The following is a 55,890-nucleotide window of genomic DNA, read 5'->3' on the forward strand; positions in this document are numbered from 1 at the left end:
GTCGTGGCCGATCAGCACGTTGCGGGCTTCGGGCCGCAGGCGCGAGCCGGCGCAGTCCGGGCAGGTCTTGATGTTGCGGTACTTGCCCAGTTCTTCGCGCACGGTTGCCGAATCCGTCTCGCGCCAGCGGCGCTCCAGGTTCGGGATGACGCCTTCAAAGGTGTGGCGCTTGACCGTACTGCGGCCCTTTTCGTTCAGGTAGAGGAACGAGATCTCTTCTTCGCCGGATCCGTACAGCACCTTGTCGCGCAGCGCTTCCGGCAGGTCTTCGAACGGCGCCTCGATGTCGAATTCATAGTGGGCGGCCAGGCTCGTCAGCAGCGAGTGCGTGAAGGCGTTGCGGCGGTCCCATCCGCGGATGGCGCCTGCCGCCAGGCTGAGTTCCGGAAAGGCGACGACCCGCTTGGGATCGAAGAAACCGACCTGGCCGATGCCGTCGCAACTGGGGCATGCGCCCATCGGGTTGTTGAAACTGAAGAGGCGCGGTTCCAGTTCGGGCAGGCTGTGGCTGCACACCGGGCAGGCATAGCGGCTGGAGAAGACCTGCTCGCGCTCGCTGTCCATGTCCAGCGCCAGCGCGCGGCCTTCGGCCAGCTGCAGCGCGGTCTCGAAGCTCTCGGCCAGACGCTGCTTGCTTTCGGGCTTGATGCGCAGCCGGTCGATGACGACATCGATGTCGTGCTTCTCGGTTTTCTTGAGCGGCGCCATGCCGTCGATTTCCACCAACTGGCCATCGACGCGCAGGCGCACATAGCCCTGCGCCTGCAGGCTGGCGCATTCGTCCTCGAAGCTGCCTTTCTTGCCGCGCGCGATGGGGGCCAGCACCGCCAGCCGGGTTTCCGGGGTCCAGCCGAGCACGGCGTCCACCATCTGGCTGACGCTCTGGGCCTGCAGCGGCAGGCCGTGGTCGGGGCAATAGGGTGTGCCCACCCGCGCGTAGAGCAGGCGCAGGTAATCGTGGATTTCGGTGATGGTGCCGACGGTGGAGCGCGGATTGTGCCCCGCGGCCTTCTGCTCGATCGAGATGGCCGGAGACAGGCCCTCGATGAGGTCCACGTCCGGCTTGTCCATCAGTTGCAGGAACTGGCGGGCATACGCGGAAAGGCTTTCCACATAGCGCCGTTGGCCTTCCGCGTATAGCGTGTCGAACGCCAGCGAGGACTTGCCCGACCCGGACAAGCCCGTGACGACCACCAGCTTGTGGCGCGGCAGGTCCAGCGAGACGTTCTTGAGATTGTGGGTGCGTGCACCCCGGATGCGTATGGTCACGTCTGTAGTCACAGTTCCTGTAGTCACGTCCCGTCGTCACGTCCGGCCCTTGCGCCCGGTGGTCGCTTCCCGCAGCAGCAGCTCGCGGTAGTTCCCGGCAGCTACTCCCGGCAGCTACCCCCGGCAGTTGCGTCCAGCCGTCGGGATGAACTCGCGCCGATGGCGCCTTTAAGCGGGTTCAAAGGCCAACTTGGTACTATAGCGCGCCGAATCCTCTCGCGTTCAGGGTCCTCCATCTGGTTGGACAGGCCGGGTGCCGGCGCCGCACCGCAAGAATCAGACCGTGAGCGTATGACATGCAAGCATGCGCGCCGCCCTTGTCATTGTTGAAATTTCCGCATGCCGGCAGATAAAAAACTGAAATTGACCCCTTCCGAGCGCCGCGCCAGCGTGGCCCTGGCCGGCCTGTTCGCCGCGCGGATGCTGGGGCTGTTCCTGTTGCTGCCGGTGTTCGCCGTTGCCGCAAGCGGCATGCCGGGCGGGGACGACCCGGCGCGCGTGGGGCTGGCGCTGGGCATGTACGGGCTGACCCAGGCCTTCATGCAGATTCCCTTCGGCCTGGCCTCCGACCGCTGGGGCCGCCGTCCGGTCGTGCTTTTTGGGCTGTTGCTGTTCGTGGCGGGCAGCGTCGTCTGTGCGCAGGCCACGGATGTCTACTGGATCACGATAGGCCGCGCCATCCAGGGCGCCGGCGCCATTTCTGCCGCCGTCACCGCCTGGCTGGCCGATGCCACCCGCGACGAGGTGCGCACGCGCGCCATGGCCATGGTGGGCGGGTCGATCGGCCTGTCGTTTGCCGTGTCCCTGGTGCTGTCGCCCGTGCTGGTGGGCTGGTGGGGGCTGTCCGGCCTGTTCTGGACCATTGCCTGCCTGGGCGTCGTCTGTCTGGCCGTCGCGCGCTGGGTGGTGCCCGTGGTGCCGCGCACCCAGGCCCGCACGATGCAGGCCGCCAGGCCCCGCGAGGTCCTGACCCACCGCGACCTGCTGCGCCTGAACTTCGGCGTTTTCGTGCTGCATCTGATCCAGGTGTCGCTGTTTGTGGTGGTGCCGGCGCTGCTGGCGAAGGTGGGCGGCCTGGATGCGCGCGACCTCTGGAAGGTCTATCTGCCGGTCATCCTGGTTTCGTTCGTGCTGATGGTGCCCGTGGTGTTCGTGGCGGAAAAGCGCCGGGCGCATCGCGGCGCCCTGCGCGCCAGTGTCGCGGGCCTGGTGCTGGTCTGTGCGCTGCTGCCGGCGGCCAGCCATGGCTTCTACACGCTGGCCGCCGCGCTGACCGGATTTTTCATCGCCTTCAATGTGCTGGAGGCCCTGCAGCCCTCGCTGGTGTCCCGCGTGGCGCCGCAGGCCTACAAGGGGCTGGCGCTGGGCTTCTACAACACGGCGCAGGCCGCGGGCCTGTTCGCGGGCGGCGCCTTGGGGGGCTGGCTGGCGTCGCACTCGGGTTCCAGCGCGGTGTTTATCGCCGCGGCCATCCTGTCGGCGATCTGGCTGGCGGTCACCTGGGCGCTGCGGCCGCTGGTCTGACCCTGCGGGCTTTCCCGGGGCTCTGGAAAGTCGCCGATCAAGGCGCCAACAGCGTTCAACAGCGGTGAATTCGTTTCCGGGGCGGGATCGATTTGTCACTTTTCCCGTTTGGCGCGGCGCGCGCTTTCGTCGATAATACGCATCAACACGCGCTTCACCCAGCATCGCCGGTCCTCGCTTTGATGACCGGCGTGTTTCATGAAGCCGGTCTTCAACATCGCTTTTTTTATGTTGTTGCCGGCGCGCTCGCGGCAACGCAAAGGCGCAGACTGTCAACAACAGAGGGACATCGGCATGGCATCGGTTAACAAAGTCATACTCGTGGGCAATCTGGGTCGCGACCCGGAAGTCCGCTACAGCCCCGAAGGGGCGGCAATCTGCAATATGTCCATTGCCACCACCTCGACCTGGAAGGACAAGGCCAGCGGCGAGAAGCGCGAAGAAACGGAATGGCATCGCGTCGTCATGTACAACCGCTTGGCTGAAATCGCCGGCGAGTACCTGAAGAAGGGCCGTTCGGTCTACATCGAAGGCCGCCTGAAGACGCGCAAGTGGCAAGACAAGGACACCGGCGCCGACCGCTACAGCACCGAAGTCGTCGCTGACCAGATGCAGATGCTGGGCGGCCGCGACGACACCGGCGGAGGCGCCAGCTACGGTGGCGGCGGCTACGAGGACGCGCCTTCGCGTCCGCAGCAACAGCAGCGCGCGCCGGCGCAACGCCCGGCGCCCCAACAGCGTCCGGCTCCCGCCGCGGCTCCGGCCAGCAGCGGCGCCAACCTGGCTGACATGGACGACGACATTCCGTTCTGAGCCTCGCGCCAGCGGCGTTTTGCCCGTCAAACCCCGGCTTTCCTCAGGAACGCCGGGGTTTTGTTTTGTGGCCCTGAGCTGTCAGGACCGGGCTGCCGATCAGCCCGGCCGGCCCGGCGCCCCAGCGGGGGCGGTCGGGCGGAAAGCCTCGACCAGGAAATCGATGAATGCGCGCGTCCTGGCCGTCTGGTTGCGGCGCTGCGGGTAGTAGACGAACAGGTCGGCCGACGGCAGCGTGAAGTCAGGCAGCACCACCCGCAGCCTTCCGCTTTCGAGATACTTGGCCAGGTCCCATTCGGATCGGACCAGGATTCCGTGGCCGTCCAGCGCCCATCCCAGCACGATGTCGCCGTCGTTGCTGGACAGGCCGCCTTGCACCTTCACGACCTCGGCGCGGCCGGCGCGCGTGAATCGCCAGACGCCGTGCGCCTCGTCGTTCTGCCGGTGCAGGATGCAGCGGTGGTGCGCCAGGTCGGCCAGCGTGGACGGTGTGCCGAAGGCCTTCAGGTACAGGGGGGAGGCGCACAGGAAGCGACGGTTGGTCATGACGCGCCGGGCTGCCAGGCGCTTGTCCGGGAGCTCCCCGAAACGGATGGCCAGGTCGAATCCGGCGTCCACCAGGTCCACCGGCCGGTCCGTGACCTCTAGTTCGATTTCGACCTGGGGGTAGCGCTTCGAGAATTCCGAGACCAGTGGCGCGATGGTGGTGCGGCCGAATCCCAGCGTGGCATTGACCCGGATGAGGCCGCGCGGCTCGGCGCTGCTGCTCGACACGACGTCTTCCATTTCGCGCAGGTCGGCGAGGATGCGTGTTGCATAGGCCAGGTAGGTTTCGCCTTCGTTGGTGAGGCTGATGCTGCGGGTGCTGCGGTTGACCAGCCGCACGCCCAGGCGGCTCTCCATGAGCGCCAGGCGCTTGGTGGCGGCGGGGGGCGTCAGGTCGAGCTGCCGGGCGGCGGCCGAGAGGCTGCCCAGCCGGGCGACCAGCACGAAGAAATGCAGCTCAGAGGCCAGGTCGGCTTTCACTGAAAGTAAATAATCAAATGAACATGAGTGAATTCTAGGCCAGCTTTACGCCACTAACCTACCGGTTCCCATCGCCGCTTGACCGGAGACAAGCCATGAGAATCGTCGACATCCGCGAACAGACGCTGCCTATCAGTTCGCCCATCCGCAACGCCTATATCGACTTCAGCAAAATGACGCTGAGCCTGGTCGCCGTGATCACGGACGTGATCCGGGACGGCAAGCCCGTGGTCGGCTATGGCTTCAATTCCAATGGCCGCTATGGTCAAGGCAAGCTCATGCGCGAGCGGTTCATTCCGCGGATCCTGGAAGCCGAGCCTGATTCGCTGGTCGACGCAGCAGGGCGCAACCTGGACCCCCACAAGGTCTGGGACGCCATGTTCAAGAACGAAAAGCCGGGCGGCCATGGAGAGCGCTCGGTGGCGATCGGCACGATCGACATGGCCGTGTGGGATGCCGTGGCCAAGATCGAGGGCAAGCCGCTGTTCCAGCTGCTGGCCGATCGCTACGGCAATGGCCAGGCGGATCGCCGAGTATTCGTCTACGCAGCCGGCGGCTACTACTACCCCGGCCAGGACCACGACAAGCTCAAGGACGAAATGCGCAGCTATATCGACCGAGGGTATACGGTCGTGAAGAAGAAGATCGGCGGCGGGTCGCTGGACGAAGACCTGCGGCGCATCGATTCGATCCTGAGCGTGCTGCAGGACGGCCAGAAGCTCGCCGTCGATGCGAATGGCCGTTTCGATCTGGACACGGCCATCGCTTATGCCAAGGCGCTCTCCCAGTACGACCTGTTCTGGTATGAGGAACCCGGCGATCCGCTGGACTTCGAGCTGCAGGCGACGCTGCGCAACTACTACGACAAACCCATGGCCACCGGCGAGAACCTGTTTTCGATGCAGGACGCGCGCAATCTGATCCGGTACGGGGGCATGCGTCCGGACCGGGACTATCTGCAGTTCGATTGCGCGCTCAGCTATGGCCTGGTGGAGTACCTGCGCACCCTGGCCATGCTCAGGCAGCACGGCTGGTCCGCCAGCCGGTGCATTCCCCACGGTGGGCACCAAATGTCCCTGAACATCGCGGCGGGCCTGGGCCTCGGGGGCAACGAGAGCTATCCGGACCTGTTCCAGCCGTTCGGCGGGTTTCCGGACGGGGTAAAGGTAGAGGCGGGGTATCTCACGATGCCGGATTTGCCGGGCATCGGCTTCGAGGGGAAGGCGGATCTCTACGCCGTCATGCGGGCGCTGTCTGCCTGATACGACCCGTGAGCGATGGGCCTGCTGCCGAATGGGGCAGGTCCATGGCAGATGCCGGGCCCGTTGTCGCCACGCGTCATGAAATATATTGTTTCACATTACCTGCTTGCGCTGTCTATCTAGTAGTAGGTAAGATTCATCCATCGACGCAGCGCACCCAACCAAACCGCCGGCGCCGAAACCAGAAATACAGTAGGTCCGCTTTTTATTTCCCTAGTTATCTACCTATAAGTAGATAGTTTAACTGAACTGCAAACGCAACTTCCCTCTGGAGATCAACCATGAAGACCCTCGTATCCGCCCTGATCCTGTCCGCCTCCTTCATCGGCGCCGCCCAAGCCGGCGAACTGGACTATCCGCCCGCCCTGAACACGCAAAGCACGGTGACCCGCGCCCAAGTGCAGCAAGAATTGGCCGCTGCCCGCGCCAACGGTGAACTGGTGTCTGGCGAAGAAGGCTACGCCGCTGCCCCGCTTGCCCACGCCGGCGACAAGACCCGCGCCCAGGTCCAGAAAGAGCTGGCCGCCGCGCGCACCCAAGGCCTGACCGACAGCGGCGAACTGGACTACCCGCCCGTTCAAGGCTGAGTTTTTTTGACCTCTTATCTATCTATATATAGATAGCTTTGTGACCCAAACCTGACGCAGTACCCGATCCTTATTGGAGATCAACCATGAAGACCCTCGTATCCGCCCTGATCCTGTCCGCTTCCTTCATTGGCGCCGCCCAAGCCGGTGAGCTGGACTATCCGCCTCCCCTGAACACGCAAAGCACCGTGACCCGCGCCCAAGTGCAGCAAGAATTGGCCGCCGCCCGCGCCAACGGTGAACTGGAGTACGGCGAAGAAGGCTATGCCGCCACCGCGTTTGCCCATGCCGGCGACAAGACCCGCGCGCAAGTGCAGCAAGAACTGGCCGCGGCCCGCACGCAAGGCCTGACCGACAGCGGCGAGCTGGACTACCCGCCTGTGCAAGGCTAAGCAGATGGCAGTCGATGCGGACTCCGGGGGGCGGGATCTTTCCCGGCCGGGGTTCGCAGACGGTCCGGGCAGCGCCGGAGGGATATCCTTCTAAGGGCAGCTCCCGATGACTAACCGACCTATTAGTAGGTAATATTCAGCCATGGACACCCCGACTTCCAACACCACTCGCGAACTGCTTCTGGCCCACGCCGAGAAGCTGATCCGCACGCGCGGATGCAATGGCTTCAGCTATCGCGACCTGGCTGAACACGTGGGCGTCAAAACGTCCAGCATCCACTATTACTTTCCCGGCAAGGACGACCTGCTGTATGAAGCGGTCGAAGCCTACAGCACGCGCGCGCTGGGCGCGGTGCGCGCCATCGATACCGCGCAGCCCGCTCAGGCGCAGCTCGAGCAATATCTGTCGATGATGGAATCGCGCGCCTGCGGCGCCGGCGAGCTCTGTCTGGGCGGCATGCTGGCTGCCGACATCATGAGCCTGTCCGACCGCGTGCGCGGCGCATTGCAGGGATTCTTTCGCGCCCACGAAGCCTGGCTGGCGCGCGTTCTGGCCGAAGGCGCCGAACAAGGCACGCTGAAGTTCTCCGGCACTCCCGAGGCCGCGGGTCGGGCGGTGTTCGCCACCGTGCAGGGCTGTTTACTGGTGTCGCGGCTTTTCCAGCAGCCCCCCGCGCTTTGCGAGGCGATCAGCACGCTCTACGTCGCGTGCGAAGGCAAGGCCGGAACACCCGCCTGACGAATCCAGCCGCCGACATCGCCCATCACAACACGGCCGCCTTGCCCACGCAGGCGGCCGTTGTCATTGGAAGCGACGAATGCGAGAGGGCGCTCAGGACAGCGCGCGCGCCATGTCCGTGCTGGTGCGTTCCTGCACGCCCAGGTCACGCATCCGCTGCAGGAAGGCGGCCTGCGCGGCGGCAAAGCCGGCGACCGGGCTCATGCAGTCGGTCAGCAGCACGATGCGCGACAGATTGCCGCCCGGCAGATGCTCGGCCAGGTGCTCGACGGTGGCCTTGACGCAGTGGCTGCCGGCTTCGCCCGCGATCAGGATGAGCTCGGCGCGGTCCAGCGAATCCAGCAGCCCGCGGTTGAGCTGGCTGCGCGGGTCGTCGGCGTCGGGCACTTCGGCCATCAGCGCGCTGTAGTGCTCGGTCCAGGGATTGGCGCCCTTTGGCACTTTGCGGACGATGAACTGGCGGTCTTCTTCCCAGCGCCCATACGCGGCCCGCACATCCGGATGCACGTTGTGGCCCCAGGTGCCGATTTCGCAATGCACGGGCCACGCCATCAAGGTGTAGCGGCCGCGGGCCTCGAGTTCGTCCAGGTAGGTCAGCGTGCGCGGCACGTCGTCGTCGTGGCGCGGGACGAATTCACCCGCGCGCAACTGCGCCGCCGTGATGGGCGTGAACGGCGCCACGGGTTCGCCGTTGCCCGCGCGCCAGAACGTGGGGTGTGCAATGTCCAGCCGATGGTGCGAATCCAGCGTCACCGTGATGGAGGTGAGGGCGTGGGCGGTCGTGTCGATGAAGCGCGCCAGCCGCAGCATGTCGGCATGCGCCCCGGCGACGGGAAGCGCCGGCTGGACGGCGAGCCCGGTCAGCGGATCCTTGGGCAGGTAGGACTCGGGCAGATCGCAGAAGTCGTTCTGCGGGTCGACGATCAGCAGATGAATGGAACGCGGCATGGGGCGACGGGGAGGGTGGAACTCGGAATATAGATCGGGATACGGCCGTTCACCAGATCAGGTGGCGCGTTGATTAACGGTGATCTGGTCCTAAAACAACACGAGATGTTCCGCGCGGTCGGGCAGTTGGCGCAGCAGCGCCCGCCAGTGGCGCCAGACGATGGCCGATGCGCCGATGGCGCCTACGGGAATAAGAATCCACATGGCATGCTCCTGTCAATATTCGCACGACCGTGCGAAATTAGAAGAAAGAAAAGCCGGCTCTGCCGGCGAAGGTTGGGCTACTCGATGTACTTGAAACTGCGGTACGTGGAAATCAGGCGTTCATAAGCTGCCTTGACCCGCTCGTGCGCCTTGGGATCGCGCAGGAAGCGGGCGTCATGCATCAGGCCGACCATCAGGCTGTAGACCTCGAACACCAATTGCTCGGGGTCCGTGTCCGGGCGCAGGTGGCCGGCTTCCAGGGCCTGGACCACCGTACGGACCATGGAGGCTCGCCAGCGTCTCAGGTTGTGTTCCAGCACGGCGCGCAACGGGGATTCGACATCGTCATACTCGAACGCGCCGGCCACGTAGATGCAGCCGGTCAACGTCTCGACGTTGCTGGCGCGTTCGATCCACAGCGACACCAGGGCGTTCAGGCGCGGCAGGCCGCGCGGATACGCCATGGCGGGCGTGAACACAGCGTCGATGAAGCGCCGATCGTATTCGTCCAGCACGGCCTGCTGCAGGGCTTCCAGCGAGCCCACGCGCGAGAAAACGCCGCTCTTGCTGATGCCCAGCCGCTTGGCGACCTGACCCAGCGAGAGGCTTTCCATGCCTTGCGCCGCGGCCATGTCCAGGGCCGTGTCCACGATGGCGGCGAAGGTCAGTTCGCTCTTCTCGGTTTTCGCTGTCATGTCGGCAATTTAGCACGGTCGTGCGAAATAAGGGCAATTTTCTTGCGATCGGGCCAAGGCATGGCTTTCATGTGCCGGCGACGCAATGCGCGGGCAAGAAAAAACCGGACGGCGAAACCGTCCGGTTTTGGGGGCGCGAGCAGGCGTGCTCAGGCCTGGGCGGCCTTGAATTCCAACCGGTACTTGTGCAGCAGAGGCTCGGTGTAGCCGTTGGGCTGGGTCAGTCCCTCGAACACCAGCGCGCACGCCGCCTTGAACGCCAGCGACGTGTCGAAGTTGCCCGCCATCGGACGGTAGAGCGAATCGCCTGCGTTCTGTCCGTCGACGACCTTGGCCATGCGCTTGAAGGTTTCGGTGACCTGGTCGCGGTTGGTGATGCCGTGGCGCAGCCAGTTGGCGATGTGCTGGCTGGAGATGCGCAGCGTGGCGCGGTCTTCCATCAGGCCCACATTGTGGATGTCGGGCACCTTGGAGCAGCCCACGCCCTGGTCGATCCAGCGCACCACATAGCCCAGGATGCCCTGCACGTTGTTGTCGAGTTCCTGCTGGATGTCGGCGGCGGACCACTTGGACGGATCGCCGACCGGGACGGTCAAGAGGCCGTTGAGCAGGTCGTCGCGCACGGTGTCCAGTTGGGTGCGCTCGAGTTCCTGCTGGACGGCTTGCACGTCGACCTGATGGTAGTGCAGCGCATGCAGCGTCGCGGCGGTGGGAGAGGGCACCCAGGCGGTATTGGCGCCAGCCTTGGGATGCGCGATCTTCTGTTCCAGCATGGCGGCCATCAGGTCGGGCATGGCCCACATGCCCTTGCCGATCTGGGCGCGGCCGCGCAAGCCCGTGTCCAGCCCGACGAGGACGTTGTTGCGTTCGTACGCCGTGATCCAGGCGGTGGACTTCATGTCGCCCTTGCGCAGCATGGGGCCTGCTTCCATGCCGGAGTGCATTTCGTCGCCGGTGCGGTCCAGGAAACCCGTGTTGATGAAGGCGACGCGCGAGGCGGCCGCTTCAATGCACGCCTTCAGGTTGATGCTGGTGCGGCGCTCCTCGTCCATGATGCCCATTTTCAGGGTGTTGCGCGGCACCTTGATCAGGTCTTCGACGCGGTCGAAGAGTTCGCTGGCGAACGCGGCTTCCGCCGGGCCGTGCATCTTGGGCTTCACGATGTAGACGGAGCCCGTGCGCGAATTCAGCCGGGCGCTGCGGTCCTGCAGCGCGGCCAGGCTGGTGACGACGGCGTCCAGGATGCCTTCGGGGATTTCACGGCCGTCGCGGTCGAGCACGGCGGGGTTGGTCATCAGGTGGCCCACGTTGCGCACGAACATGAGCGAGCGGCCGTGCAGGGTCAGCTGCGAGCCGTCGGGGCGGGTGTAATTGCGGTCGGCGTTGAGCTTGCGCGTGAAGGTCTTGCCGCCTTTGGTGACCTGTTCGGTCAGGTCGCCCTTCATCAGGCCGAGCCAGTTGCGGTAGATGTGGACCTTGTCCTCGGCGTCGACCGCGGCCACAGAGTCTTCGCAGTCCATGATGGTGGTCAGCGCGGCCTCGACCACGACGTCCTTCACGCCCGCGGCGTCGGTGCCGCCGATGGCGCTGGCACGGTCGACCTGGATTTCGAAGTGCAGGCCGTTGTTCTTGAGCAGGATGGCGGTGGGGGCGGAAGCGTCGCCCTGGTAGCCGGCGAACTGCGCAGCCGACTTGAGGCCGGTTGCCCCATTGGCCAGCGCCACGCGCAGCTGGCCGTTTTCGACGCTATAGCCGCGCGCGTCGGCGTGCGAGCCCTGGGCAAGCGGGGCGGCGGTGTCGAGGAAGCTGCGCGCGCGTGCAATGACGGCGGCGCCGCGTTCCGGGTTGTAGCCCTTGCCGGTGTCGCCCGGCGTGGCAGGGATGGCGTCGGTGCCATAGAGGGCGTCGTACAGGCTGCCCCAGCGCGCGTTCGCGGCGTTCAAGGCGTAGCGGGGATTGGACATCGGCACGACCAGCTGCGGGCCGGCCTGCTGCGAGATTTCGGTGTCGACGTTGTCGGTGGTGGCGCGCACGGCGGCGGGCTGCGGCAACAGGTAGCCGATGCCTTCCAGGAATTTGCGGTACGCGGCCGGATCGGCGATGGGGCCGGGATTGGCGCGGTGCCAGGCGTCGAGTTCCGCCTGCAGGCGGTCGCGTTCGGCCAGCAATGCGCGGTTCTTGGGGGCCAGATCATGCACCAGGGCAGCGAAGCCCTGCCAGAAGGCGTCGCCATCCAGCCCGGTGCCGGGCAGCGCTTCCTGTTCGATGAATTGATTGAGATTGGCCGCCACTTGCAGGCCGTGGTGCTGGATGCGTTGAGTCATGCGGGTCTCTGGATGAGTAAGGCTGGCCGGCGCGGCGCCGGGCGAATCTATCCTGACATCATCCTTCGCGCCTGTCCCGATGTCCATATCAAAACCTGCTGGTCATACCAGTTTATTTCCAGGGCCTTGGGCGCCCTTGAAGTTTTTATGTTGTCATATCAGCTACTTACAGAGGCATGGTCGTTTGGTCGGATTCGGTTCCGCACATGGTCATACCACTGGAACGGAGATCGCATGTACGCGGAAACAGAAGAAAAACCACGCCAGGTGGCCGATGAAGTGGCCGAGCGGATCGAGCGCCTGATCCTGGACGGCGTGCTCAAGGCCGGCCAGGCCCTGCCGTCCGAGCGGCGCCTGACCGAGAAGCTGGGCGTGTCGCGCACGGCGCTGCGTGAGGGCCTCAAGCTGCTGCGGGCGCGAGAGATCATTCACACAGCCCAGGGCAAGGGCTCGTTCGTGGCGCATATCTCGAAAGTGGATGCCGGTCCGCTGATGCATCTGTTCAATTCGCAGCCGCGAACGCTGTACGACCTGCTCGAGGTGCGTTCACTGCTGGAGGCCGAGTCGGCCCGGCTGGCGGCCATCCGCGGCACGGAGGCGGACTTCATCATGATCCGGCGCCGCTACGACGAGATGGTGGCAGCTCAGGGCGCCGCCACCGACACCGCGACGCATGCGCATCTGGATCATGCCTTCCATCTGGCCATCTGCGAGGCCTCGCACAATCCCGTGCTGGTGCATACGCTGCAATCGCTGACGGACCTGCTGCTGGGGTCGGTCTTTGCGTGCGTAAACAACCTGTACCACCGCGAACCCGAAAAGCGGCAGATCGACCGGCAGCACACGCGCTTGTTCAACGCGGTCATCGCACGCCAGCCCGAGCAGGCGCGCAAGGCCGCGGCCGATCACGTGGACAGCGTGCGCCAGAGTCTGTCGGACATCGAACAGGAAGAGCAGCGCCTGGTGCGCGCAACGCTGCGCCTGGAAGGCTGGACGTAGCGTTGCGCGGCGGGCCGCCCGCTCAGCGGTCGGCCATCGCGTTGCAGGCCAGCGCCAGCGGCTTGCCCGCGTAGATCCTGCCGAAGCGGTTGCTGAGCAGGGCTTCCAGCCCAATCGCTTCCTGGCCCACAAAGCCCTGCTGCGGCAACATGCCCTGCGCCACCAGATCCAGCGCGGCGCAGATGCCCGCGGCGGTGGACAACTGGATGGCGCTCAGGCGGTGGCCATCGACGTCCGCGCCGAACACCCGGATCGGATAGGACTCTTCTTCCAGGCGTCCGTGCCGGTAACCGGATGCCGAGGCCTGGATCACGATCACGTCCTGCTCGGTGGTGGGAATGGCGGATTCGAAGATGTCCTTGAGCAGGTCGCGGCGGTCGCGCAGGCGCAGGTCATTGAGGAGCAGCTTCATGATGCTGCAATGGCCCGGGTAGCGCACCGACTTGTAGTCCACGTTGCGCGCGCGGCCGAGCAGCGTGGCCGGCAGCGTGCCCAGGCCGCCCGAGGTGTTGAAGGCTTCGTACTCCACGCCGTCGAGGGCAAAGGTTTCGTAGCCTTCCAGCGCGGGCACGTTGGTGAGTTGGCCGTCGACGATCGCCTCGCACGGGTTGCAGTATTCGTTGATCAGTCCTTCTGTGCTCCAGGTCAGGTTGTAGCGCAGGCTGTTGGACGGATAGCGCGGCAGGGCGCCGACGCGCATGCGCAGGTCCAGCAAGGTATCGAAGCGGCGCGCCAGGGCGTTGCCGACGATGCCGATGAATCCGGGCGCCAGCCCGCATTGCGGCATGAGCACGCCGCGGGCGTCCTGCGCCAGCGCCTGGATGGCGTGGGTGCTGGCGACGTCTTCGGTCAGGTCGAAATAGTGGACCCCCGCCTTGGCGCACAGACCGGCCACCGCGATGGCGCGATGGAACGGCAAGGCGTTGACGACCGCATAGGCGCCCTCGATGCAGCGCGCCACGCTGGCGTCGTCGCCGATCTGGCGCGTGTCGCAGCCCAGTCCGGCCAGCACGTCCAGGCGGCCCGCATCCTGATCGGCGACCAGCACGGAATAGTCGCCGCTGCGCTCAAGCATCAGCGCGATGGCGAACCCGATTTTTCCTGCGCCCAGCAGAACGATGGGCTTGGTGGTGGTGGACATGATGCGGCTCCTGCATGGGTGAGAGGGGGAAGTGGCCTCATCCTATGCGGGAGTGCTGTCGATTTGTAGAGATTAAATCGTCGTAACGGCCGTACTTAACGTCGATTCGACATAATTGAAGGTCGAATCGTCAAATAAAAGCCCCCCGGCTTGTGGCCGGAGGGCTGTGCCAGGGCGATCGGGGCCGGTGCGGCCCGCGGATCAGCTGCCCAGGTGGGGGGGGTAGTCCATGTTGCCGAAGGTCACCAGGCCTTCTGCCTTGGCTTGCGCCAGTTGCGACTGGACTTGAGCGCGGGTCAGCGACGTGGCGGTTTCCGAGGCGGCGACGGGCGGGTAGTCCAGATTGCCGAAGGTGACTTCACCGGCGTTCTTGGCCTGGGCCAGTTCGGCTTGCACTTGTTGCGAAGTCAGGCTGGACTTCTGCGCGATGGCGGCGGGGTAGCCTTCTTCGCCGAAGGTGTATTGGCCCGAGGCCTTGGCTTGTTGCAGTTCGGCTTGGACCTGGGCGCGGGTGGGGCCTTGGTCGGCTTCAGCGGCTTGGGCGCCGGCAGCCAGAACGGACATGGACAACATCAATGCGGTAGCAAGGGTTTTCATGGCAGACCTCCGATGTCTTGTGAGCTTGGGATCCGAACCTCTGGCGTGATTGCCGGGTGTTCGCTTGCTGTGTCCCGATGAGATGCATTCTGTGCTCAAACACCCCTGGGATAAACCCTTATTACCTGAAAACATCTTTCCAAAATCAAGGCTAATCCAATGTCATTTCCCACAATGGCATCATGGGTGGTGATATTTCCATTTGATGACGCAATGGCTGACGGCCCGGCGCAGGACGGGTGCGGCGTTGGGGAGTAGAGGGGAGATTGCGAAGCGCGGTCCCGCACGGGGCCGGCGATAGAGGCGGAAATATTGGCCGCGCGGCCCGAGGCAGGCTACCCGGGCTGGCGGCGATGCTCAGCGATTCAGATCGGCGAGCGCGGCGTCGTATTCGGCCTGGGCTTCCTGCAGTTTGCGCTGGGCCTTGTCGATCTTGTCCTGCTTGCCCTTGGCGCGTGCCTCTTTCAGTTCCTGCTGGCGTTCGGCCACTTTGGACTGCTTTTCGCGGACGTCGGCTTCACGCTGCGACTGCAGGCGGCTGTCGGTGCAATTCGCCTTGGCCTCGGCCAGGGCCTTGCGCAGACCGGCCTCGCGGCGGCTGTTGTTCTGCGCCTGGGCGGCGGCGATGTCGTTTTCGATCTGGCAGAACTTGGCGGCGCAGCCGCGCTGCGCGGAGCAGTCGGCAGCGGCCTGCGCCGGCAGCGCGCCCAGCAGGGCGAACGCGGCGGCGGCAACAGTCAGGGATTTGATCAAAGCGGGCATGCGGTGTCTCCGTGGCGTATTGCGGAAACACCATCATCACCTGATCGGGGATAACCCGCAATGCGCGAATTCAATCGTGAAGGCGTCGCGCGGCCGCGCGGCGCGGCGCGGATCACGGGCGACGCGTCAACGGATCAGCGCGCCGGCCAGCGCGGCGGCGACCAGCAGTGCGCCCAACCACAGGTTGGCGCGGAACAGCATGAAATTCCGGTCGGGACGCTGGATGTCGAACACCTTCAATTGCCACGCCAGATGTGCCGCAACGGCCACCATGCCAACCTGGTAAGCCCACGAAAGGCCCATCGCATGGCCGCCCCATGCCCACAGCACGACGGTGCCCAGGTAGAAGCCGCCGATCCAGAGCTTGCCCTGGTCGCCAAACCGCATGGCCGTGGAATGCAGCCCCAGGCTGCGGTCGTCGCGCACATCCACGTACGCATAGATGCTGTCGTAGCCCACCTGCCACAGCACGGCGCCCAGCCACATGGCGACGGCGGCGAGCGGCACGTGGTTCTGCGTATCGGACCAGGCCATGAGCATGCCCCAGTTGAAGCAGATGCCCAGCACGACCTGCGGCCAGTACGTGACGCGCTTGCACAGCGGATAGATGAAGACGAAGGGCAGCACGGCCACCGCCAGCCAGCGGCTCATTTCGTTCAGGAAAAACAGCAGCGATCCGCAGACCAGCAACTGGCCGAGCAGGAACCACACGGCGTTTTTCATTGAAAGCTGGCCGCTGGTCAGGGGGCGGAAGCGGGTGCGCTCGACGTGCTTGTCGAAGTCGCGGTCGCACATGTCGTTGACCGTGCAGCCGATGCCGCGCATCAGCAGGGCGCCCAGCGAGAACACGATCAGGCGTTGCAGGTCGGGCAGGCCTCCCGCGGCCTGGACCAGGGCGGCGATTGCCGGCAGCAGGGTCAGCCAGGTGCCGATGGGGCGGTCCAGGCGGCACAGGCGGGCATAGGGCCGCCACGACTTGGGGAGCCAGCGTTCGACCCAGTCGGTGAAGACGATGTCGCTGAGATCGGCGGGGTGTTGTTGCGAAGCGCTCACTGTCACGGTCAAAAGTGGTCGGGAAAGCCGACAGCATAAAACAACGGCCGGGCATCGCGCCCGGCCGTTGCCTCAAGATGCCGTTGCGGATTCGAGGCACCCGCCCCATATGCCCGCGGTGCAACGCAGGCGAGGCCGCCGCGGAGCCGGCTCCGCCGGTCCGCGTGCGGCGCCCCTTGAGGGGGAAGCGCCGCAGGCGCCGCGGGGGTGGACCCTTACTCGGCCTTCAGCAGCTTGCCGAGGATGGCGATGCCGGTGCGGATCTTGTCTTCAGGCACCGTGGCGAAGCTCAGGCGCAGCGTGTTGCGCTTGCCTTCGCCGCTGTAGAACGGCGCGCCGGGCACGAACGCCACATTCTGCGCGATGGCCTTTTCCAGCAGCTTGGTGCTGTCGATGTGGTCGGGCAGGGTCAGCCAGATGAACATGCCGCCTTCCGGCTTCGTCCAGGTGACGGTGGCCGGGAATTCCTTCTGGATGGCGTCCAGCATGCACTTGCCCTGGGCGCGGTAGATCTCGCGCACGTTCGGCAGATGCTCGGACAGGAAGCCGTCCTTGACGATCTCGTACACGGCCATCTGGGTCAGCGTGGGCGTGTGCAGGTCGGTGGCCTGCTTGGCTTGCACCAGTTTGTTGATGAGCGCGCGTCCGCCGGCGATATAGCCCAGGCGCAGGCCGGGAGCCAGCACCTTGGAGAACGTGCCCAGGCGCACGACGTTCGCGCCGTATTCCTTGGCCAGCGCGATCAGGCCCGGCTGCGGTTCGCCTGCGTAGCGCAGTTCGCCGTAGGGATCGTCTTCGATGATGGTCAGGTTCAGTTCCGCGGCGCGCTTGACCAGCGCGATGCGGCGTTCCAGGTTGAGCGTGCGGCCCGTGGGGTTCTGGAAGTTGGGCAGGGCATACAGGAAGCGCGCGCCGTCGGCCAGTTCAGGGGTGATGGCTTCGGGGATCAGGCCGCCCTCATCGGTGGGCACCGGCACGAACTTGGGCTGGTACAGGCTGAACGATTGCAGCGCGCCCAGGTAGCTCGGGTCTTCGACGAGCACCTTGCTGTCCTTGTCGATCAGCACCTTGCCCAGCAGGTCCAGCGCCTGCTGCGAACCCGACACGATCAGGACCTGGTCGGGGGCGATGTCGGCGCCGGCCGCGTTCAGGTCGTCGGCAACCCATTGGCGCAGCGGGGCGTAGCCTTCGGTGGGACCGTACTGCAGGGCCGCGCGGCCGTTGGTGGCCAATACCTTATCGAATGCCGCACGCACCACTTCTACCGGGAAGCCGCCGGGCGCAGGCAGGCCGCCCGCGAACGAAATGACTTCGGGGCGCTCGGTGACCTTGAGGATCTCGCGGATGGCGGAGCTGGTGAGTTGCTGGGCGCGTTCCGAGAAGGAAAACGCAGGTTCGAAAGGCTTGTCCATGGAGTGCTTCTTGATCAAGAAGGGTGGGAGGGGTGAGGCGTTTGTCAACAAAGTATTGTCCCACACGGTAACAGCCCGGCCCCTTTAACGGCCGGAACCCCTAAAATCACCTGCATCGATAACCGCCTGTACAGTTACATTTCCCATGTTCGAAGCCGCTCCCATCGTCGCCGATTCCAAGGCCGCCCTCTATGCAGAACTGGCCGTCCAGGCGCGTGCGCTGCTGCAAGGCGAGCCCGACCGCATCGCCAATGCCGCCAACCTGAGCGCGCTGGCCTACCAGGCGCTGCCCGACCTGAACTGGGCGGGGTTCTACTTCTTCGACGGCACTGAGCTCGTGCTGGGCCCGTTCCAGGGCAAGCCGGCGTGCGTGCGCATCCCGCTGAACCGCGGCGTGTGCGGCGCGGCCGCCAGCCAGCGCCAGACGCAGCTGGTTCCGGACGTGCACGCGTTTCCGGGCCATATCGCCTGCGATGCCGCCTCGCGTTCCGAAATCGTCGTGCCGCTGGTGCATCAAGGCGCACTGATCGGCGTATGGGATGTCGACAGCCCCGTGCCCGACCGCTTCGACGAAGACGACCGCAAGGGCATGGAAGCCCTGTGCGCCGTGTTCCTGGGCACGTTGGGCTGATAGCCGGCCCGCCGTTGACACTGACGCGCCCGCCCGGTAGATTGCTGCATCCGCCGCTCATCGCGTCCAACTCATTCATGATTCATCAGGCCCACCAGACTGCTTCCCGCATCCGCGCCCTTGGCGTGGTGCTGGCTGCCGCCGGCCTGAAATCCAAAAAACAGCCGCTCATCTGACCGGAGCATGCTGTTCCGTCAGATGGGCGACGGAACAGCGGCCTCCTGGCGGCGCTTTGGCGCCCCTGCGCGCACCCTCTGATATCCCGAGCACTTCTGTACGGTCCCACCACGGTCCATACCGAAGGAGTGTTCACATGCAATCACATCAATCTCTGTTCCAGGGCGTCTGGATACCGCTGGTCACGCCGTTTTCCGGCGGCGCCGTGGATGGCGGGGCCCTGCGGCGCCTCGTGCGCCACTACGTCGCGGCGGGCGTGGACGGCCTGGTCGTCTGCGGCAGCACCGGCGAGGCGGCCGCGCTGGACGATGCGGAGCAGCTTGCCGTGCTGGATGCCGTGCTGGCCGAGGCGGGCGGGCTGCCCGTCGTCATGGGCCTGGCGGGCAATCATCAGGGGCATGTGATGCAGCGTCTGTCGGCGTTCGGCACCCGGCCGCTGGCGGGCATCCTGGCGCCCGCGCCGTACTACGTGCGCGCCGGACAGGAGGGCGCGTCCGCCTGGTTCCGCTGCCTGGCCGATGCCTCGCGCTTTCCCCTGGTGCTGTACGACATTCCCTACCGGACAGGCGCCACCCTCGATACGTCGACCCTGCTGGCGCTGTCGGCGCATCCGAACATCGCCGCCATCAAGGACTGCGGCGGGTCCCTGGAAAAGACGGTGGCGCTGATCGCCGATGGGCGGCTGAACGTGCTGGCAGGCGAGGATCTGCAATCGCTGTCGGTGCTGTGCCTGGGCGGTACCGGCATGATCGCCGCCGCCGCGCACCTGCGTCCGGATCTCTTCGTGGCGATGCACCGCGCGGTGCGGGAGCAGCGGCTGGACGAGGCAAGAATGCTGTTCCATGCGCTGGCGCCCATGATCCAGCTGGTCTTCGGGGAGCCCAATCCGGGGCCGCTGAAGGCGCAGCTTGCGCGCCAGGGCCTGCTGTCGGACGAGCTGCGGCTGCCCATGCTGTCCGCCGGCGCGACGCTCGCGGCGCGCCTGGCCGCAGCCGTGGCGGATCTCGATCGCCGGTTTCCCGCATCGCAGGCAACCCTGCGCGCAGCTTGAGGGCTTTGTGGCTTCCGGATTCAATTGGTAATAATTGACCTACCGGGAAGCTGACGGATTGCTTATCATGCCGCCATTCTTCGGGTGAAACAAAACCTTCATGGGCCAAGCTTTCGAAGCCTTGTCCGCCTGGCAGGTCATGTTGGCGGGGCTGCTGTTCTTCGGCGGCATCTACCTGATCTTTGGCGCGGCAACGTGGCTGCTGACCCGGCACGTCCTGCCGGCCCTGGGCATGGGCCGGCCCCTGGATCCACGGCCGTTGGCGCCGGGCCAGCTGCGGCGCGAGTTCGCGCAGTCGGGCCTGTCGATCCTGCTGTTCGGCACCGGCATGATTTTTCCGTGGGGCCTGCTGCAGCTGGGATGGGCGCGCCTCGCTCCGGATGCGGGCTGGCAGCAGATCACCCTCGAAATCCTGGCGCTGGTGGCCTGGAACGACGTGCATTTCTGGATCAACCACCGCCTGCTGCACACCCGGCTGCTGCGCCGTTTCCACTTGCCGCATCACCGCTCGGTCGTCACGACGCCGTTCTCCACGTACAGCTTCCATCCCATCGAAGCGTTGATGCTGGGCAATGTGATCCTGCTGCCGATGGTGCTGCATGACTTCAGCTTCTGGTCGCTGGCGTCGGTGCCGATATTCAGCCTGTTCTTCAACTGCATCGGACACGCCAACTACGACTTCTTTCCCAAGGTGTCGTATGCGCATTGGTTTGCCGCCAGCCGGCGGCATCATCTGCACCATGCCTGCTACAACGGCAACTACGGTTTCCAGTTCACCTTCATGGACCGGCTGTTCCGCACCCGGCTGGGCGCGGAAGCCGCCGAGCGCCAGCTGGATGCGTTCCGGCAGCGCGAGGCCGGCGCCGGCATGCGGGGCTCTGCCTAGTGTCGACGGGTTCCGGCCTTGGGCGCGCATGGCCCGCGCTGCGCAACCGGCGCGACTGGCAGAGCCTTGCCTATCTTGCCGCGCTGCCCGCGCTGGCCGCCTGGCAATGGTTCAACGGCTTCTGGTGGCCGCTCTATGCGCTGATGCTGTTCCTCACGCTGGGCATCGGCGTCATCCACCATAACCACACGCACATCCGGATGTGGCGGGGGCGCCGGGCCAACCGCATCACCGATTTCTGGATCACGCTGCTGCAGGGCCATCCGACCTTCGTGTTCTACCCGGCGCACGTGGCCAATCACCACCGCTACAAGCACGGGGCGCGCGACGTCGCGCGCACCTACCGCTTCGGCGGCGATACGAATCATCTGTGGGGCTACGTCATTCATCCGGTCCAGGCCGCCTGGGTGCTGTATCCGCTGTTCTTCGCATGGCTGGGCCGGCTGCGTCGGCACTGGCCGGGCGCGTGGCGCTACTGCCTGGCGCAGTACGGCGCGTGGCTGGGCCTGTGGGCCGGGCTGCTTGCGGTGAACCCGGCCAAGGCGCTGGTGTTCGTCATCGTGCCGCAGCTGCACGGCCTGCATTGGCTGCTGGCCACGAACTATCTGCAGCACGCGCATGCGGACGGCGGCCCGCGGCACCTGGCGGGCTTGAACTACGCGCGCAATTTCGAGGGTCTGGTCAATCCCCTGCTGTTCAACATCGGCCTGCACACCGCGCATCACGAGCATCCGCGCGCGCACTGGTCCGAGCTGGCCCGGCTGCATCGTGGCCAATACCGCGGCCGCGTGCGCCCCGAACTGAATGAACGCGGCCTGACGCCCTACATGTTCCGCGTCTTCGTCCTGGGCGCTTTCGTCCCGCGATTCCGCAGCCGTCCCTGCATGGCGCCCGAGCACGTACGTTAGCGCCGCATTTCCACCCAATCACCCAGAGATCCGCCATGCCTATCGCGTTTCATCGTGTCTACCTGGAGAGCGCCGGCTATTTCATGCCGGGCGAGCCCGTGTCCAACGAAGCCATGGACAGCTACATCGCGCCGCTGAACCGCATGTCCAGCCGGATCAAAAGCCGCATCCTGGCCGAGAACGGCATCAAGCAGCGCTACTACGCGATCGATTCCGAAGGCGGCACCGTATTTTCGAACGCGCAACTGGCGGCCAACGCCATCCGCGACTGCCTGCGGCGCCATGACAGCGATCTGTCCGGTGTTTCGCTGCTGGCCAGCGGATCGTCCGGCGGCGATGCGCTGATGCCGGGGTTCTCGAACATGATCCAGGGCGAGCTGGCCGGCCAGCCCATGGAGACCCTGTCGGTGCACGGCATCTGCGCAGCCGGCGTATCGGCCATCCAGGCGGCCGCGCAAGGCGTGGAACTGGGCGGACACGCCAGCGCGCTCGCGGTGGCCAGCGAACTGCCGTCGCGCCTGTTCAAGCGGTCGCGCTTCGCGGCGCGCGGCTATGACGCCGATTTCGATGCGCACTTCCTGCGCTGGATGCTGTCGGACGGCGCTGGCGCGGTGCTGCTGGGCAATAGCGGCCGGCCGTTGCCCGGCGCCTCGCAAGGTGTGCGGCTGCGGCTGAAGTGGGTGCATCAGCGTTCGTTCTCGGGCGATTACCCCGTGTGCATGCAGCTGGGACTGTCGGCCGACCGCGGCAAGGGGCACCTGGACTATCCGTCATGGACGGAGGCAGAGGCCGACGGCGCGCTGTCGCTGCGGCAGGACATCCGCCTGCTTCCGCACCTGTTCGACATCGGCATCCACGAATACGCCAAGCTGGTGCGCGATGGCTGGGTGGATCCGGACCAGGTCGACCACTTCCTGTGCCACTACTCGTCCGAGAAGTTCATCCCGGTGGTGGAAGACCTGATGGAAAAAGCCGGACTGGTGATCCCGCGCGAACGCTGGTTCAGCAACCTGGCATGGCGCGGCAATACCGGCGCGGCATCCATCCTGATCATGCTGGCGGAGTTCCTGGAAACGCGCGAGGTCAAGCCCGGCGAGCAGATCTTCTGCTACATCCCCGAATCGGGACGCTTCATGGCGGCCTACATGCTGCTGGAGGCCGAGGCGGTCCACGCCGGCCCGGTGGCGGCCGGCGCACCCGCCGTGCCGGCCGCGGCTGCGCGCGAAGACGCCTTGAGCGGCGACGCCGAGGCGATCGCGCCGCCGCACGACCCCGACATGGCCCCGCAGGGCCTGGGGCAACTGCTGACCGAGCTGGCGGCGATCTGGCACGACTACCGCTCGCGCGTGTGGCGCACCCCCGTGGTGAAGCGCCTGCGCAACCGCCAGTTCCAGACCGCCGACTACCTGAACTGGATGGAGAACTGGATTCCGCAGGTGCGCGAGGGCAGCAAATGGATGCGTGAGGGCGCGGCATCGCTGTCGGAGCAGTATGCGCCGCTGGCGGCCCTGATCGACATGCATGCGGGCGAGGAACAGAACGACTTCCAGATCCTCTTCCAGGATTACCGCAGCGCGGGCGGCACGGTGGGCGATATCGACGCCCTGCGCCGCAATCCCGGCGGCGAGGCGTTGAATGCCTACCTGCACGGCCTGGCCGCGACGCGCGATCCGATCGGGCTCCTGGGTGCGATCTACATCATCGAGGGCACCGGGCAGCGCATCGTCCCTGCGCTGCTGCCCTTGCTCAAGGCCAGCCTGAAGCTGCCGCCCGACGCCTTCCGCTTCCTGGAATATCACGGCCACAACGACGAGCACCACCTGGCGCGGTGGCTGTCCGCGGTGGAGCTGGCGCTGGATTGCGATGAAGACGGTCGCGCCGAGCAGCGCATCGTGGACACGGCGCGCCGCACGGCCGCGCTGTACCTGATGCAGTTCCATCACGTGATGGAGGCGGACGCGGCATGAACCCGGAACCCGACTTCCTCGCCAAGGGCCACGATCCCGCCGATCCCAGCCCCTGGCTGGCCCTTTACCTGGACCGCAGCACCCCTTTGCCGGACAAGGTGAAGAAGGCCTGGCTGACGGATTCCAGCTGCGCATCGCGGCAGTATCTGCTGCCGTTCCTGCGCCCGCTGGCGCGCGCCTTCATCATCCTGATCCAGGTCGTGAAGACCTTCCTGCCGCGCCGCTGGTCGCATTCCCGGCTGCTGCACCGCATCCTGGCCTGGGGCTTGAAGCGGTTCGTGTCGCCCGAGGCCAACTGGCTCATCCTGCGCCATTTCCATTTGGGGGCGCAGGCGCTGGCCTTCATCGCGGCCAACTCGCCGGTAAGCATCACCACAACGCCGCTCGAGCCGATGGAGATCGATGACCTGAAGGACGAACTCTTCGTCAAGCACGACCTGAACCTGTTCAACTTCGTCATCCGCCTGAACCAGGCGCTGCGCGAGGCGGGCGTGGAAATGCATGCGCCGCAGACGGTGGATTTCTCCATGCTGCGGGACCCGCCGATCAATCTGGAAGACATGCCGCACGGCAAGCTGAACTTCCTGGACCTGCAAAGCGCCATCGAACTCTTCACGCCGTTGTACCAGCTGATGCTGACCGACAACGACTTCTGGCGCGCGGCCAATTCGCTGCAGCTGGACGAGACCATCGGCATCTACGCGGCCAAGCTGCTGGGCGCGCCGCAACACCTGATCCTGGTCAACAACAACCATCCGCTGGTGCCGATGTCCACCTTGCGCGCCGGCTACCGGCTGGTGCTGCACGGGCTTTCCACGGAGATGCTGCACAGCCTGTTGATGGAGATGAAGGCGGCCCAGCAGGGCGCGGAGCCGCCGGCGCCGATCGCATAGAAAGGGCGGGAGGATCAGTGTTGACCCGGCGTTACAGGGCCAGCCCGCTGGGCTATATTGCGACGCTTGCCCGGCTTACGCTGGCCGGGCGCCGTCTGAACCCTGCTTCCGGAAGTCTCTCTCATGCCTCAGACCATTGAAGTCATTGCCACTCTGCTGTTCGGCGTGGCGGTCCTTCATACCTTCTCGGTTCCCTTTTTTGCGCGACTTGCGCATCGGGGCGGGCCGCACGCGGGCATCTGGCATCTGTTCGCGGAGGTCGAGGCCGTCTTCGGCGTCTGGGCCTTCGCGCTGATCGTGGCGATGGCGGCGCTGTCCGGGCCGTCCACCGCCATCGAATACATGGATACGCGCAATTTCACGGAGCCGCTGTTTGTCTTCGTGATCATGGTGGTGGCGGCGAGCCGGCCGATCCTTGAACTGGTGGGCCTGCTGGTGCGCGTCGTGGCGCGGGTGCTGCCCTTGCCGCGCGAACTGTCCACCTTTTTCGTGGTGATGGCGTTGGTGCCGCTGGGCGGCTCGTTCATCACGGAGCCGGCCGCCATGACGCTGGCCGCCATCCTGCTGCGAGACGCCTATTTCCGTACCAGCGGCCGGGCGGGATTCAAGTACCTGACCCTGGGCGTGCTGTTCGTGAACGTATCGATCGGCGGGGTGCTGACGTCCTACGCCGCGCCGCCCGTGCTGATGGTGGCGACCACATTCGGCTGGGATTCCACTTTCATGGTGCAGCATTTTGGCTGGCGAGCCGCGGTGGCCGTCTGCCTGAACGCGGGCCTGTTGACCTTCATCTGCCGTAAGGCGCTGCTGGAGCGTTCCGTGGGGACCGGGGGCGGCGTGGACGCGCCGGACGGAACGGGCAAGCGTCCTCCTGTGCCGGCGGTCGTGATCGCGGTGCATCTGGTTTTCCTGATCGCCGTCGTGCTCACCGCGCATCACCCCGCCATTTTCCTGGGCCTTCTGATGATGTTCATCGGGTTTTCCGAGGCCTACAAGCGTCACCAGGACCGCCTGATGATCAAGGAGGGCCTGATGGTGGGCTTCTTCCTGGCCGGCCTGGTGGTGCTGGGTGGATTGCAGAAATGGTGGTTGCAGGACCTGCTGGGCGGACTGGAGCCGTTCGTCCTGTTCTGGGGCGCCACCGCGCTCACGGCCATCACCGACAATGCCGCGCTCACCTATCTGGGCTCCCTGGTGGAAGGCACCAGCGAGGCCTGGCGCTACATGCTGGTGGCCGGCGCGGTCACGGGGGGCGGCTTGACGGTGATCGCCAACGCGCCGAACCCGGCCGGTTTCGCCATCCTGAAGAATCACTTTCCCGACGGCAGCATTTCGTCCGGACGCCTGTTCCTGTCAGCCCTGGCGCCGACGCTGGTGGCGGCCGTGATGTTCCTGCTTCCCGTCTAGGGGAGCGGCCCGCCGGCCCGAGTGCATCGTCCCTCGGGCGGCGCTTCGGGCCCGCCGGCGGGGCCGGACACCGACGCTTCATGAAAAACCGCTAAAATTCAAGACTTTCCCGTATTTTTCCGGCCTTGCCCCGCCGCCCAGCCTTCCGCTCTTGTGCGGCGACAGGCGGATTTTGATATGCCGGGCTTGCGCCTGGGAGCCCTCGATGCCCATCTACGCTTATAAGTGCAGCGCCTGCGGCCATGCCAAAGACGTCTTGCAGAAGATCTCCGACGCGCCGCTTTCGGATTGCCCCGAATGTGGCCAGAGCACGTTTTCCAAGCAGGTGACCGCGGCTGGATTCCAGCTCAAGGGTTCCGGCTGGTATGTCACCGATTTCCGTGGCAATGGGAACGGCAACACTGGCGGAAACGGCGGCCAGCCCGCCGCACCGGCCAGCACACCGACGCCGGCCGAGCCAGCTGCCGCGGCGCCTGCCCCGTCCGCCCCGGCGGCGCCCGCGGCGAGCAGTTCCGCTTCGTAGAGCGCACGCGATGCGGATGCGCGTCATCAAGAAGTACTTCATCACCGGCCTGCTGATCTGGGTTCCCCTGGTCATCACGGTGTGGGTGCTGGGTTTGCTGGTCGCCACCCTCGAAGGGTTCGTGCCCGGCTTCCTGTCGTCCGAATCGCTGTTCGGCATCGACATTCCCGGCTTCCGCTTCGTCCTGGTCATCGTGGTGGTGCTGTTGACGGGCGTGTTCGCGGCCAACCTGATCGGCCGCACCATGGTGGACCAGTGGGAAAACCTGCTGGGCCGCATTCCGCTGGTGCGATCCATCTACAACTCGGTCAAGCAGGTCAGCGATACCGTGCTTGCCCCCAACGGACAGGCGTTTCGCCGCGCGGTGCTGGTGCAGTATCCGCGAGCGGGTTCCTGGACCATTGCTTTTGTCACCGGCACGCCCAGCGGTGAAGTGGCCGACCGCCTGCCGGGCGACCACATCAGCGTGTACGTGCCGACCACGCCGAACCCCACGTCCGGCTTTTTTCTGATGGTGCCTCGCGCCGACGCGATCGACCTGCAGATGAGTGTGGACGCGGCATTGAAGTACATCGTTTCCATGGGCGTTGTCGCCCCGGCGCAGGCGGCGACGCCCGTGGTCCGGCCGGCTGCGCTCTCTCCGGCGCCGGGCGTGCAAGACGCGCCTCGCGCCGATTCGTAACCCTTACGCTCAAACTAAGCACACAACGGAGTCATCCCGCATGCGTACCTGCTACACCGGCCAGGTTTGCCGTGACCATCTCGGCCAGACCGTCACCCTGTACGGCTGGGTGAACCGCCGCCGCGACCACGGCGGGGTCATCTTCATCGATCTGCGTGATCGCGCGGGCCTGGCCCAGATCGTGTTCGATCCGGACAATGCCGCCTTCGCCACCGCCGAGCGCCTGCGCAACGAATTCTGCGTCCGCGTCACCGGCCTGGTGCGCGAGCGTCCCGCGGGCACGGCCAATGCCGAACTGGCCTCGGGCGAGATCGAAGTGCTGTGCAAGGAAGTCGAGATCCTGAACGCGTCGGTCACCCCGCCGTTCCAGCTGGACGACGACAACCTGTCGGAAACCACCCGCCTGACGCACCGCGTGCTGGACCTGCGCCGCCCGCAGATGCAGCGCAACCTGATGCTGCGCTACCGCGTGTCCATCGAAACGCGCAAGTTCCTGGACGGGCTCGGCTTCATCGACATCGAAACGCCCATGCTGGCCAAGAGCACGCCGGAAGGCGCGCGCGACTACCTGGTGCCCTCGCGTGTGAACGCCGGCCACTTCTTCGCGCTGCCGCAGTCGCCGCAGCTGTTCAAGCAGATGCTGATGGTCTCGGGCTTTGACCGCTACTACCAGATCACCAAGTGCTTCCGCGACGAAGACCTGCGCGCCGACCGCCAACCGGAATTCACCCAGATCGATTGCGAAACCTCGTTCCTGAACGAATTCGAAATCCGTGAAATCTTCGAGAACCTGATCCGTCACGTGTTCAACGTGGTGCAGGGCGTCGACCTGCCGTCGCCGTTCCCCATCATGCCCTGGACGGAAGCGATGCGCCGCTATGGTTCGGACAAGCCGGACCTGCGCGTGCAGCTGGAATTCACCGACATGACCGACGTCATGCGCGACGTGGACTTCAAGGTGTTCGCCGCCGCCGCCACCGCTCCTGGCAGCCGCGTGGTTGCCCTGCGCGTGCCGGGCGGCGCCGAGATGTCGCGCAGCGAGATCGACGCCTACACCCAGTTCGTTGGCATCTACGGCGCCAAGGGCCTGGCCTACATCAAGGTCAACGAAGTGGCCAAGGGCCGCGACGGCCTGCAATCGCCGATCGTCAAGAACCTGCATGACGCAGCCCTGGCCGAACTGGTCAAGCGCACGGGCGCCCAGGACGGCGACATCATCTTCTTTGGCGCCGACCGCGAGAAGGTCGTCAACGACGCCATCGGCGCGCTGCGCGTGAAGATCGGCCACAGCGAATTCGGCAAGAAGACCGGCCTGTTCACGGCCGGCTGGAAGCCGCTGTGGGTGGTCGACTTCCCGATGTTCGAGTACGACGAGGAAGACGGCCGCTACACCGCGGCGCACCACCCGTTCACCAGCCCGAAGGACGGCCACGAAGACTTCCTGGAGACCGATCCCAGCAAGGCGTTCGCCAAGGCCTACGACATGGTGCTGAACGGTTGGGAAATCGGCGGCGGCTCGGTCCGTATCCATCGCGAGGAAGTGCAGAGCAAGGTGTTCCGCGCGCTGAAGATCGGCGCCGAGGAAGCCCGCGAGAAGTTCGGCTACCTGCTGGATGCGCTGCAGTACGGCGCGCCTCCGCATGGCGGCATCGCCTTCGGCCTGGACCGCATCGTGACGATGATGACCGGCGCCGAATCGATCCGCGACGTGATCGCCTTCCCGAAGACGCAGCGCGCCCAGGATCTGCTGACGCAAGCGCCGTCGGAAGTCGACGAGAAGCAATTGCGCGAACTGCACATCCGCCTGCGCAACGTAGAGAAGGGTTAAGTCCCCCCCCCCCGTAAGCGCCTTCGGCGCTTTCCCCCCAGGGGGCCCGCTGGCGGACCGGCAGAGCCGGATCCGCGGCGGTGCGCTTCGGGCATCGGCGGCTTGCGCCGCGGGGGGCTCGATTCGAGGGCGCGGCAAATGTGGGAACGGCCGGCTGAAATGGAGTAATCTGGCTAACGCCGCCGAAGACGGCGGCGCCTGGCCGGGGCACCTTCAGGAACCCGGCCGGCGGTTCTCAAGATTTGAAAGGCGCCATTGCTTCCATGTCGCTCATCCGAGTCGTCAGCTACAACATCCACAAGGGCCGTTCGGCATTGGGCCGGCGCGACTCCCTGAATGAACTTCGCCTGGGCCTGTATGGCCTGCGCCCCGACCTGGTCTTCCTCCAGGAGGTCCAGGGTCGCAACGAGCAGAAGTCGCTGCTCGACGCCCAGCACGAATCCCTGGCCGCCGCGTTGCGGCTGGATGTGGCCTATGGCCGCAACGCGATCCGCCATGCGACGGACCACGGCAATGCGCTGCTGTCGCGATACCCCATTCTTGACCACGAAAACCTCGACATCTCCGACCATCGGCTGGAGCAGCGTGGGCTGCTGCACGCGCGCATCGAGCTCGGCGATCGGGCGGTGCATTGCTTCGTGGTGCACCTGGGCCTGTTCGCCGGCAGCAGAAGCCGCCAGATCCTGGCGCTGACCGAACGCATCAAGCGCATGGTGCCGGACGGCGAACCTATTCTCATCGCGGGCGATTTCAACGACTGGAACGACCGCCTGGCCCCCATGTTCGTGCAGCAGCTTGGCCTGTACGAGGTGTTCTCGCACGCGCCGCGCAGCCATGGCGGCGACCTGCCGCGCCTGCGCGATTCGGTCAAGCGCCTGAGCAACGCCTTGCGCGGCCTGCCCAACAGCGGCGTGTCCATCATGGAGCGCACCAATCAGCTGGGCATGGGCAGCAGTTCGAGCCTCCTGCTGCCGCCGCCGCGCACGTTCCCCGCCGTTTTTCCCTGGTTCCGCCTTGATCGCATCTACCAGCGCGGCTTTGCCGTGCGCAGCGCACGCGTGCTGCGCGGCCGCGAGTGGGCCAAGCTGTCCGATCACTCTCCCTTGCTGGCGGAGCTCGAACTTCCGTGAAGGCCGAGCAGGACAGGCTGGAATGGGCGCTGGGCAACGACATCCGCTTGCTTCAGAACGGCGCCGACTTCTTCCCCGCGCTGTGCGCGGCCATCGATGCCGCGACGGTCAGCGTGCATCTGGAGACCTACATCTTCATGGTGGACCGCACCGGTTCGCGGGTGCTGGACTGCCTGGCGTCCGCCGCGCGGCGTGGCGTGAAGGTGCGCGTCGTCCTGGATGGTTTCGGCAGCGCCATGCAGGCCGAGCACGTGCGCACGGCGCTGACCAACGCCGGCGCGCAGTGCCGCATCTTCCGGCCCGAGCCGCGCTGGTTCGCGCGCTTCGTGCCGTCGCGCAGCCGCCTGAGGCGCCTGCACCGCAAGGTCACCATCGTCGACGGCCGCGTCGCCTTCATCGGCGGCATCAACATCCTTGACGATTACGACGACCTGGATCCCACCGACGGCATCTCCGCGCCGCGGTTCGATTTCGCCGTGCAGGTCGAGGGGCCGCTCGTGGCCCAGGCGGCCTATGCGCAGGAACTGCTGTGGGTGCGCCTGAACTGGGCGCGCCTGCGACGGCATCCGCGCGACTGGAACCGCATGCGCCTGCTCAAGCCGCGCCATGCGCGGGTGGCGCCTTGCGGGGATCTGCGGGCCGCCCTGGTGCTGCGCGACAATCTGCGCTTTCGCCAGACGTTCGAGCGCGCCTATCTGTTCGGCATTTCGCAGGCGCGCCGCGACATCCTGATTGCCAACGCCTATTTCTTTCCCGGCGTGAAGTTCCGTCGCGCGCTGGCAAAGGCCGCGGCCCGCGGCGTGCGCGTGCGCCTGCTGCTGCAGGGCAAGGTCGAATACCGGATGCAGTACCACGCCACGCGTTCGCTCTATGACCAGCTGCTGCGCGACGGCATCGAGATCTACGAATACATGCCGGGCTACCTGCACGCGAAGGTGGCGGTGATCGACAACGTGGCCACCGTGGGATCGTCCAATCTCGATCCCTTCAGCCTGCTGCTGGCGCGCGAGGCCAATGTGGTGATCGACAACCAGCCTTTCGCGTGGGACCTGCAGGAGCGCCTGGAAGCGGCCATCCGCGAGGGCGGACGGTTCATCCGGCCGCTGGAGTACCAGCGCCGCGGGTGGCTGCGCAGATGGGTCGACGCGGCGTCCTATACCTTGCTGCGCATCGGCGTGGCGCTCACCGGCACGTCCGACAAGTACTGATCCGGCGGGGCTTCAGGCGCGCGGCTTGAGCAAACCCAGCGCCAGGGCAGTTCCGACCAGGATGATCGCGGCGCCGATCACGATGGACGGCGTGAGCGCTTCATCGAGCAGCCATGCGCCCCACACCACCCCGAAGATCGGCACCAGGAAGGTGACGCTGACGGCTGCAGTCGGCCCGACATTGGCGATCAGGCGAAAGAAGATGATGTAGGCGGCGCCGGTGCAGACCACCGCCAGCAGGATCGTCGAGATCCAGGCCGAGGCCGAGGCGGGCGTGTCGGGCCAGGCGGGAATGGCCAGGGGCAGCAGCACGAGCGAGGCCGCGATCATGCTGCCCGTGGCGCTGGCCAGCGCATCCACGCCGGTCAGGAAGCGCTTGGTCCAGTTGGCCGCGATGCCGTAGAAGATGGGCGCCGAAATGGCGGCCAGCACGGCCGGCCCGGTGCCGCCGGCCTGGAAGTCCAGCTTGTCCCACACCAGTACGATGATCCCCACCAGCCCGATCAGCAGGCCCAGCGACCGCATCCAGGGCAGCTTGTCCTTGAGCCACAGCCAGCCCACCACCGCGCCCCACACGGGCGTTACCGCGTTGGCCACCGACAGGAAGCCGGCGCCCAGCGACTGGGCGGCATACGCGTACAGCAGGAACGGCACGGCGGCATTCAGCGTGCCGACGACCAGCAGCGCCTTCCAATGGCGGCCGATGAGGGGCAGCTTGCCCCGCCATATCGCGGCGGGCAGCAGGAACAGGGCGGCCAGCCCTACCCGCAGCTCGATCAGCGCGATCGGGCCGAATTCCTTGACCGCCACCCGCATGAACAGGAAGGAGCCGCCCCAGACGGCGGCCAGGAGCAGCAGGTCCATCAGATTGCGTTGACGCATGATTTGTCTCGGGTGTACTGCCCTATTTCCGGCTCGTGGCCAGATTCTTCATCTTGACCCGATGCGCGAGCGCCGCGCAGGTCAGGGACAGGACGATACACAGGACCAGGCCCGTGCGCACGCCGTTCAGCACCGTGCTGTGGGAAATCATGATCCCGACCAGCGCGGTGCCCAGCGCGCTGCCAATGGCGCGCGTGGTCTGCACCAGCGCCGACGCGACGCCCACGTCGCGGCGTTCGCTCAGCATTTGCATGAACAGCGTCAGGTTGGGCAGCAGGAAGCCCAGTGCGCAGCCGTTGACGAAAAAGGCGCCGAGTATCCACCAGGCGGAGGTGCCCGGCGAAATGAGCAGCACCATCAGCGAGCCGGCGGCAAGCAGCGCGCCGCCGAACACCATCAGCCGTTGCGGCTCGGTCTGCTTGGGAAACAGCCGGCCGTTGATGATGCTGCCCACCGAGATCGCGGCGACCAGCGGCGTGAGCAGCAGGCCGGCCTCGCTGGGCGTGTAGCCCAGCACCTGCTGCAGCAGCAGGGGGCTGTAGAAGATCAGGATGAACATCACCGCGCCCACCATCATCGCGGCCAGGTTCAGCAGGCGCGGTTCGCGTCCGGACAGGACGCGCAGCGGGAAGATCGGCGACGTAACGCGGCGTTCGGTGGGGATCAGGATGGCGATCGCCGCCACGCCCACCAGCGCCAGCGTCAGGCCCAGCATGGGGTGCGCATGGTCGCCGCGGGCAAAGGCCAGTTCCAGGGCGGCCAGCGGAGCCCCCACCGAGAGCACCAGCAGGATGGCGCCCACCCAGTCGATCTTGCGGCTGCCGTCGTGGATGGGGCGGATGCGGGGGAAATAGCGCGCCAGCAGGAAGAAGGCGCCTGCCGCCGCGATGGGCGAAATGAAGAACGCCGCGCGCCAGCCCAAGGCCTGCGTGGCGGCGCCGCCCAGGACCGGGCCGATGCCGCTGGCCATGGCGAAGGCCGCCGACACCAGAGCCATCCATCTCACCCGCTGCTTGGCGTCCGGGAACAGGTCGGCAGGCGCGGCGAACGCGGTGGCGATCATCATGCCGCCGCCCACCCCCTGCAGGGTGCGGAAGACGATCAGCTGCGTCATCGACTGCGCCAGTCCACAGGCGATGGACCCGAGCGCGATGATCAGGACGGACACCAGCATCAGCGGCTTGCGACCGAACATGTCGCCCAGCCGGCCAAAGATCAGGATGGAGGCCGCGGTGGCCAGCAGATAGCCCGTTCCGACCCAGGCATACAGCGCCATGCCGTCGAGCGCCTCGGCCACCCGGGGCAGCGTGGTGCTGATGATGGTGGAATCCAGCGCGGCAAGCACGACGGTCGCCGAGACGCCGGCCATCGCCATCAGAAGATCCCTGCGAGAGCGGGCGGGATCGGCGGATGGCTGGGTCGGTGGCGGCGGCGGAGTCATGCCGCCAAGGATATCACCGGCACCCTAGGGTTATCACTTGTAGAACGTGTGGTATCCCCAGAAAACAGCGATCACCAGCACCACCAGCATCCACGACCAGCGCGAATTCGCCAGGCCGCGGAGCTCGGGTTCGGGAGGCGGGGGAGGGGGCGCGAGCCGCGGCTGCGCCGCCATGTGATCGATGAAGCCGGCGAAGAACTTCTCGATGATCTTTTCGCCGGCCTTCAGGAGCACGCCTTCCCCGCACTCGGCCAGCTTCCCGCCCGCCATGCCGGCCACGGTGTAGGCCACGCGCGTGCCTTGATCCTTGGTGGTCAGGTTGATCTGGGCGGTGCCGATGGCCAGGCAGGCGGCGCGTCCCTTGCCTTCGAACACCAGCGTGCAGCTGTCGGGGGCGTTGACGTCGGAAAGCAGGATCTCGCCTTCGTAGTCGGTGTCTATTCCGGCGATCTTGGCGCGCAGCGTGACCGCGTATTCGGTCGGGCTGCGCATAGCCACTTCCACGCAGCCCGGAATGCATTTCTGCAGCACTCTCGGGTCGGTCAACGCATCCCATGTCTGGTGCTGCGTCGAAGGAATCCATTGGGCATCGGCAATGCGCATGGCTGTCTCCTTATAGAAACGCTATAGAAGCATTCTGTGCCCAAATGCCGGGTTTGGCTATCTCCGCGCGGAAACGGAGGGAGCCGGCCGCCCGCGGCGGCCGGATGGGCGGACGCCTCAGCGGCCCTGCCGGTCACCCGCCAGAAGCGCAATCCAGTGCTGCGTGGACTGGTCGTGCGAGGCCGACTGCGTTTCGCCGTGCAGTTCCCGCAGGATGCCGCTGGCCATCTTCTTGCCGGCCTCGACGCCCCACTGGTCGAAGGGATTGATGCCCCAGATCAGCGCCTGGACGAATATCTTGTGCTCATACAGCGCCAGCAAGGCGCCCATGGCGTAGGGCGTGAGGCGCGGCAGCACGATCAGCGTCGAGGGCCGGCCACCCCGGTGGTGGCGATGGCGGGCCAGCCATTGCGCGTCATCTTCGGGCATGCCTTGGGCCAGCAGGGCGGCCTGGTCTGCATCGAGAGAGGTGCCGCGCAGCAGCGTCTGGCGTTGCGCAAGGCAATTGGCCAGCAACATGGCGTGTTCCTCAACCCACTGGTGGTCGGCCTCGCGGCACATGATGAAGTCCACCGCGGCGCCGTCGGTGCCCTGGTGCAGCCATTGGAAGAACGTATGCTGCCCGTCGGTGCCGGGCATGCCCCAGACGGAGGGGCCGGTCGGCACGCCTACAGGCTGCCCGGCGAGGTCGACGGATTTGCCCAGCGACTCCATGTCGAGCTGCTGCAGGTACGGCGCCAGGTATTGCAGGCGGGCGTCGTAGGCGGCAATGCTGAGCGACCCATAGCCCAACACGCTGCGATTCGCCACGCCGGCCAGGGCCAGCTGCACGGGGGCGTTGTCGGCGATGTCCGCCTGGGCGAAGTGGGCGTCCATGGCGGCGGCGCCGGCGCGGATTCCCTCGATCACGTCCAGTCCCACCGCCAGGGCCACGGGCAGGCCGACGGCCGACCACAACGAATAGCGGCCGCCAACCCAGTCCCAGAACTGGAAGATCTGGCTGTCGGGAATGCCGAGCTGGGCGGCGGCCGCCGGTTTGGCGGTAATGGCGACCACCCGCTCGTACGGATTGTCTATGCCGGCATCGGCCAGCCATTGCACAGCGCGCCGGAGGTTGGCCAGGGTTTCGGTCGTCGTGAAGGATTTGGAGGTTGCCACCACCAGCGTTTCCCGGGGATCCATGCCCAGGATCGCGTCCTCGATGGCGTGCCCGTCAATGTTGGCGACGAACTTGAGGGCGCGGCGCGAACCATAGCCGCCGCAGGCGTCGGTGGCCAGCCGCACGCCCCAATCGCTGCCGCCGATCCCGATGTGGATGATGGACTTCCATTTGCCTTGCGCGTCGGCGTCCAGGACGAAGTCGCGCACGCGCCGATGTTCTTGCGCGACGGCTTCGATCGGCTCGGGCGCGCGCAGCATGGTGTGCCAGGCGGCGCGGTCTTCGGTCACGTTGACGTGCTCGCCCGCCAGCAGCGACTTGCGGGCTGAGTCGAAGCCGCGGGCATTCAACAGGTTCTCGGCCGCCTGCCGCGCCGCGGGCGAGTCCACTTGCGCGCTGAGGTCGATGGTGAGGCCGGCGGCGTGCACGAGGCGAAGCGCATCGGTGCAGAACGAGGCTTCCAGGACAGCTTCGGAATATGCCTTCCATTCGGGCAGGCGCGGCAGGCTCGCGTGGCTGGCGGGTTGAAAAGAATGCATATTTTCGAGAATACGTCTTAATACTGGAAAAGGGATCTACCGGCAGGCCGGATCTTCGGCCGACGGCTTTTCCGCCATCGCGCAGACCGGGAGTTTAGCTGTTCGCCTCGCGTTGATGCAGGCCCTATTTATTTTGCAAGTCTCGTTTCTCTTCTTTTGCAAACCTGTCGATATTGCTATCAGGGCTTGTCCACGTCTGACGCTACAATCGCGCCTATCCCAACAGGCGCGCCCTTCCATGCTGTACGTCCTTGTAGCGTTTCTGGTTTCGCTCATTTCAACCTTGCTGATCGTGCGCTATCGCTCCTGGCATGATGGCCTGACGGCCGATCATGATTTGGAAGGTGTGCAAAAGTATCATTCGAAGCCGGTGCCCCGCATCGGCGGCCTGTCGCTGCTGGTGGCCAGCGGCGTCACCTGCGCCTTGGTCGCCATGCGCGAGCCCGATGTCCTGCCGGATATGGTGCTGCTGTTGGCCGCGGGCATGCCGGCCTTTCTGGGGGGATTCGCCGAGGACCTCACCAAACAGGTTCGCGTATTGGTCCGGCTGGGCCTGGCGATCCTGTCCGGCGCCGCCGCCTATTATCTGCTGGGCGCCGCCGTGACGCGTGTCGACATTATCGGAGTGGATTGGCTGCTGCAGTTCGGGGTGGTATCGCTGGTATTCACGTCGGTCGCGATCGGCGGCGCCGCCAACGCCATAAATATTATCGACGGATATAACGGCCTGGCTGCTGTCGTCTCGGCCATGATATTGGCCGGGTTTGCCTACGTTTCGTTTTATCTCGGCGACCGTTTTCTTTTGATCGTGGCATTAAGCACGCTTGGCGCGGTTATCGGATTCCTGGTGTGGAATTATCCGCATGGGCATATTTTCCTTGGGGACGGCGGCGCCTATTTCCTGGGCTTCATTATTGGAGAGCTCTCGGTCCTGATGCTCGCCAGGCACCCCGAGGTCTCGGCCTGGTTTCCCCTGCTTCTGTGCATCTACCCGGTTTTCGAGACCCTTTTTTCCATTTACCGGAAGAAGTGGCTGCGCGGCCGTTCGCCCGGCGCCCCGGACGGCGTGCACCTGCATATGCTGATCTACAAGCGGCTGGTCCGGTGGGCCATCGGTTCGCGCGAATCACGGCACCAGACGCAGCGCAATTCGATGACGTCGCCGTATCTGTGGCTGCTGTCGTCGCTGGCGGTGATACCGGCAGTGCTGTTCTGGCAGCAGCCGTGGCTCCTGATGCTGTTCACGGCGGTTTTCTCCACCACCTATATCGTGCTGTACCGGCGTTTGGTGTTGTTCCGCATGCCCAAATGGATGATCGTCAAGAAAAAGAAGCAGCGGCAATAACCGTGGCGTAGCCGCGCCCTGCGGTTCGGCCACGGCGGGCTCCATCGGAGCCGGCCGGGTTGCGCAACAATAGCCATTGTTGATGTACAGTTCGGGCTGCGTTGAACGGTGCCCGCCATCATCGGCCAGAGGGCGGCTCCAAGCACGAATCCTTGCTCATGCCCACACGAATTCTCATTGTCCGCACGTCCTCCCTGGGCGACCTCGTCCACATGCTGCCGGCGATCACGGATATCGCCCGGCATGTTCCCGACGCGCAGATAGACTGGGTCGTCGAGGAGGCGTTTGCCGAGATCCCTTCGTGGCATCCCGCCGTCAACGAAATCATCAAAGTCGCACATCGCCGCTGGCGCAAGTCCTGGTGGTCGGCGCAAGTGCGGGCGGAACGGCGCGCGCTGCGCGAACGCCTGCGTTCGGTGCGCTACGACGTGGTTCTGGATATGCAGGCGCTGTTGAAATCGGCGTGGCTGGTGCGCCAGACCCACGGCGTCAAGCATGGCCTGGACTGGCGTTCGGCGCGCGAACCCCTCGCTTCCCTGTTCTACAACGTGCGCCATCGGGTGGAGTTCTGGCAGCCCGCGGTGATCCGCCAGCGCAAGCTGGCCGGGCTGACGTTCGGCTACCAGCATGCCGGGCTGCCGGATTTCGGCCTGCAGGCTTTCGCCCGCCAGGCGACGCAGGCGCCCGAGCCTGTCCTGGAAGTGGGCAGCGCCGGCTTGAACGCCACCGAACTTCCACGGCTGCATCACCTGGATACCGACCGCGGCTATGCGGTGATCATGCCGTCGGCCAGCCGCGACGACAAGCTCTGGCCCGAGGACGACTGGCGCGTGGTCTTTCGCCGCCTGCGTGAGGCGGGCTGCACGCTCAAATTGCTGGCCGGCAACGATCAGGAGGCCGAGCGGGCAGGCCTGCTGGTCGCGGGCATGGACGGCGCCGAGGTCATGCCCCGCATGGACCTGAGTGCGGTGGCGCGCCTGCTGGCCGGCGCCCGCCTGATGGTGGGCCTGGACAGCGGCCTGACGCACCTGTCCGCGGCCCTGGGCCGCCCCACCATCGGCATCTACCGCGCGTCCACGCCGGTGAGAACGCCCCTGGTCGGTTCGAACTACACCGCCAGCCTGGGCGACCGCGGCGCCTCGCCGTCGCGCGAGGCCGTCATGGCCGCAGTCGAGCAGGCGCTCGCCGCCCAGTGACATGAACCGCGGCGTCTACACCCTGGCGCTCAGGGCCCTGGCGCCGCTGGTGTGGCTATGGATGGCCCGGCGCGCCAAGCGGGCCGGAGGCCAATGGGACATTTTCTCCCCCGAACGTTTCGGACGCGCCGAGGCGCCCGCGTCGGCACTGCCGCATCCCGTCTGGGTGCACGCCGTCAGCCTCGGAGAGACCCGTGCCGCGCTTCCGCTGCTGCAGGCGCTGCTGGACCGCGGCCTGCCGGTGCTGCTGACCCACATGACGGCGACCGGCCGGGCCGAGGGCGAGCGCCTGTTCAAGGACGCCATCGGCCGGGGCCAGTTGCGCCAGGTTTGGCAGCCCTACGATTTCCCCGGCGCGACGCGCCGCTTCATTGCCCATTGGCGGCCGCGCTGCGGCCTGCTGATAGAGCGGGAGATCTGGCCCAATCTGCTGGCCGCCGCCCGTCAGGCCGGGGTGCCCATGGCCTTGGTCAGCGCCCGGTTTTCGGCTTCGTCGCTGCGCCAGGCGGGTCGGATGGGCGGGGTGATGCGCGAGGCCCTGGCGGGCCTGGATACCGTGCTGGCGCAGACGGCCGAGGACGCCGAGCGGCTGGCGCGGGCGGGGAGCCGCGCGGCGCTCGTGACGGGGAGCCTGAAATTCGACCTGGTTCTACCCGCGGCGCAGGTGCAGGCGGGGCAGGCCTGGCGCGAGAAGCTGGGAAGGCCGGTCGTCGCGGTCGCCAGCACGCGGGAGGGCGAGGACGGTCCCTTCATTGATGCGATCAAGCGGCATGCCGGCACGCCCGGCGCGCCCCTGTTCGTGCTCATTCCCCGCCATCCCCAACGTTTCGAGGAGGCCGCCCGCCTGCTGCGGGAGGCGGGCCTGTCGTTCACCAGACGGTCCGAAGGCGGCGAGCCGGCGCCGGAAGACGCCGTGATGCTGGGCGACACGCTGGGCGAGATGGCGTTCTATTACGCCGCATCAGAGGTGGCGATCGTGGCGGGCAGTTTTGCGCCCCTGGGCGGGCAGAACCTGATCGAAGCCTGCGCGGCAGGCGTGCCCGTCATCGTGGGGCCGCATACGTTCAATTTCAAGCAGGCGGCGGAAGACGCGATCGAGGCGGGCGCCGTGTTGCGGACTCCGGACGCGGCGCAGGCGGTGGATAGCGCGATGGCCTTGGTGGCCGACCACGAACGACGCCAGCTAGCCAGCCGGGCAGCCCGGGCCTGGTTCGCCATGCATGCCGGCGCGACGCGACGGACGCTGGACGCGCTGGATCCGTGGCTGGACCGGCCAGGCAAGCGCGGCGACTAAAGGGCCTTGCGGGGAACCAGCGTGACGGCGCCAGGATTGAGTTCCTGGCTGAAGCGCCGCGCGTCGCGCCCTTCATCCTCGGGGCGAGCGCCCAGCCACCCCTGTCCCAACGCGTAGACGCCCAGGTTCGCCAGCAGGATCAGGATGAAGAGCACTCGCATGCGCGGTTCTCAGGAAGTGGTGTCCAGCGTGGCGCGCGCCACCGCCGCCAGTCCGTCCAGGACGGGATGATCCAGGTAGACCGGCACCGGCGCCGCGCCGAAGGCGCCGCCTGCGTCGGCCAGCAGCCTTTCGATTTCCTGGTGCACCTCGGGCCAGCCGCCGCCCGCCGCGTAGATCTGCGGCGTCTGGCCATAGCGCTGGCGGCCCGCCAGCCACTGGCGCACGACGGCGCCGGCCTGGGCTGCGGCGATGCCAGACGCGATGGCTTCGTGCGTGTCCGTGGGGTAGGGCACGACCTGGCCGTTGGCGATCGGCAGATTGGCGGTGCCGTGGGCCAGGGCGTGCCGCATCATGGCCGGCCCGGGCAGGATCAGGCCGCCGGCGAAGACGTTGTCCGGACCCACGGTGTCGATGGTGGTGGCGGTGCCGAAGCTGGCGAGCACGAAGGGCGGATGGGTGCCCGGCAGGCGCGACAGCACGCCCAGCAGCGAAGCCCAGCGGTCCGCGCCCAGTTGGGTGGGCGTGCGGTAGCTGTTGACCAGGCCCAGCGTCGTGGCCTGCGACAGCGACCAGGTCACGGCGCAGCCGTGCTTTTGCAGCATGGCCGCGATGGCCTCTCCGCGGGCCGCGCCGGCGACGTTCACGCCGAGCGCGCGTTGAGGCGGGCGCGGCAGGGCGGCCAGCCAGCGGTCCAGCGCGTCGAGGTCCAGGCCGTCGAAGGCGATCGCAGCCGGCTCGCGCGGCATGTCCGGGTTGCTGGCGTCCAGCCAACCCACTTTGAGGCGGCTGTTGCCGGAGTCGATGAGAATAATCATGCTTGGCGTCGAATCGAAATTTCACCGACCGAGATCGGTGTGGCGCCCTCGGGCGTTTGCACCAGCAGGCGGCCTTGCTCATCCACGCCGCAGGCCGTGCCGCTTAGAAGGATAGCGCCCTTGTCCAGCACGTTGACCTTGCGGCCCGCCAGCGCGTCCACCTGGTCGAAACGCTGCCGGAATGCGCCAAAGCCTTCGCGTTCGAGCGTGCGCACCGCTTCATGCCACGCGGTGGCGCTGGCGCATACCAGGTCGGCGGCAACGGCGGCGTGCGCCGCACCCGCTTGCACCTGGGTCCAGTCGGCCACGTCGCGCCCCAGCGCAAGCGACAGTTCGCCGGCATCGACGAGATTCACGCCCATGCCGATCACCACCGTGTAGCCGGCGTCGCGGCCGCCCGGGTTGCGTGTCGTCTCGACCAGGATGCCCGCCAGCTTGGCGTCATGCCACTGCAGATCGTTGGGCCACTTCATGCACAGTCCTCGCGAACCGGGGCCGGCGACGGCGCGCAGGGCCTCGCAGGCGGCGATGCCGGCCAGCGGAGACAGCGCCGGCAATTGCGTCGCGGGCAGATGCACGTCGAACGCGCAAGAGAACATCAGCGTGGAACCCGAGCGGTTCTGCCACGGGCGACCGGCGCGGCCGCGTCCGGTTTCCTGCAGATGCGTGCCCAGGAGCCAGGGCTTGCCCGCGCCGGCACCCGAACGCGCGCGCGCGAGCAGGTCGGCGTTGGTCGATCCGGTGCTGTCGGTCCAGGCAATATCCTGGAAGGCGGGCAGGCGCGCACCCAGCGTCCGGGCAAGGGTTTCCGGGGCGGGCAGGTCGATGGGGCAGACTTGGTCGGGCATGGCGGCGATTGTAGGGCACGCGGGCCGTGCTCGCGGCTGGCGCGCCCAAGCGTATATGATTGGCGATACATTTTGCATTGGTATTCCGACGACATGCCGCATTCCGCTCCGCTTGCGACCGCCGCCGCGCCTTTCCGCCACGAGGGCGGCGTTTGCCACGTCGGCGGCGACTGGAGCGTCCTGGCGCTGGCCGAGACCGGCGAGGTCGAACGCAGGCGCGCGGCGCTGGCGCGTGCGGCCAGCGACGGCGCGCGCTGGGACATGCACGCCATCAGCCGGCTGGACACGATCGGCGCGCTGCTCATCTGGCAGGCGTGGGGCGAACGGCTGCCTGAACGCGTGCGCTGGGGCGCCGGCCAGCAGGACGTATTCAATGCGCTTGCGATGAACAAGGGCGAGACACCCGCGGCTCCGCCCAAGGCGGAGACGTGGGGCTGGCTGCGCGCCATGGGCGGCGCGGTCCTGCGTGCCGCCGAGAACGGCCGCGCCCTGCTCATCATGCTCGGCCAGCTCGTCCTGGACGTCGGCGCGATGCTGCGCCGGCCCCGGCTGGGGCCGTGGCGCGAGATCTCCGCCCAGGTGTACCGCACCGGCGCGCAGGCGCTTGGCATCACGGCGCTGGTGGGCTTTCTGATCGGCGTGGTGCTGTCGTACCTGTCCGCGCAGCAGCTGCAGATCTTCGGCGCCGACCGCTTCATCGTGCGGCTGCTGGGCGTGTCGATCGTGCGCGAGCTGGGGCCGGTGCTGGCGGCAATTCTGGTGGCGGGCCGCTCCGGTTCCGCGATCACCGCGCAGATCGGCGTCATGCGGGTCACACAGGAACTGGACGCCATGCTGGTCATGGGCATCTCGCACGGACAGCGGCTGATCCTGCCGCGCGTGGTCGCGCTGGCGGTGACCATGCCGCTGCTGGTGCTGTGGACCAGCGCGATGGCGCTGCTGGGAGGCATGCTGGCCGCGATGGCGCAGTTGGGCGTGTCGGCGCAGTGGTTCCTGCAGTCGCTGCCGGATGCCATCTCGCTCACCAACTATTGGATCGGCATGCTGAAGGGCGTGACGTTCGGCATCCTGATCGCGCTGATCGCCTGCCATTTCGGCCTGCGCATCCAGCCCAACACCGAGAGCCTCGGGCGCGGCACCACGACGTCGGTCGTCACCTCGATTACCGGCGTGATCCTGCTGGACGCGGTATACGCGGTCATTTTCAGTTCGGTGGGCATCTGATGAACAGCGCCACCCAGAACCGCCTGTTCGCCGAAGAAGGCGTCACCGTCGAGCCGGTGATCACGGTGCGCGGCCTGCGCACCGCCTTCGGCGACCACGTCGTGCACGACAACCTGGACCTCACCGTCTTCCCGGGCGAGATCCTGGTGCTGGTGGGCGGCTCGGGCACGGGCAAGACCGTGCTGCTGCGGCAGATCATCGGGCTGGACGTGCCGGCCGCGGGTACCGTGAAGGTGCTGGGGCATACGCTGTCCGAACTGACGGCGGGCGAACGCCGCCGCCTGTCATACCGTTGGGGCATGCTGTTCCAGGCCGGGGCGCTTTTCTCCGCGCTGTCGGTGTTCGACAATGTGGCGCTGCCCTTGCGCGAATTGCGCACGGTGCCCGAAGACCTGGTGCGCGACGTCGTCATGTGCCGGCTGGCCATGGTGGGCCTGTCGTCGCGCGACGCGGACAAGCGTCCCTCGGACCTGTCGGGTGGCATGGTCAAACGCGTGGCGCTGGCGCGCGCGCTGTCGCTGGACCCGGAACTGCTGTTCCTGGACGAACCCACGGCCGGCCTGGACCCCTTGCGGTCCGACGAGTTCGTGGATCTGGTGCGCAGCCTGCACCGGCAGTTGGGCTTTACCGTCGTCATGGTGACGCACGACCTGGACACGCTGCTGGCGCTGGCCACGCGCGTCGCCGTGCTGGCGGACAAGCGGGTGATCATTTGCGACACGGTGCCTGAAGTCCTGAAGGTGGATCACCCGTTCATTCATACATTCTTCCTGGGCGAGCGCGGCTTGCGCGCGCTGGGGGACCTGGCACCGAAGGGATTGCATCATGGAAAACCGTAGTCATGCGCTCATGGCCGGTATCTTTACGCTGGTCTTGCTGGCCGCCGCGACCTTGGCGGCGATCTGGATCGGCCGCGACCGGACCCAGCTGCAACCGTACGAAATCATCTCCGCCACCGCCGTGACCGGCCTGAATCCGCAATCGGCGGTGCGCTATCAGGGGGTGCCGGTGGGCAGGGTGCAATCGCTTGCCCTGAATCCCAACAAGCCGGGCCAGGTGCGCATCCGCATCGGTGTGGCGCCCAATACGCCGATCACGGAATCGACGTGGGCCGAACTGGGCGTGCAGGGCGTGACCGGGATGGCCAATGTGGACTTGCGCGACGACGGCACTTCGCTCAAGCGCCTGACCTCCACGGCCGAGAATCCAGCCGCCATTCCACTGCGGCCCGGCCTCCTGGATCGCGTCGAGCAGCGCGGCGAGAAGCTGATTTCCAATGTCGAGGTCGCCACCGAACAATTACGGCGGGTGCTGAGCGAACAGAACGTGCAGGCACTGACCGCCAGCCTGCAGAACGCCACCGACATCTCGCAGGCCCTGAAGGAAGCCAGTCGCGACCTGGCGCCCACCCTGACCAAGCTCGGCCCGCTGGTGGAATCGCTGGGAACTACCTCGCGCCAGGCCGACCGCGCCGCGCGCGAGATCGCGGACCTGGCCCAGCAGGCCCGCCAGTCGCTGGCCCGCCTGAATGCGCCCGACGGTCCCCTGTCTGTCGCCACGCGCAGTCTCAACGACATCGCGCTGGCGGCCGCGCGACTCGATGGCGAAACCTTGCCGGCCTTCACCAGCATGGCGAACAACGTCAGCGCGGCGGCACGCAGCGCAACCACTACCCTGCGCCGTGTGGACAACACGCCGCAGTCGTTTTTGTTCGGTCCCGCGCCCATCGCGCCAGGACCTGGCGAACCCGGCTTTGCCGGCTTCGGGAGACAGTCGAAATGAAGATGCGCAGCGCCATTCTGATCTTGACCCTGGCCCTGGCGGGCTGCGGCATCGGCCGCGTGGACGCGCCGCCCAAGCAGTTCGACCTGGGGCTGGACGCCCGCCCCGTGCCGGCATTGCCGGCACGCGAGCCGATTGCGCTGACTTTCCAGGCGACCCCCGCACTGTCCGACACGGGCATGATCTGGCGCGTGGGCGACAGCGCCGCGCCGCGCTCCTATGCGACCTATCGCTGGGCCTCGTCGCCGGCGGAACTGGTGCGCCAGCGCCTCATCGACCGCCTGTCGCGCCAGGGGGCGGTGCTGAACGACCGCGTCAGCCTGCAGACCCCGCAGTTGCAGGTGTCCCTAGCGCAGTTCGAGCAAGTGTTCTCCGAGGACGGGCAGTCCAGCCAAGGACGCATCCTGCTGCAGGCGGTGCTGCTGAATGGGCGTGCGGTGGTGGACCAGCAGCGCATCCTGGTGCAGGTTCCCGCGCCCACGCTTGATGCCGAAGGCGGCGTCGCGGCGCTGCGCCAGGCCAGCGACGAAGCCAGCGACCAGCTGGCGCAATGGCTGGCGACCGCGCTGCGGCCCGCGCCAGCCGCCGCCCGGGGGCGATAAGCGCCTTCGCTTCCGCGGCCCCGGACACCTGGCCTGGCGCCCTGGAGCCAAGGCGGGCGGTTAACATCGTTTCTTTTTTCGCACGCTGAGTCACGCCATGTCCGCACGCACTGAAACCCACGCATTCGTCGGCGCCGCCGGCCGTATCGATTGCGCCATCGACTGGCCCGCCGGCACGCCGCGCGGCTGGGCGCTGGTGCTGCATCCGCATCCGCTGCAGGGCGGCGCGCGCGAGAACAAGGTGGTCACGACGCTGTCGCGCGCCTGCGTGCAGCATGGCCTGGTGGCGGTGCGCCCCAATTTCCGCGGCGTCGGCCTGTCGGAAGGGACGTTCGACAAGTCGGTCGGCGAGACCCAGGACATGCTTGCCGTGGTGGCGCAGATGCGCGAACTGCATCCCGAACTGGCGCTGGCCCCGTGGGTGCTGGCGGGTTTTTCGTTCGGCACCGCCGTTGCCGCGCAAACCTATGCCGCGCTGGCGGACCAGGGCGATGCCGTCCTGCCGTCGGCGCTGATGCTGATGGGGCCCGCCGTCAACCGCTTCCAGTCGCACGAAGTGCAGGTGCCCGACGACACCCTGATGGTGCATGGCGAAGAGGACGAGGTCGTGCCGCTGTCCGAGGCCATGGACTGGGCGCGCCCGCGCTCGATCCCGGTGGTGGTCGTGCCCGGCGCCTCGCATTTCTTCCATGGCAAGCTGTTGGTCCTGCGCCAGCTGGTGCAGGCGCGCCTGAAGGTGGCGCTCGACTGAACCGGCGCCGTCGATACCCCCACGTTGCATCAGGTTGCATGTTTTAGGCGCGTGGGGAACCTCGCGCGGCAGGAAGGGGTCTGATCGACTGCCTATAATTGTCAGCCACTTGCCCCGCGCCGGCGGGCGTCATTCCTGGACCCACGTTGCCGATGAAGAATTTGCCTTACTCCGCTCAATCCCCCGCTGTCTTTACCCGCCGCCTGCTGTCAGGCGCCGTGTTGTCGGCGATGCTGGCGGCCTCCATGCCGACTTGGGCGCAGCAGGCGCCAGCCGCTCCGGCCGCCGCGCCCGCCGCGTCGGCCCCCGCGCCGACGCCCACGGGCGCGGTGCCGGTCGGCGACGTGTCGGCCGTGCCCGCGCCCACGATCGCGGCCAAGGCCTGGATCGTGATCGACGTGAACAGCGGCCAGACCCTGGCCGCTTCCAATCCCGACATGAAGGTCGAACCGGCCTCGCTGACCAAGATCATGACGGCTTACGTCGTGTTCAACGCGCTGGATGAAAAGCGCCTGACGCTCGAGCAGACCGTTCCCGTGTCCGAGCACGCCTGGCGCACCGGCGGTTCCCGCATGTTCATCGAACCGCGCAAACCGGTCACGGTGGATGAGCTGAACCAGGGCATGATCGTGCAGTCGGGCAACGACGCCTCGGTGGCGCTGGCCGAAGCCGTGGGCGGCAGCGAATCGGCCTTCGCCGCGCTGATGAACCAGGAGGCCGAACGCCTGGGCCTGAAGAATTCGCACTTCATGAACGCCACGGGCCTGCCCGATCCGCAGCACACGACGTCCACGCGCGACCTGGCCACCCTGTCCGCCCACCTGATCACCGATCACCCCGACTTCTTCCACTACTACAAGCAGAAGAGCTACACCTACAACAAGATCACGCAGCCCAACCGCAACCGCCTGCTGTGGGCCGATCCCTCGGTCGACGGCATGAAGACCGGCCACACCGATTCGGCCGGCTACTGCCTGGTGTCGACGGCCGTGCGCGGCGACCGCCGCATCCTGGTGGTCGTGGTGGGCACGGACAGCGAAGCCACGCGCGCCGAAGAAAGCCTGAAACTGCTGAACTGGAGCTTCCAGAACTTCGACACGGTCAAGCTGTTCGACAAGAGCCAGCCGGGCATCGATGCCCGCGTGTGGGAAGGCACCGCCGAGAACGTGAAGCTGGGTCCGCCCAACCCCGTGTCGATCGCGGTCCCGCGCGGCAAGGCCGGCGAGCTCAAGCCCGTCGCGCAGCGCACCGATCCGCTGATCGCGCCGCTGGCCAAGGGCCAGCAGGTCGGCACGCTGCAATTCACGCTGGACGGCAAGGTGCTGCGCACCGAGCCGCTGGTCGTGCAGGATGCGGTGGAGCGCGCCGGCTTCTTCGGCCGCATGGTCGACACCGTCAAGCGCTGGTTCCAGTAAACGAAAGCACCGCGGCCCTGGCCGCGGGTGTAAGCTAGCAGCGGGCGTTTCGTGCGCGAAACGCCCGTTTTGCATTCTGCGGGGGCGGGCCGCGCGGCGCGTCCCCTTCCTTTTTATCGTTCCTGTCCCCTCATATATTCAGGAGTGCCTCATGATTCCGGGCGTGCCGGGCGAAAGCCAGGTGTATCTCAACGGTGAATTTGTGCGTGTGGACGAGGCCAAGGTCTCTGTCCTGGACCGCGGCTTCATTTTCGGCGATGGCATTTACGAAGTCGTCCCCGTGTACCAAGGCAATGCGTTCCGCATGGCCGAACACCTCGACCGCCTTGACCGCAGCCTTGCCGCCTTGCGGATCGCGCAGCCGTTCGACCGCGCCGGCTGGATCGACCTGATCCAGCAGCTGCTGTCGCGTTCCAACCTGGACACCTGCATCGTCTACCTGCAGGTGACGCGCGGCGTCGCCAAGCGCGACCACCAGTTCCCGTCGCCGGCCGCGACTCCGACAGTGTTCGGCATGATCTCGGCCTGGGCGCCGCCGCCCGCCGCGCAGCGCGAACAGGGCCTGGCCGCGATCAGCATCCCCGACGAACGCTGGCTGCACTGCGAGATCAAGTCCGTTTCCCTGCTGGGCAACGTGCTGGCCAAGCAGCAGGCGGTCGACGCCCACGTCGACGAAGTCGTGCAGTTCCGCGACGGCTACCTGACCGAAGGCGCGTCCACCAACATTTGGGTGGTGTCGGGCGGCAAGCTGCTGGCGCCGCCCAAGAACAACCTGATCCTGGAAGGCATCCGCTACGGGCTGATGGGCGAGCTGGCCCTCGAGGCCGGCATCCCGTTCGAGGCTCGCCGCATCTCGCAGCAAGAGGTCGAGCAGGCCGACGAACTGATGCTGTCTTCCGCCACCAAGGAAGTGCTGGCCATTGTCTCGCTGGACGGAAAACCCGTGGGCACGGGCAAGCCCGGCCCCGTTTTTGCGAAATTGCGTGCGGGTTATGATGCCCGCATCGCCGCGCTGTAGTCCTGGCGCCGGGCGGCCTGCGCCGCCGCCCGCCCTCGCGGCCCGCCCCGGCACTTGCCAGCGGGCCGCTTGCCCCCATATAAGAACATTCAGGGGCAACTCTTTTCTAGGCACATCATGCATATTCCGCCCGAAGATTCATTGATCGAATATCCCAGCGACTTTCCCATCAAGGTCATGGGCAAGCATCATCCCGAATTCGCGCAGACGCTGACCGAAGTCGTCCTGCAGTTCGATCCGGAATTCGACGCCGCGACCGTGGAAATGCGGCCCAGCAAGGGCGGCAACTACCTGGGCCTGACCTTCACCGTGCGCGCGACCTCGCGCGAGCAGCTCGACGCCCTCTACCGGGCGCTGCACGGCCATCCCATGGTGTCCATCGTCCTGTAAGGCTGTACGGCTGTGATCAAGTGGCTCGCGCGGCCGGTGGACTACCTGCCGGTATGGCAGGACATGCAGGCGTACACCAGCCTGCGCGACGCCGACACGCCAGACGAAATCTGGCTGTGCGAGCACACGCCGGTCTACACGCTGGGCCAGGCGGGCCTGCCCCAGCATGTGCTCAATCCCGGCAATATCCCCATCGTCCACTGCGACCGCGGCGGCCAGGTCACCTACCACGGCCCCGGCCAGGTCATGGCGTATGCGCTGTTCGACCTGCGCCGCGCCGACATGTACGTGAAGGAATATGTCGCCCTGCTCGAATCCGCCGTCATCGACACGCTGGAACAGCTGGGCGTGGGCGGGGCCTGTCGCAAGTCCGGCGCGCCTGGCGTGTACGTGCCTGACCCCGCGGGCGGAGAACTGGCCAAGATCGCCGCGCTGGGCATCAAGATCCGCAACGGCAGGGCCTATCACGGGGTGTCGCTGAACGTGGCGATGGACCTGGCCCCCTTCCTGGGCATCAATCCCTGTGGCTACGAAGGGCTGCGCACCGTCGACATGGCGGCCTGTGGCGTGCGGCGCACGCCCACCGAAACGGGCGATGCGCTGGCGCTCAATCTGGCGCGCGCCTGGCAGGGCAGAAGGAGCACGATTTGAAGACCTACACCGCGGCGGACATCGCCGCGACCACGCCCGAACAGCTGGCGCGCCTGCGCGAGTCCGGGCCGCCCGAGGAATACGCCGCCTGGATCAAGGCAGCCGCCGAGTTGGGCCTGATCGAGGCGCAGACCATTTACGGCCAGATGCTGCTGGATGGCGTCGGCGTCGAACGGCAGCCGGAAGAAGGGCTGGCGTGGTTCAAGCGCGCTGCCAACGCCGATCACCCGATGGCCATCAACATGGTGGGGCGCTGCTATGAAAACGGCTGGGGCGTGCCCGCCGACGATACCGTCGCGGCCTACTGGTTCCGCCTGGCCGCCGACCGCGGACTGGACTGGGGCATGTACAACTACGCCCACATGCTGCGCAACGGCCGGGGCGGCGTGACACAGAACCAGGCCGCCGCACTGGCGCTCTACCAGAAGGCCGCACAGGCCGGCCACGTGAAATCCATCGGCGTCGTCGGCCGCTACTACGAAGCGGGCGACGTGGTGGCGCAGGACCTTGCGCGCGCCTTCGACTGCTACCAGCGCTGCGCCGAAGGCGGCGACTTCCGGGGCATGTTCCATCTGGGCCGACTGCTGTTGCTGCAGGGCCGGAAGGAAGAAGGCGTGCAGTGGCTGGTCCGCGTACCCGAAACCGCGACGGCCGCCTTCCTGAAGGAAGCCAACGGAATGCTGCAGGACTGCGGCTTCCCCGCGCTGTACGAAACGCAGCCGTAACGCGGCTCAGGTGCTCAGGCGGGCCTCGAACGCCACTTCCAGCATGTCGTGCTGGCCCGCGCCGCGTTCGCCCTCCAGCCGGTCCAGCAGCAACTGGCCGGCGCGCCTGCCCAGCTCGGCGGCATCAATCCCCAATGTGGTCAAGCCCTGCACCCACTGCGCGGCGCTACCGTCGTCCGTGAATCCCAGCACCGCCAGGTCCTGCGGGACGTGCAGGTCGCGGTTGTGTGCTTCCGACACGGCGGCCGCCGCCAGCAGGTCCGAGGTGCAGAACACCGCGTCGAAAATCGTGTTGGTGGCCAGCAGGCGCAGAAAAGCCATGCGGCCGTCGTTCATGTGCTGTACCTCGGGCTGCACGATGTCCGCGACCTGTTCCAGCCCCAGCGCGGCGGCGCTGGCGATAAAGCCTTCGCGCCGGGCGCGCTCCCAGGGATTGTCCGCGCTGATGCAGGCCACCCGCGCAAGGCGCTTCCCGGCCAGGTGGCGGGCCGCCATGCGGCCGGCCTCGGCGTTGTCGATCGCGACGGCGCTGTCCAGTGTCTGGGGCGACGCGCTCCAGGTTTCGACGACCGGAATCTCCAGCGCGGCCAGGGCGCCCCGCAGGGCCGGATCCTCCAGCGGACCGATGACCAGGGCCGCCGCGGGGCGCAGTCCGGCGAGCAGAGGAAGCGTCCCCGCGTCGCGCCAGGGGGCGGCGGCCAGGTAATAGCCAGCGGGGGCGAGCCGTTCGCTGCAGGCCTGGATCGCCCGGGCGGCGGGTCCGGAATCCAGCCGGGGGGCGATCAGGGCGATGGGGATGGGGAGGGGCAGGGCAGGCATCAAAAAGTCCGCGGAGGCGTCAGGCCAGACGATAACCCAGGCATGCTCCGTCCCCGGAGCACGCCGCCACGGCGATTCGTGCGGTGAAGGGTAAAATGCCGTTTTTGTCCCAGACCCGGCCGTTTTGCGCGCCGGTCATGAAGGTGTCCCATGTCTACGCTCGCCGAGTCTCCTGTTCCCTCGAACGAATCCGCCGCTGCGCCTGCGGACGCGGCCTATGATCCGACGCAAAAGCAGAAATCGCAGGCCAAGACCGCGCGCATCCCCATCAAGATCATTCCGGCCGAGCGCCTGAAGAAGCCCGAGTGGATCCGCGTGAAGGCCGCCGCGCCCGGTTCGCGCTTCTACGACATCAAGCGCATCCTGCGCGAGCACAACCTGCATACGGTCTGCGAGGAAGCCTCCTGCCCGAACATCGGCGAATGCTTCGGCAAGGGCACGGCCACGTTCATGATCATGGGCGACAAGTGCACCCGCCGCTGCCCGTTCTGTGACGTGGGCCATGGCCGCCCAGACCCGCTGGACACCAAGGAACCCGAAAACCTGGCGCGCACCATCGCGGCGATGAAGCTGTCGTACGTCGTGATCACCTCCGTCGACCGCGACGACCTGCGCGACGGCGGCGCCGGCCACTTCGTGGACTGCATCACCCATATCCGCGAGCTGTCGCCCACCACCCGCATCGAAGTGCTGGTGCCCGACTTCCGCGGCCGCCTGGACCGCGCGCTGACCATCCTGAACGCCGGTCCGCCCGACGTCATGAACCACAACCTGGAAACCGTGCCGCGGCTGTACAAGCAGGCACGTCCGGGTTCGGACTATATGCACTCGCTCAAGCTGCTGGCGGAATTCAAGAAGCTGCACCCGGAAGTGCCCACCAAGTCCGGCCTGATGCTGGGACTGGGGGAGACGGACGAGGAAATTCTGCAGGTGATGCGGGATATGCGCGCGCACGACGTGGACATGTTGACGATCGGGCAGTATCTGCAGCCGTCGGAGCATCACCTGCCGGTGCTGCGGTACGTGCATCCGGATACGTTTGCGATGTTTGAGCGCGAGGCTTATGCGATGGGGTTCTCGCATGCGGCGGTGGGCGCGATGGTGCGGTCTTCGTACCATGCGGATGAACAGGCGCATGCGGCTGGGGTGAATTGACCTTCCGGCATCAGAAGCTCCCCCGGAGCCGCAAAACCCGGTTACCGACTAACTGGGCAAATGGCGGTGTCCGCTTGCCCGTGGAAATTCTCGAGAAATAACGCGTGACTTATCGAGGGAAGTGTACGGATAGCATGCGTGATGCAGACCCGGCCAATTGTTCGTATCCGGCATTGGACTCGCAAGTCCAGTCCCTGAATTTCCCGCTGTGCTCGTCGTTCATCGGCATGATGGACGGACGCAGCGCGGCGGTATCAATGGAGGTTCTTCCATAATGAGGCAGTTCCCGAGCAGCCCGCGTGCGCTTGTATTAAGTGGGGTGCGTAACGGAGATCTAATCTCCGCGTCAATCAAGCGTGAAGTCGTTGGACGCTACAAGGGCTCCATCATGGGAATGATGTGGACCTTCATCAATCCCATCATCATGCTTGCGATCTACACTTTTGTGTTCAGTGTCGTCTTCAAGGCGCGTTGGAACACTGGTAGTGCGTCGCGCACCGAGTTCGCATTGGTATTGTTTTTGGGGCTGATCGTTTTCAATCTGTTCGCCGAGTGCTTCAATAAGGCGTCGGGACTGATCGTCGGCAATCCCAATTTCGTCAAAAAGGTGGTGTTTCCGCTCGAAATCCTGCCGTGGATCACGCTAGGTGCAGCGCTATTCCACACATTCGTGAGCCTGATGGTGTGGTTGTTGGCATATCTCGTCCTGTTCGGCCTGCCGCCCCTGACGCTGCTCTACGTACCCCTCGTCCTGTTGCCATTTTGCCTTTTCATTCTGGGACTGTGTTGGATATTGGCGTCCCTTGGGGTGTACCTGCGCGACGTGTCGCAATTTATCGGAATCGTGACAACAGTGGTGATGTTCATGTCGCCTATCTTTTACCCGCCAGAGAATTTACCTGAGCCGTATCGGCACTTGCTGTACCTGAATCCTTTGACTTTCATCGTGGAGCAAGTCCGAGCCGTGGCCTTTTTTGGTAACCAGCCAAATGCGCTGGGATTGTTCATATACGCCGTTGCAGCGGGCGCGTTTGCCTGCCTGGCGTTTGCATGGTTCCAGAAGACCAGGAAGGGGTTTGCTGATGTCCTCTGAAATTTCGATATCGGTATCCGATGTCAGCAAGTGCTATCACGTTTATGAACGCCCGCGGGATCGCCTATTGCAGATGCTCGCGCGCGGACGCAAGAAGTTCTTCAAAGAATTCTGGGCGCTGCAGGACATTTCTTTCGAAATAAAGAAAGGCGAAGTGATCGGTATTGTCGGCCGCAATGGATCGGGCAAATCGACTCTGCTGCAATTGATTTGCGGCACCTTGAACCAGAGTTCGGGCGAAGTCAGAACCGTAGGGCGGGTTGCCGCGTTGCTGGAGTTGGGGTCCGGATTCAACCCGGAATTCACGGGACGCGAGAACGTCTTCCTCAATGGCGCAATCCTGGGACTTAGTCGCCAGGAAATTGCGTCCAAGATGGACCGAATTCTTGCCTTTGCGGAGATCGGTGATTTCATCGACCAACCGGTCAAGACGTACTCAAGCGGGATGTATGTACGGTTGGCATTTGCGATCCAAGCCAACATCGACCCGGATATTCTCATCGTCGACGAGGCTTTGGCAGTGGGTGACGCCTACTTTACGCACCGATGCATGTTGCGATTTGAGCAACTGCGTGAACGTGGCACCACGATCCTCTTCGTATCTCACGATGCGACCGCGGTCCGGTCATTGTGCGAGAAATGTATCTGGCTGGAGAACGGGAAAATGGTGGCTTTCGATACGGCTTCGAAGGTCGTGGATCGCTACCTCACAGTGTTGTTCGGCTACGAGCAGTCTGACACGGTGAATGAAGAGCCGGTGGCATCTCTGGAAGACGGCACTGCGCCGGTGGCGCCAACAGATGGGATCGAACTGAAAATTCCCAATATCGATCAGCGCATTGGTGACGGAAAATACTCGATTATCGGCGTGAGCCTCTACGACGAGGAAATGAACCCGATCCAGACGATCACTCACGGGTCTCGCGTCGTCCTCCGATTCAGTATTCGCAATCAGTCGATGGAATCGGGTGGGAAAATCATCGCAGGCTACATTTTTCGTACGCAGAAGGGCATTGAGCTGGCCAGTACGCACAGCGACGTGGAAAAGGTGCCAATAACCATCGGAGACATCGGCAGCATTTCGACGGTCACATTCACGGTCGATTTGCCGTTGTTGCACCCCGGCTCTTATGCGTTCAGTCCCACGGTTGCGTATCGTACCGAGTTCGGCGATATAAAGATGGGAGATCGCGTGGAAAATGCGATTGTGTTCATGGTGTCTTCGGTGAAGCACATCCACGCAATGATGAATCTGCCGACCACGGTGTCGGCGACGAACACGGCAGCGTGATCTCCATTATCGTTAGCCCGCAGAAACAATCGAAGGTTGGTCACACCAATCGAATGGCAAGTAGCAGAATTTATTGAGGAATAGCGATGTGTAATGCTTGGTGTGTGGCTTGGGCAAAGCAGGCACAGCCGCACGTGCGAAAGGGGGGGCGGCTATTGGAAGTTGGTTCTCGTGACGCGAGCGGGGCCGTTCGCGCGATATTTTCCGATCTGGTCGGAGAATATATCGGCATGGATGTTCTTGAGGGGCCTGGTGTCGATCTCGTATTGGACTCCTCGCGTATCGACAGTCAGTTTGATCGCGAGTCGTTCGATGCAGTGATTGCTTCTGGGGTGCTGGAGTCCACCTACGATTGGCAAGATGCGTTGTATCAGATGGCGGCTGTCTTGCGCATCGGTGGCGTGCTGGCGTTGACTGCGCGTGCCCCGGAATTTGAGCAGTACGATTCTCCTACAGACCATTGGCGGTTCTCTCGTCAGGATTTCGTCGACATCTTTTCGCCGCTGGGCGAACTGATTTCGATCGGCGATGACGGGACGCTGGATCCGTCCGGCGGGGTGGGTATCATCGTTCGGCGCACATGTTCCGCAGAGGCGCTCGAAGCCTGGGTGGAAGGTTTGCGCTCTTTGTCGGTGTCTTCGATGGCAATTGAGGCCGAACGGCGGGCTGCGAAGGACCACCTTACGCAGGAAGCAACGGCCAGTGTGGGTCCTGAAAGCATGATTTTCGATCAGTACAGCCGCTACATGGCTTGCGCCCGACTGTTGCGGGACTCCGGGCTAAAGCGTGGCTCAACCGTATTGGACGTGGGCAGCGGACCCGAGTGTTTGCTCGGCGGCTTTATCGATGAGGCCGAAGTCACCTATGTTGACCCGCTGCTAGCCGGCAAAGAGGGCGTCAACAAGGTCAGCGGCAACGTATTCGCTCAGCGCCTCGATGGCATGAAATTCGATTTCGTGTGCGCTGTAGACGTTCTAGAGCATGTTCCGCCTCAATACCGGGATGCATTCCTCAGCCGACTGATGGATCTTGCGGGAACTGCGGTCCTGCTGGGATTCCCGCCGGGGGAAGACGGGCATGCTCTAGAGACTGACAATTACGTCAACGAGGAATATCGTCGCGTACATGGCTCGACGTACAGCTGGCTCGACGAACATTACGAATATGGACTACCGTCGGCGCGCAAGGTCGAAGACCGTTTCCGCGCGGGGGGTTACAGTTGTTCCGTGGTCGGGCACGGCCATACGCCTTGGTTGAAGCGCCTGCTTTCCAAAGTGATTTGCTATTGGGACGTTCAATCGCTGAAGCCTGAAGTGTTGGCTGCCTCCGAGGCATTCAATCGCCAGCTTGCCGACCAGGATTTCGCCCAACCGCACTACCGGGTGTTTCTCTCGGCCACCAAGGAAGCTCATCAGAGCCTCGCACATCGGTATGAGCCTTCCGCCCAGGAGCTGGCGGAGCTCGATCGGAAATTTGACGCGATTGTGGGCGACCTCGACCTGCGTGTACTGGAACGGGCAGTAGGTGAACTGAAGCGTAAGGAAGAGGAAGTTGCCAAGCTGAGCAGCAATCTGCATCAGACCTCGGTATGGGCTAAGTCCTTGATGGAGACCATCGACGAGCGTGATGCGGATGTTATTCGGCTTCAGGCC

General features: G+C 65.7%; 54 protein-coding genes (2 of these 54 cut by a window edge). 36 read left to right on the top strand and 18 right to left on the bottom strand.

The genetic code is table 11. The features are described 5' to 3' along the window. Nucleotides 1-1,269, bottom strand: the start of a protein-coding gene (uvrA, locus tag ABE485_RS01355) for an excinuclease ABC subunit UvrA (RefSeq protein WP_346512901.1). 1,587 nt of this gene lie to the left of the window's left edge; the window shows 1,269 of its 2,856 coding nt (coding positions 1-1,269); the start codon lies at nt 1,267-1,269; its stop codon lies beyond the left edge, outside the window. Nucleotides 1,270-1,608: 339 nt separating this feature from the next. Between uvrA and ABE485_RS01360 the strand changes: the two genes are divergently transcribed. After that, nucleotides 1,609-2,793 carry an MFS transporter gene (locus tag ABE485_RS01360; RefSeq protein WP_346512903.1) on the top strand — a complete coding sequence of 395 codons (1,185 nt, stop codon included), beginning with the start codon at nt 1,609-1,611 and terminating at the stop codon, nt 2,791-2,793. 294 nt (nt 2,794-3,087) lie between these two features. After that, entirely contained in the window at nt 3,088-3,606 is a 519-nt protein-coding gene (gene ssb / locus ABE485_RS01365) for a single-stranded DNA-binding protein (protein ID WP_346512904.1), read from the top strand. 99 nt (nt 3,607-3,705) lie between these two features. On the opposite strand, the gene ABE485_RS01370 is transcribed toward ssb, so the two are convergent. Continuing rightward, nucleotides 3,706-4,632, bottom strand: coding sequence for a LysR family transcriptional regulator (locus ABE485_RS01370; protein ID WP_346512905.1), 927 nt, complete (start codon nt 4,630-4,632; stop codon nt 3,706-3,708). 95 nt (nt 4,633-4,727) lie between these two features. Between ABE485_RS01370 and ABE485_RS01375 the strand changes: the two genes are divergently transcribed. The 4 genes from ABE485_RS01375 (at nt 4,728) to ABE485_RS01390 (ending at nt 7,612) form a co-directional block, all read left to right on the top strand. Next, nucleotides 4,728-5,894: a mandelate racemase/muconate lactonizing enzyme family protein gene (locus ABE485_RS01375; RefSeq protein ID WP_346512906.1), complete on the top strand. Its 1,167-nt coding sequence runs from the start codon at nt 4,728-4,730 to the stop codon at nt 5,892-5,894. 281 nt (nt 5,895-6,175) lie between these two features. Then, complete coding sequence (locus ABE485_RS01380) at nt 6,176-6,481, top strand: DUF4148 domain-containing protein (RefSeq protein ID WP_346512907.1); 306 nt, start codon at nt 6,176-6,178, stop codon at nt 6,479-6,481. An 86-nt stretch (nt 6,482-6,567) separates the two neighbouring features. Next, nucleotides 6,568-6,873, top strand: coding sequence for a DUF4148 domain-containing protein (locus ABE485_RS01385; protein WP_346512908.1), 306 nt, complete (start codon nt 6,568-6,570; stop codon nt 6,871-6,873). A 142-nt stretch (nt 6,874-7,015) separates the two neighbouring features. After that, nucleotides 7,016-7,612, top strand: coding sequence for a TetR/AcrR family transcriptional regulator (locus tag ABE485_RS01390; protein WP_346512909.1), 597 nt, complete (start codon nt 7,016-7,018; stop codon nt 7,610-7,612). Between the two features lie 93 nt (nt 7,613-7,705). On the opposite strand, the gene ABE485_RS01395 is transcribed toward ABE485_RS01390, so the two are convergent. The 3 genes from ABE485_RS01395 to ABE485_RS01405 form a co-directional block, all read right to left on the bottom strand. Further along, on the bottom strand, nt 7,706-8,560 hold the full coding sequence (locus ABE485_RS01395) for a cysteine hydrolase (protein WP_346512910.1): 855 nt from the start codon (nt 8,558-8,560) through the stop codon (nt 7,706-7,708). Between the two features lie 281 nt (nt 8,561-8,841). Next, nucleotides 8,842-9,459, bottom strand: coding sequence for a TetR/AcrR family transcriptional regulator (locus tag ABE485_RS01400; RefSeq protein WP_346512911.1), 618 nt, complete (start codon nt 9,457-9,459; stop codon nt 8,842-8,844). Nucleotides 9,460-9,608: 149 nt separating this feature from the next. Next, the gene (locus ABE485_RS01405; RefSeq protein ID WP_346512912.1) at nt 9,609-11,783 is read right to left on the bottom strand and encodes a malate synthase G; all 2,175 of its coding nucleotides are present in this window, start codon (nt 11,781-11,783) and stop codon (nt 9,609-9,611) included. A 234-nt stretch (nt 11,784-12,017) separates the two neighbouring features. On the opposite strand from ABE485_RS01405, the gene glcC reads away from it, so the two are divergent. Continuing rightward, entirely contained in the window at nt 12,018-12,782 is a 765-nt protein-coding gene (glcC, locus tag ABE485_RS01410; protein ID WP_346512913.1) for a transcriptional regulator GlcC, read from the top strand. A gap of 22 nt (nt 12,783-12,804) precedes the next feature. On the opposite strand, the gene ABE485_RS01415 is transcribed toward glcC, so the two are convergent. The 5 genes from ABE485_RS01415 to ABE485_RS01435 form a co-directional block, all read right to left on the bottom strand. After that, a complete protein-coding gene (locus tag ABE485_RS01415; protein ID WP_346512915.1) occupies nt 12,805-13,923 on the bottom strand; it encodes a saccharopine dehydrogenase family protein in 1,119 nt (372 codons plus the stop codon). Between the two features lie 201 nt (nt 13,924-14,124). After that, nucleotides 14,125-14,520: a DUF4148 domain-containing protein gene (locus ABE485_RS01420; RefSeq protein WP_346512916.1), complete on the bottom strand. Its 396-nt coding sequence runs from the start codon at nt 14,518-14,520 to the stop codon at nt 14,125-14,127. 357 nt (nt 14,521-14,877) lie between these two features. Then, nucleotides 14,878-15,282 (bottom strand): DUF1090 domain-containing protein, encoded by a 405-nt coding sequence (locus ABE485_RS01425; RefSeq protein WP_346512918.1) that lies wholly within the window; start codon nt 15,280-15,282, stop codon nt 14,878-14,880. Nucleotides 15,283-15,408: 126 nt separating this feature from the next. Further along, nucleotides 15,409-16,335 (bottom strand): 4-hydroxybenzoate octaprenyltransferase, encoded by a 927-nt coding sequence (gene ubiA, locus ABE485_RS01430; protein ID WP_346512919.1) that lies wholly within the window; start codon nt 16,333-16,335, stop codon nt 15,409-15,411. A 215-nt stretch (nt 16,336-16,550) separates the two neighbouring features. Further along, nucleotides 16,551-17,747 carry a PLP-dependent aminotransferase family protein gene (locus ABE485_RS01435; protein ID WP_346512920.1) on the bottom strand — a complete coding sequence of 399 codons (1,197 nt, stop codon included), beginning with the start codon at nt 17,745-17,747 and terminating at the stop codon, nt 16,551-16,553. A 145-nt stretch (nt 17,748-17,892) separates the two neighbouring features. Between ABE485_RS01435 and ABE485_RS01440 the strand changes: the two genes are divergently transcribed. The 12 genes from ABE485_RS01440 (at nt 17,893) to clsB (ending at nt 31,038) form a co-directional block, all read left to right on the top strand. Beyond that, nucleotides 17,893-18,378, top strand: a complete 486-nt coding sequence (locus ABE485_RS01440; RefSeq protein ID WP_346512921.1) for a GAF domain-containing protein — start codon at nt 17,893-17,895, stop codon at nt 18,376-18,378. Nucleotides 18,379-18,691: 313 nt separating this feature from the next. Then, on the top strand, nt 18,692-19,606 hold the full coding sequence (dapA, locus tag ABE485_RS01445; protein ID WP_346512922.1) for a 4-hydroxy-tetrahydrodipicolinate synthase: 915 nt from the start codon (nt 18,692-18,694) through the stop codon (nt 19,604-19,606). Between the two features lie 100 nt (nt 19,607-19,706). Continuing rightward, nucleotides 19,707-20,492: a sterol desaturase family protein gene (locus ABE485_RS01450; protein ID WP_346512923.1), complete on the top strand. Its 786-nt coding sequence runs from the start codon at nt 19,707-19,709 to the stop codon at nt 20,490-20,492. Further along, nucleotides 20,492-21,400, top strand: coding sequence for a fatty acid desaturase (locus ABE485_RS01455; RefSeq protein ID WP_346512924.1), 909 nt, complete (start codon nt 20,492-20,494; stop codon nt 21,398-21,400). The genes ABE485_RS01450 and ABE485_RS01455 overlap by 1 nt, the downstream gene beginning before the upstream one ends. A 35-nt stretch (nt 21,401-21,435) precedes the next feature. Beyond that, nucleotides 21,436-23,367, top strand: a complete 1,932-nt coding sequence (locus ABE485_RS01460) for an iron-containing redox enzyme family protein (protein WP_346512926.1) — start codon at nt 21,436-21,438, stop codon at nt 23,365-23,367. Beyond that, nucleotides 23,364-24,260, top strand: a complete 897-nt coding sequence (locus tag ABE485_RS01465) for a DUF6999 family protein (RefSeq protein WP_346512927.1) — start codon at nt 23,364-23,366, stop codon at nt 24,258-24,260. Before ABE485_RS01460 ends, ABE485_RS01465 begins: the two co-directional genes overlap by 4 nt. Nucleotides 24,261-24,383: 123 nt before the next feature. Beyond that, the gene (locus tag ABE485_RS01470; protein ID WP_346512928.1) at nt 24,384-25,667 is read left to right on the top strand and encodes a putative Na+/H+ antiporter; all 1,284 of its coding nucleotides are present in this window, start codon (nt 24,384-24,386) and stop codon (nt 25,665-25,667) included. Between the two features lie 205 nt (nt 25,668-25,872). Then, nucleotides 25,873-26,190: an FmdB family zinc ribbon protein gene (locus ABE485_RS01475; protein WP_346512929.1), complete on the top strand. Its 318-nt coding sequence runs from the start codon at nt 25,873-25,875 to the stop codon at nt 26,188-26,190. A gap of 16 nt (nt 26,191-26,206) precedes the next feature. Continuing rightward, the gene (locus ABE485_RS01480) at nt 26,207-26,872 is read left to right on the top strand and encodes a DUF502 domain-containing protein (RefSeq protein ID WP_430795378.1); all 666 of its coding nucleotides are present in this window, start codon (nt 26,207-26,209) and stop codon (nt 26,870-26,872) included. A 40-nt stretch (nt 26,873-26,912) separates the two neighbouring features. Further along, nucleotides 26,913-28,700, top strand: a complete 1,788-nt coding sequence (gene aspS, locus ABE485_RS01485) for an aspartate--tRNA ligase (protein ID WP_346512932.1) — start codon at nt 26,913-26,915, stop codon at nt 28,698-28,700. Between the two features lie 263 nt (nt 28,701-28,963). Then, nucleotides 28,964-29,830, top strand: coding sequence for an endonuclease/exonuclease/phosphatase family protein (locus tag ABE485_RS01490; protein WP_346512934.1), 867 nt, complete (start codon nt 28,964-28,966; stop codon nt 29,828-29,830). Next, nucleotides 29,827-31,038, top strand: a complete 1,212-nt coding sequence (clsB, locus tag ABE485_RS01495) for a cardiolipin synthase ClsB (RefSeq protein WP_346512936.1) — start codon at nt 29,827-29,829, stop codon at nt 31,036-31,038. Before ABE485_RS01490 ends, clsB begins: the two co-directional genes overlap by 4 nt. 12 nt (nt 31,039-31,050) lie before the next feature. Here the strand turns inward: clsB and ABE485_RS01500 are convergent, their stop codons facing one another. From ABE485_RS01500 to pgi, 4 genes are all read right to left on the bottom strand, one after another. Beyond that, nucleotides 31,051-31,920, bottom strand: coding sequence for a DMT family transporter (locus ABE485_RS01500; protein WP_346512938.1), 870 nt, complete (start codon nt 31,918-31,920; stop codon nt 31,051-31,053). A gap of 22 nt (nt 31,921-31,942) precedes the next feature. Continuing rightward, a complete protein-coding gene (locus tag ABE485_RS01505) occupies nt 31,943-33,295 on the bottom strand; it encodes an MFS transporter (RefSeq protein ID WP_346512940.1) in 1,353 nt (450 codons plus the stop codon). Nucleotides 33,296-33,394: 99 nt separating this feature from the next. Next, nucleotides 33,395-33,964 carry an SRPBCC family protein gene (locus tag ABE485_RS01510; RefSeq protein ID WP_346512941.1) on the bottom strand — a complete coding sequence of 190 codons (570 nt, stop codon included), beginning with the start codon at nt 33,962-33,964 and terminating at the stop codon, nt 33,395-33,397. 117 nt (nt 33,965-34,081) lie between these two features. Next, entirely contained in the window at nt 34,082-35,662 is a 1,581-nt protein-coding gene (pgi, locus tag ABE485_RS01515) for a glucose-6-phosphate isomerase (protein WP_346512942.1), read from the bottom strand. A 238-nt stretch (nt 35,663-35,900) separates the two neighbouring features. Here pgi and ABE485_RS01520 point away from each other — a divergent pair, with 238 nt between their 5' ends. The 3 genes from ABE485_RS01520 to ABE485_RS01530 all read left to right on the top strand — a co-directional run bounded on the left by ABE485_RS01520 (nt 35,901) and on the right by ABE485_RS01530 (nt 39,497). Beyond that, nucleotides 35,901-37,007, top strand: a complete 1,107-nt coding sequence (locus ABE485_RS01520) for a glycosyltransferase family 4 protein (RefSeq protein ID WP_346512943.1) — start codon at nt 35,901-35,903, stop codon at nt 37,005-37,007. A gap of 158 nt (nt 37,008-37,165) precedes the next feature. Then, complete coding sequence (waaC, locus tag ABE485_RS01525; protein WP_346512944.1) at nt 37,166-38,203, top strand: lipopolysaccharide heptosyltransferase I; 1,038 nt, start codon at nt 37,166-37,168, stop codon at nt 38,201-38,203. 1 nt (nt 38,204) lies between these two features. Continuing rightward, on the top strand, nt 38,205-39,497 hold the full coding sequence (locus ABE485_RS01530; protein WP_346512945.1) for a 3-deoxy-D-manno-octulosonic acid transferase: 1,293 nt from the start codon (nt 38,205-38,207) through the stop codon (nt 39,495-39,497). Here the strand turns inward: ABE485_RS01530 and ABE485_RS01535 are convergent. From ABE485_RS01535 to ABE485_RS01545, 3 genes are read right to left on the bottom strand one after another with little or no spacing between them, the layout of a single operon-like run. Next, nucleotides 39,494-39,658: a hypothetical protein gene (locus ABE485_RS01535; protein ID WP_346512946.1), complete on the bottom strand. Its 165-nt coding sequence runs from the start codon at nt 39,656-39,658 to the stop codon at nt 39,494-39,496. The two genes, ABE485_RS01530 and ABE485_RS01535, sit on opposite strands and share 4 nt — an antisense overlap. 9 nt (nt 39,659-39,667) lie before the next feature. Next, nucleotides 39,668-40,474, bottom strand: coding sequence for a type III pantothenate kinase (locus ABE485_RS01540; protein WP_346512948.1), 807 nt, complete (start codon nt 40,472-40,474; stop codon nt 39,668-39,670). Next, on the bottom strand, nt 40,471-41,322 hold the full coding sequence (locus ABE485_RS01545; protein WP_346512949.1) for a biotin--[acetyl-CoA-carboxylase] ligase: 852 nt from the start codon (nt 41,320-41,322) through the stop codon (nt 40,471-40,473). The genes ABE485_RS01540 and ABE485_RS01545 overlap by 4 nt, the downstream gene beginning before the upstream one ends. Before the next feature lie 93 nt (nt 41,323-41,415). Here ABE485_RS01545 and ABE485_RS01550 point away from each other — a divergent pair, with 93 nt between their 5' ends. From ABE485_RS01550 to ABE485_RS01595, 10 genes are all read left to right on the top strand, one after another. Continuing rightward, nucleotides 41,416-42,546, top strand: a complete 1,131-nt coding sequence (locus ABE485_RS01550) for an MlaE family ABC transporter permease (RefSeq protein ID WP_346512951.1) — start codon at nt 41,416-41,418, stop codon at nt 42,544-42,546. Continuing rightward, the gene (locus ABE485_RS01555; RefSeq protein WP_008160759.1) at nt 42,546-43,385 is read left to right on the top strand and encodes an ABC transporter ATP-binding protein; all 840 of its coding nucleotides are present in this window, start codon (nt 42,546-42,548) and stop codon (nt 43,383-43,385) included. The genes ABE485_RS01550 and ABE485_RS01555 overlap by 1 nt, the downstream gene beginning before the upstream one ends. Then, nucleotides 43,372-44,328, top strand: coding sequence for an MlaD family protein (locus tag ABE485_RS01560; protein WP_346512954.1), 957 nt, complete (start codon nt 43,372-43,374; stop codon nt 44,326-44,328). The genes ABE485_RS01555 and ABE485_RS01560 overlap by 14 nt, the downstream gene beginning before the upstream one ends. Then, entirely contained in the window at nt 44,325-44,930 is a 606-nt protein-coding gene (locus tag ABE485_RS01565) for an ABC-type transport auxiliary lipoprotein family protein (RefSeq protein WP_346512956.1), read from the top strand. Before ABE485_RS01560 ends, ABE485_RS01565 begins: the two co-directional genes overlap by 4 nt. Nucleotides 44,931-45,027: 97 nt before the next feature. Next, entirely contained in the window at nt 45,028-45,681 is a 654-nt protein-coding gene (locus ABE485_RS01570) for an alpha/beta hydrolase (RefSeq protein ID WP_346512957.1), read from the top strand. A gap of 152 nt (nt 45,682-45,833) precedes the next feature. Further along, nucleotides 45,834-47,096, top strand: a complete 1,263-nt coding sequence (locus ABE485_RS01575) for a D-alanyl-D-alanine carboxypeptidase family protein (RefSeq protein WP_346512959.1) — start codon at nt 45,834-45,836, stop codon at nt 47,094-47,096. A gap of 151 nt (nt 47,097-47,247) precedes the next feature. After that, complete coding sequence (locus tag ABE485_RS01580) at nt 47,248-48,114, top strand: D-amino acid aminotransferase (RefSeq protein ID WP_346512960.1); 867 nt, start codon at nt 47,248-47,250, stop codon at nt 48,112-48,114. Between the two features lie 117 nt (nt 48,115-48,231). Next, nucleotides 48,232-48,504: a YbeD family protein gene (locus ABE485_RS01585; protein WP_346512961.1), complete on the top strand. Its 273-nt coding sequence runs from the start codon at nt 48,232-48,234 to the stop codon at nt 48,502-48,504. 12 nt (nt 48,505-48,516) lie between these two features. Next, nucleotides 48,517-49,155: a lipoyl(octanoyl) transferase LipB gene (gene lipB / locus ABE485_RS01590; RefSeq protein ID WP_346512962.1), complete on the top strand. Its 639-nt coding sequence runs from the start codon at nt 48,517-48,519 to the stop codon at nt 49,153-49,155. Next, a complete protein-coding gene (locus ABE485_RS01595) occupies nt 49,152-49,880 on the top strand; it encodes a tetratricopeptide repeat protein (protein ID WP_346512963.1) in 729 nt (242 codons plus the stop codon). The genes lipB and ABE485_RS01595 overlap by 4 nt, the downstream gene beginning before the upstream one ends. Nucleotides 49,881-49,886: 6 nt before the next feature. Here ABE485_RS01595 and ABE485_RS01600 read toward each other — a convergent pair whose 3' ends face one another. Then, nucleotides 49,887-50,699, bottom strand: a complete 813-nt coding sequence (locus ABE485_RS01600; protein ID WP_346512965.1) for a substrate-binding domain-containing protein — start codon at nt 50,697-50,699, stop codon at nt 49,887-49,889. Between the two features lie 150 nt (nt 50,700-50,849). Here ABE485_RS01600 and lipA point away from each other — a divergent pair, with 150 nt between their 5' ends. The 4 genes from lipA to ABE485_RS01620 form a co-directional block, all read left to right on the top strand. Next, entirely contained in the window at nt 50,850-51,854 is a 1,005-nt protein-coding gene (gene lipA / locus ABE485_RS01605; protein WP_346512967.1) for a lipoyl synthase, read from the top strand. Between the two features lie 274 nt (nt 51,855-52,128). Continuing rightward, nucleotides 52,129-52,947 carry an ABC transporter permease gene (locus ABE485_RS01610; protein WP_346512968.1) on the top strand — a complete coding sequence of 273 codons (819 nt, stop codon included), beginning with the start codon at nt 52,129-52,131 and terminating at the stop codon, nt 52,945-52,947. Continuing rightward, entirely contained in the window at nt 52,937-54,238 is a 1,302-nt protein-coding gene (locus ABE485_RS01615) for an ABC transporter ATP-binding protein (RefSeq protein WP_346512969.1), read from the top strand. Before ABE485_RS01610 ends, ABE485_RS01615 begins: the two co-directional genes overlap by 11 nt. A gap of 230 nt (nt 54,239-54,468) precedes the next feature. After that, a protein-coding gene (locus ABE485_RS01620) for a methyltransferase domain-containing protein (protein WP_346512970.1) crosses the window boundary here: on the top strand, nt 54,469-55,890 show its 5' portion. 1,413 nt of this gene lie beyond the right edge of the window; the window shows 1,422 of its 2,835 coding nt (coding positions 1-1,422); it begins with the start codon at nt 54,469-54,471; the stop codon falls past the right edge of the window.

The organism is Achromobacter spanius (assembly GCF_039673305.1).
Lineage (GTDB): Bacteria > Pseudomonadota > Gammaproteobacteria > Burkholderiales > Burkholderiaceae_B > Achromobacter > Achromobacter spanius_F.

What these genes read in the sequence shown, in the direction of transcription:
- pgi (WP_346512942.1), bottom strand. Translation starts at nt 35,662, where the DNA reads ATGCATTCTTTTCAACCCGCCAGCCACGCGAGCCTGCCGCGCCTGCCC.
- ABE485_RS01415 (WP_346512915.1), bottom strand. Translation starts at nt 13,923, where the DNA reads ATGTCCACCACCACCAAGCCCATCGTTCTGCTGGGCGCAGGAAAAATC.
- ABE485_RS01575 (WP_346512959.1), top strand. Translation starts at nt 45,834, where the DNA reads ATGAAGAATTTGCCTTACTCCGCTCAATCCCCCGCTGTCTTTACCCGC.
- ABE485_RS01385 (WP_346512908.1), top strand. Translation starts at nt 6,568, where the DNA reads ATGAAGACCCTCGTATCCGCCCTGATCCTGTCCGCTTCCTTCATTGGC.
- ABE485_RS01470 (WP_346512928.1), top strand. Translation starts at nt 24,384, where the DNA reads ATGCCTCAGACCATTGAAGTCATTGCCACTCTGCTGTTCGGCGTGGCG.
- ABE485_RS01505 (WP_346512940.1), bottom strand. Translation starts at nt 33,295, where the DNA reads ATGGCGATGGCCGGCGTCTCGGCGACCGTCGTGCTTGCCGCGCTGGAT.
- ABE485_RS01405 (WP_346512912.1), bottom strand. Translation starts at nt 11,783, where the DNA reads ATGACTCAACGCATCCAGCACCACGGCCTGCAAGTGGCGGCCAATCTC.
- dapA (WP_346512922.1), top strand. Translation starts at nt 18,692, where the DNA reads ATGCAATCACATCAATCTCTGTTCCAGGGCGTCTGGATACCGCTGGTC.
- ABE485_RS01560 (WP_346512954.1), top strand. Translation starts at nt 43,372, where the DNA reads ATGGAAAACCGTAGTCATGCGCTCATGGCCGGTATCTTTACGCTGGTC.
- ABE485_RS01540 (WP_346512948.1), bottom strand. Translation starts at nt 40,474, where the DNA reads ATGATTATTCTCATCGACTCCGGCAACAGCCGCCTCAAAGTGGGTTGG.
- ABE485_RS01580 (WP_346512960.1), top strand. Translation starts at nt 47,248, where the DNA reads ATGATTCCGGGCGTGCCGGGCGAAAGCCAGGTGTATCTCAACGGTGAA.
- ABE485_RS01545 (WP_346512949.1), bottom strand. Translation starts at nt 41,322, where the DNA reads ATGCCCGACCAAGTCTGCCCCATCGACCTGCCCGCCCCGGAAACCCTT.
- ABE485_RS01475 (WP_346512929.1), top strand. Translation starts at nt 25,873, where the DNA reads ATGCCCATCTACGCTTATAAGTGCAGCGCCTGCGGCCATGCCAAAGAC.
- ssb (WP_346512904.1), top strand. Translation starts at nt 3,088, where the DNA reads ATGGCATCGGTTAACAAAGTCATACTCGTGGGCAATCTGGGTCGCGAC.
- lipA (WP_346512967.1), top strand. Translation starts at nt 50,850, where the DNA reads ATGTCTACGCTCGCCGAGTCTCCTGTTCCCTCGAACGAATCCGCCGCT.
- ABE485_RS01375 (WP_346512906.1), top strand. Translation starts at nt 4,728, where the DNA reads ATGAGAATCGTCGACATCCGCGAACAGACGCTGCCTATCAGTTCGCCC.
- ABE485_RS01480 (WP_430795378.1), top strand. Translation starts at nt 26,207, where the DNA reads ATGCGCGTCATCAAGAAGTACTTCATCACCGGCCTGCTGATCTGGGTT.
- aspS (WP_346512932.1), top strand. Translation starts at nt 26,913, where the DNA reads ATGCGTACCTGCTACACCGGCCAGGTTTGCCGTGACCATCTCGGCCAG.
- ABE485_RS01490 (WP_346512934.1), top strand. Translation starts at nt 28,964, where the DNA reads ATGTCGCTCATCCGAGTCGTCAGCTACAACATCCACAAGGGCCGTTCG.
- glcC (WP_346512913.1), top strand. Translation starts at nt 12,018, where the DNA reads ATGTACGCGGAAACAGAAGAAAAACCACGCCAGGTGGCCGATGAAGTG.
- ABE485_RS01565 (WP_346512956.1), top strand. Translation starts at nt 44,325, where the DNA reads ATGAAGATGCGCAGCGCCATTCTGATCTTGACCCTGGCCCTGGCGGGC.
- ABE485_RS01400 (WP_346512911.1), bottom strand. Translation starts at nt 9,459, where the DNA reads ATGACAGCGAAAACCGAGAAGAGCGAACTGACCTTCGCCGCCATCGTG.
- ABE485_RS01535 (WP_346512946.1), bottom strand. Translation starts at nt 39,658, where the DNA reads ATGCGAGTGCTCTTCATCCTGATCCTGCTGGCGAACCTGGGCGTCTAC.
- ABE485_RS01610 (WP_346512968.1), top strand. Translation starts at nt 52,129, where the DNA reads ATGAGGCAGTTCCCGAGCAGCCCGCGTGCGCTTGTATTAAGTGGGGTG.
- ABE485_RS01440 (WP_346512921.1), top strand. Translation starts at nt 17,893, where the DNA reads ATGTTCGAAGCCGCTCCCATCGTCGCCGATTCCAAGGCCGCCCTCTAT.
- ABE485_RS01390 (WP_346512909.1), top strand. Translation starts at nt 7,016, where the DNA reads ATGGACACCCCGACTTCCAACACCACTCGCGAACTGCTTCTGGCCCAC.
- waaC (WP_346512944.1), top strand. Translation starts at nt 37,166, where the DNA reads ATGCCCACACGAATTCTCATTGTCCGCACGTCCTCCCTGGGCGACCTC.
- ABE485_RS01530 (WP_346512945.1), top strand. Translation starts at nt 38,205, where the DNA reads ATGAACCGCGGCGTCTACACCCTGGCGCTCAGGGCCCTGGCGCCGCTG.
- ABE485_RS01500 (WP_346512938.1), bottom strand. Translation starts at nt 31,920, where the DNA reads ATGCGTCAACGCAATCTGATGGACCTGCTGCTCCTGGCCGCCGTCTGG.
- ABE485_RS01460 (WP_346512926.1), top strand. Translation starts at nt 21,436, where the DNA reads ATGCCTATCGCGTTTCATCGTGTCTACCTGGAGAGCGCCGGCTATTTC.
- ABE485_RS01435 (WP_346512920.1), bottom strand. Translation starts at nt 17,747, where the DNA reads ATGGACAAGCCTTTCGAACCTGCGTTTTCCTTCTCGGAACGCGCCCAG.
- ABE485_RS01395 (WP_346512910.1), bottom strand. Translation starts at nt 8,560, where the DNA reads ATGCCGCGTTCCATTCATCTGCTGATCGTCGACCCGCAGAACGACTTC.
- ABE485_RS01555 (WP_008160759.1), top strand. Translation starts at nt 42,546, where the DNA reads ATGAACAGCGCCACCCAGAACCGCCTGTTCGCCGAAGAAGGCGTCACC.
- ABE485_RS01380 (WP_346512907.1), top strand. Translation starts at nt 6,176, where the DNA reads ATGAAGACCCTCGTATCCGCCCTGATCCTGTCCGCCTCCTTCATCGGC.
- ABE485_RS01550 (WP_346512951.1), top strand. Translation starts at nt 41,416, where the DNA reads ATGCCGCATTCCGCTCCGCTTGCGACCGCCGCCGCGCCTTTCCGCCAC.
- ABE485_RS01615 (WP_346512969.1), top strand. Translation starts at nt 52,937, where the DNA reads ATGTCCTCTGAAATTTCGATATCGGTATCCGATGTCAGCAAGTGCTAT.
- ABE485_RS01600 (WP_346512965.1), bottom strand. Translation starts at nt 50,699, where the DNA reads ATGCCTGCCCTGCCCCTCCCCATCCCCATCGCCCTGATCGCCCCCCGG.
- ABE485_RS01420 (WP_346512916.1), bottom strand. Translation starts at nt 14,520, where the DNA reads ATGAAAACCCTTGCTACCGCATTGATGTTGTCCATGTCCGTTCTGGCT.
- ABE485_RS01425 (WP_346512918.1), bottom strand. Translation starts at nt 15,282, where the DNA reads ATGCCCGCTTTGATCAAATCCCTGACTGTTGCCGCCGCCGCGTTCGCC.
- ABE485_RS01450 (WP_346512923.1), top strand. Translation starts at nt 19,707, where the DNA reads ATGGGCCAAGCTTTCGAAGCCTTGTCCGCCTGGCAGGTCATGTTGGCG.
- ABE485_RS01570 (WP_346512957.1), top strand. Translation starts at nt 45,028, where the DNA reads ATGTCCGCACGCACTGAAACCCACGCATTCGTCGGCGCCGCCGGCCGT.
- ABE485_RS01510 (WP_346512941.1), bottom strand. Translation starts at nt 33,964, where the DNA reads ATGCGCATTGCCGATGCCCAATGGATTCCTTCGACGCAGCACCAGACA.
- ABE485_RS01465 (WP_346512927.1), top strand. Translation starts at nt 23,364, where the DNA reads ATGAACCCGGAACCCGACTTCCTCGCCAAGGGCCACGATCCCGCCGAT.
- ABE485_RS01585 (WP_346512961.1), top strand. Translation starts at nt 48,232, where the DNA reads ATGCATATTCCGCCCGAAGATTCATTGATCGAATATCCCAGCGACTTT.
- ABE485_RS01520 (WP_346512943.1), top strand. Translation starts at nt 35,901, where the DNA reads ATGCTGTACGTCCTTGTAGCGTTTCTGGTTTCGCTCATTTCAACCTTG.
- ABE485_RS01360 (WP_346512903.1), top strand. Translation starts at nt 1,609, where the DNA reads ATGCCGGCAGATAAAAAACTGAAATTGACCCCTTCCGAGCGCCGCGCC.